This is a genomic window from Mesorhizobium sp. WSM4820 (assembly GCF_055811075.1).
On sequence record NZ_JBVVQN010000013.1, the window covers coordinates 54461 to 108233 of the forward strand.

Here is a 53773-nt window from a genome sequence, read left to right on the forward strand (position 1 = left end):
AAGCGCATCGAGGCTGGCCGCGAGACGATGATCGCGGGCCTGTGCGAAAGCCCGCTGACCTTCCAGGCCATCATCATCTGGCGTGACGAGCTCAACGAATCGAAGATCCTCTTGCGCGAGATCATCGACCTCGAAGCGACCTATGCCGGACCGGAGGCCAAGCAGGCGCCGGTGGTCGAGCGGATCGAGGAAGCCAAGACCGACGACAAGCCGCGCCGTTCGCGCGAGGACGAGGACGACATCACCAATGTCGGCGGCGACACCCGCGGTCTGACTGATGACGACGAGGAAGACGAGGACGAAGCCAGCCTGTCGCTGGCGGCGATGGAAGCGGAGCTGCGCCCGCAGGTGATGGAGACGCTCGACGTCATCGCCGACACCTACAAGAAGTTGCGCAAGCTGCAGGACCAGCAGGTCGAGAACCGGCTGGCTGCCGCCGGCACGCTGTCGCCCAGCCAGGACCGCCGGCTGAAGGAGCTGAAAGACCAGCTGATCAAGGCGGTGAAGTCGCTATCCCTGAACACGGCGCGCATCGAGGCATTGGTCGAGCAGCTCTACGACATCAACAAGCGCCTGGTGCAGAACGAAGGCAAGCTGTTGCGGCTGGCCGAAAGCTATGGCGTGCGCCGCGAGGAATTCCTGAAGGAGTATCAGGGCTCGGAGCTCGATCCCAACTGGACGCGCTCGATCGGCAATCTGACCTCGCGCGGCTGGAAGGAATTCACCAAGAACGAGAAGGACGCGATCCGCGACCTGCGCGCCGAGATCCAGAACCTCGCCACCGAAACGGCGATCTCGATCCTGGAATTCCGCAGGATCGTCAACCAGGTGCAGAAGGGCGAGCGCGAAGCCGCGATCGCCAAGAAGGAAATGGTCGAGGCCAATCTGCGCCTCGTCATTTCCATCGCCAAGAAATACACCAATCGCGGCCTGCAGTTCCTCGATCTGATCCAGGAAGGCAATATCGGCCTGATGAAGGCGGTCGACAAATTCGAATATCGCCGCGGCTACAAGTTCTCGACCTATGCGACGTGGTGGATCCGGCAAGCGATCACCCGCTCGATCGCCGACCAGGCGCGCACCATCCGCATTCCGGTGCATATGATCGAGACGATCAACAAGATCGTGCGCACCTCGCGCCAGATGCTGCACGAGATCGGCCGCGAGCCGACGCCGGAGGAACTGGCGGAAAAGCTCGCCATGCCGCTGGAAAAAGTGCGCAAGGTGCTGAAGATCGCCAAGGAACCGATCTCGCTCGAAACGCCGGTCGGCGACGAGGAGGATTCGCATCTGGGCGATTTCATCGAGGACAAGATGGCGATCCTGCCGATCGACGCGGCGATCCAGGCCAATTTGCGCGAGACGACGACGCGGGTACTTGCTTCGCTCACCCCGCGTGAAGAGCGCGTGCTCAGAATGCGCTTCGGCATCGGCATGAACACCGACCACACGCTGGAGGAAGTCGGCCAGCAGTTCTCGGTCACCCGAGAGCGCATTCGCCAGATCGAAGCCAAGGCGCTGCGCAAGCTCAAGCACCCGAGCCGCTCGCGCAAGCTGCGGAGCTTTCTGGACAGTTGATGCCGGGCAACGGATAGCAATTTAAAGGGCGCTGTGGCGCCCTTTTTCGTTCAGGGATTGTCTCGCCGGACGGTGCGGTTGTTGTTGCAGCATACCGGCTGTGGGAGGATAATCGGGTGTCGGATGCATTTTCTGGGCGACAACCCCGGATGCCCGCCCCGGCGGTGACGCCGCGCTCCGAGGCCTCCGGAGGGAGGTGTGCATGACAACCTATATCGTGCTGATCAACTGGACTGAGCAGGGCGCCAGAAATGTGCGCGAGTCGCCGAAGCGGCTCGATGCCGCCAAGAAGCTGCTGGGAGACATGGGCGGCTCGTTCAAGGCTTTTTATCTCACCATGGGCGAATGCGACATGGTGGCGGTCGTCGAAGCGCCCGACGATGCGGTGCTCGCTCGTTTCTCGCTGATGCTGGCGTCAGGCGGCAACGTGAGGACGCGGACGCTCAAGGCTTTCCCGGAATTGGCCTATCGCGAAATCATCGCCTCGCTCGGCTGAGGCGTGCGCGGCTATAGACCCGCGCAAGCTGCCGGACATCGGACGGTCAGGCGCCGCTCGACGGCGCCCGGCCAGTCTTGCCCAAAGGTCGCTGGTCCGGAATGTGTCTGGCCCGAAAGTGTCTGGCCCAAAAGGGGCTGGCCCGAAATGTTGCGGGGCGAAGGTATTTCCCGGATAGTCAGCACAGCATTTCAACGCGCGTCTCGAGACACATGCCCAAGCCTCTGCTGACCGTCTGGTACAATACCCGTTGTCCGGTTTGCGATGCCGGCATCGTCAGGCAGAAGCGGCGGCTGGTCGAGGCGATCAAGGCCGGGCGGATCGCGTTTCGCGACATCAATGCCGAACCGGCGGCGCTGGCCGGATACGGCGTGTCGCTGGAGGACATCCGCCGCCGGCTGCACGCAACCGATGCGGACGGCAGGCTGCTGGTCGGCGCCGACGTCGCAATTGCCGTCTGGCTGAGAACGCCGGGCGAGGGCTGGCTGGCAGCGCTGTTCGGCAACCGCGCCGCGCTGCCATTGACGCGCTATGCCTATGATCGCTTCGCCGATCTTCTCTATGCCTGGAACCGGCGCAAGGGCCGCTGGTAACCGGTATTAGCCAAGCTCGGTGACGAAATCAATCTGCTGGCACCGTTCTCAGATACATCGTAAGATATATCTTGACTCAACGACCTCATTCGCATAATTGAGATATATCGTAAGACATAACTCAAGGAGCAGGCAATGCACGGACATCATCATTTCGGCGGGCATGCCGAGCGCGTTTTCATGCATATGGCCGGCAAGTTCGGCGGTCGTGGCGGCGGCTTCGGCCCATTCGGCCACGGCATGAGGGGCGGCGGGCGCGGCGGGCCGGGCGACATGTTCCGGGCCGGGCGTATGCTGGCCGACGGCGATCTCAAGCTGATCACGCTGTCGCTGCTGGCCGAGGCGCCGCGCCACGGCTATGACATCATCAAGGCGCTGGAGGAACGCACCAGCGGCGTCTACAGCCCGAGCCCCGGCGTGGTCTATCCGACGCTGACCTTCCTGGAAGAGGCCGGCTATGCCGTCTCGTCGGCGGAAGGCAACAAGAAGGTGTTTTCGATTACCGAGGCAGGGCAGGCGCATCTCAACGACAATCGCGAGATGATCGACCATGTGCTCGATCATCTCGAGCGTTTCGGCCGCAAAATGGCAAAGGCACGTGACTGGTTCGGCTGGAACGACGATGGCGAGGATAGCGGACGTCGCGGCCGCGGCGGTTCGGAAAAGCGTGACGAATTCCGCGCCGTGCGCCAGCGGCTACGCGCAGCCCTCGGCGACATTGTCGACGCGCCCGCTGAAAAACAGGCCGAGGCGATCGCGATATTGAAAGGGGCGGCCGAAGCCCTCGAAGCGCTGTCGCGCGACTGACTTCCAGGCCGGATGCGGGCCTTGCCCGTTTGCCTAAGGATCGCTAGTGAAATCATCCTGCACCACGCTATGTGATGCAGGATGATAGCCGTTGGAGGGCGCGCTCATGTCTTTTCTGAAACGTCTTTTCGGCGGTGGCGGCGGTGACGCGGGCGAGCCAAAGAGTGCTGCACCGGCAAAGCAGATCGAGCACAAGGGATTTTTGATCAGCGCCACGCCGTACAAGGCGGAGGGCCAATACCAGACCTGCGGCGTGGTTTCCAAGGAGATCGACGGCGTGATGAAGGAGCACAAATTCATCCGCGCCGATCGTTTTGCCGGGCTCGACGACGCTGTCGACATCTCGATCAAAAAGGGCATTCAGCTGGTCGACGAGCAGGGCGAGAAGATGTTCGGGTGAGACCCGATCGGTCTCCGGCGCATCTTGAAACGAACAAGGCAAGCGCCCTGTGAGGCGCCTGCCTTTAATTAGAGTTACCGACGGCTGGTGGCCTACGCCGCCACCGCAGCCTGTTTGCTTACGGTCGATGTCACCAAAGCATCCACTTTGGCTGATGCCTTGGCCAGAGCGGCAGTGACCGCGTCCGGCCCCATGCCGACGCCTTCGATGCGGATGACTTCGACGTCGGTCATGCCGATGAAGCCAAGCACGCTGCGCAAGTAAGGGATGGCGTGGTCCATCTGCACGGCAGCGCCTTCCGAATAGATGCCGCCCGAGGCCAGGACGATGTAGACCTTCTTGCCGGTGACGAGGCCCTTCGGGCCATTCTCGCCATAAGAGAAAGTTTTGCCGGTGCGGGAGACGTGGTCGACCCAGGATTTCAGCGTCGACGAAATGCCGAAATTGATGAAGCCGGTGGCCAGGATGATGGTGTCTGCCGCAAACAGTTCATCGAGCACGCCGTCGGAAACGCCGACGACCTCGGCCTGGCGCTGGGTGCGGGCCTCGGCGGGCGTATAGATGCCGGTCGAATAGTCCGGATCGATGTGCGGCAGCGGGTTTGCCACGAGATCGCGTGCGACGAGCTTGGCCGAAGGATCGGCGGCGAGCAGCTTTTCCGCAAGTTCAGTGGCGATGCGGGTCGAATGCGAGGCATTGCCGCGCGGACTGGATGTGACGAGAAGGATGGACATGGCGGGTCTCCAGGGTTGGAATGATCTGTCCAGACCTATATGGGCGAACTGACCTATTTGAAAAACCGGCAAATTCTATGTATGTTCCATCTAAATAGTGGATATGACGATGCAGCCAAACCCGACACTTGATCAGCTTCAGATCCTTGTCACCGTCGCCGACACCGGCAGTTTCTCCGCCGCCGGCCGCAAGCTCAACCGAGCGCAGTCGGTCATCAGCTACGCTATCGCCAATCTCGAGGCACAGCTTGGGCTGAAACTGTTCGAGCGCGAGGGCACGCGCGAGCCGCATCTGACCGATGTCGGCCGGGCGACGCTGGAAGATGCGCGGCGCATGGTCGGCGTATTGCAGCGCATCCGCTCTCGCGTCGACAGCCACAAACAGGGCCTGGAGGCTGAAGTTGCGCTGTCGGTCGATGTGGCGCTGCCTTCCACCGTGCTGGTGCGCGTGTTGAAGGCGTTCGAGGCGCAATTTCCAACCGTGATGCTGCGCCTGCATGCCGGCACACTCGGGCTGATCCCCGATCATGTCGTCAATGGACATGCCGATCTCGGTATTGGCGGACTGCTGGGCGAGGTCGACGCGCATCTTGTGCGCATTGGCTTCATGTCGATGGTGCCGGCGGCCGCGCCAAGCCATCCGCTGGCGCTGCTTCCCAAGCCGGTGCCGCTGGAGGAGGTGCGCGAACACATCCAACTTGTCGTCAGCGACCAGTCCGAGCGCACCAAAGGGCGCGACTACGGCGTCTATGCCTACCGCACCTGGCGACTTACGGATATGCGAACCAAGCATGCGCTGATGCGCGAAGGGTTGGGCTGGGGCGGACTGCCGCGATGGTTGATTGCTGACGATGTGGCCAACGGCCGTCTGGTGGAACTCGATCTGGAGCCGTATCGCGAAGTCCGCGCGCCGCTTTATGCCATGCACCGTGCCGACCGCAGCCCGAAGCCGGCTGCGGCTTGGCTGATCGACCAGTTCAAGCGCCAGCTTGGTTGTTTCAACGAGTTCGAGCCGAACCAGGGGCCTGGGGCGACAGACCATCAATCAGCGCCATGAGAACGGCGCGGTAGTCCTCGGTCGAAGCGCCTGCTTCGATGGCGAGCGCCGCGCGGTCGAAGGCGGCGGCAAGCAGCGCGGTCAGCGCTTCCACCGGCAATCTCATCATGGACTGCGAGCGCATCGCGGCAACCAGGCCTTCGCGCAACGAGCGGTTGCCGTGGCGGTCGTCGATCTCGTCCATGGCGGCGCGGCCGAGCACGGCCGGCCCGTCGAGCAACAGCAGCCGGGTGCGGCCGGGTGCGCGCATGGCGGCAAGATAGGCATCCGAGCCGGCGATCAGCGCATCGCGGGCAAACAGCGAGGGCGGCGAGGCGCGCTCGATCTCTTCCGCCACAGCCGCCGCCTCCAACTCGACCACTGCGGCGAACAGCGCCTGCTTGTCGGCAAAGTGATGATAGAGCGCGCCGCGCGTGACGCCGGCCGCAGCCACGATCTCGGGCGTGCCGGTCTCCGCATAGGACTTCTCGGTGAACAGTTTTCGCGCCGCTGATATCAGTTCGGCGCGCGTCGCTTCGGTGCGATCGCGGTTGGAGCGGCGCGCGGATTCCTGTTGCATACATGCAGCCTGTATGTTAATACGTATTTACATGCAGAATGTATGTTATTTGACGGGAGAAGGAAAGATGAAGACGACAAGCTATTACCCGGTGCTGATGACTAGCGACGTTGCCGGCACGAAGGCCTTCTATGTCGCGCATTTCAGCTTCAAGCCGCTGTTCGAGAGCGACTGGTATGTGCATCTGCAATCAACCGAGGATCGCCGCGTCAATCTCGGCATCGTCCAGGGCGATCATGAAACCATTCCTGAGGAAGGGCGCGGCCGGACCTCCGGCCTGCTGATCAATTTCGAGGTCAAGAACCCCGATGCTATCTACGAGCGGATCACCGCCGCCGGCCTGCCGATCCTGTGCAGCCTGCGCGACGAAGCCTTCGGCCAGCGCCATTTCATCACCAAAGACCCCAATGGCGTGCTGATCGACGTGATCAAGCCGATCCCGCCGAGCGCCGAGTTTCTGGAGCAGTTTGTTGAAGGCGCGGCGGCCTGAGCTGGATAGCGGCTGGCAGGAATTGTCTGTAGATATCAGCTGAAGCCTCCAGCCGCGTGGCCGACCACGTCTTTGCGGTCTAAGCTGAACTCATCAGTCTGGGCCCATTCCATGCGTGAAATCTGCCTTGTCCGCGCGCCCTCAAACCTTGGCCTCCGTCCGCTGAGGCCGGATCATATACCGGGGACGTGGCGTGCGCCGCAGGCGTTGACCGAAGCCGGCCTGGTCGAGACGCTTTCGCCCCTCAAAGTGGTTGATCTTGATCGGCCCGCCTATAGCACGGAACCGCAGCCTGGCACCCGCCTGCGCAACGGCAATGCGTTACGCAGCTTCAATCTCGGACTCGCCGAAGTGGTTGCCGGCGCGCTCAGACGAGGCGAGTTCCCGCTGGTCGTCGGCGGCGACTGCGCGATCCTGCTTGGCGCGCTGGCTGGTGCACGGCGATCCGGTCCGCTGGCACTGGTCCATGTCGATGGCCATAGCGATTTCCGCCATCCGGGCAACTACGACGTCGATGCTTCACTCGGCTCGGCCGCCGGCATGGACCTTGCGCTCGCCACCGGACGTGGTGAGCCGTTGCTGACCGACTGGCCTGAGATCGCGAGCCCACTTGTTGCGGACGAACAGGTGGTTCAGATCGGCGAACGCGAGAACCGCAACCCTGACTTCGCCTGGCCCGACATCAATTCGACCGCGATGACGCTGATCGATGTTTTTGCCGTGCGGGAGCTCGGCGCGGCAAAGGTCCTGGAAAAGACCTGGACCACGCTGGCGCGAACCGGCTGGCCCTATTGGGTGCATTTCGACGTCGATGCGCTCGACCAGACGGTGATGCCGGCGGTGGATTCACCAGGCAGTCCAGGCATCGATCCCGACGATCTCGTCGCCATCCTCGCGGCGCTGGTGGCGGATCCGCGCTGCACTGGAATGGACATGACGATTTTCGATCCGGACCTCGATCCGACCGGCGAGCTGGCGGTGCTGCTGGTTTCGCTGCTTGGCCAGATGTTTGCGCCGCGTTAGAGCGACGTGCGTCCACTTGGACGCACAAAGTACGCTCTAACACTTTGGATCTGCGCATCGTGCTTTCCGAAAATCGGTTTCGATTTTCGGGCCGATGCGATAGTTGTCAGGCCCGCGCCTCCGGCATCAGCGTGACCTGAGCAACGCCGGAGCGGCGCACCACTGTGCACAGCGTTTCGCGGCCGATGCGCTCGGCGTCGAGCATGCGCACCAGATCGTCGACGCCGGTGACCGGGCGGCCGTCGATGGCGGCGATGATGTCGCCCTCTTTCAGGCCTGCTCTGGCGGCCGGGCTGTTCGCCTCGACACTGCGCAGGCGCACCGCTGTGCTGCTCGACACTTGCGACAAAAGGGCGGCGCGACGCGGCAGGGTTGTCGTGTCGGCCGAGACACCGATGAAGGCGCGGCGGACGCGGCCGAAGCGGATGATCTCGGAAATGACGAAATTGGCGGTGTTGGAGGCAACCGCGAAGGCGATGCCTTGCGCGCCATGGATCATGGCTGTGTTGACGCCGATAACCTCGCCCGCCGACGACACCAGCGGTCCGCCGGAATTGCCGGGGTTGAGCGCTGCGTCGGTCTGGATGACATCGTCGATCAGCCGGCCGGTGGAAGCACGCATCGAGCGGCCGAGCGCCGAGACGACACCTGATGTGACGGTCCATTCGAAGCCGAGCGGGTTGCCGATGGCAATGGCGATCTGGCCGCGCCGCAGGCGCTTGGAATCGCCGAGCGGCGCAATATCGGCAAAGCTGCCGTCGGCACGCACCAGCGCGATGTCGGTGTCGGGGTCGCGGCCGAGAACACGGCCTTCTCTGGAGACGCCGTCCGGCATCGCAACCCGGACGCTGCGGGCATCGCCAACGACGTGGAAATTGGTGACGACCAGCCCATCCGGTGTGATGACGAAGCCGGAGCCCAGGCCGCCGGCACCACCGATGCGCTCGATGCGGCAGACGGCGGGACCGATGCGGTCCACGGCATCAGCGACCGTTGCCGAATAATCGTCGAGCAGCGCATCGTCGAACTGCAATTGCTGGGCGGGGAGGGACATGGCAGGGCTCCGTGTCTTTAGAGCAAGATGAAGGATGCCTATATGTGCGGAGCGGCCGGATCGGCCGCGACCTGACCAGATGGCCAGTCCAGCGCCCAACTAGCCGTCAGGCGAGTACCCGCCAACGCGCTGCCGAGCGATATCTGGGGTAGAGCGACGAGCGTCCATTGGACGCTCAAAGTGCGCTCTAAGACTTTGAGTTCTCGCACCGTGCTTTCCGAAAATCGATGCCGATTTTCGGGCCGAGGCGAAAAAGACCCAGGAGACCGACATGAGCGACTTCAATCTAAGCGCATTTTCCAACGCCATCGCCGATATCGCCGCCGCAGCGGCGCCGGCGACGGCGAGCTTTGCCACGCATCAGCATCGCACCGCGACCGCCTTCCATTGGCGCGACGGCTATTTTGTCGCTGCCGAGGAGGCGGTGGAGGCCGGCGAGGAGATCGAGCTGACGCTTTCTTCGGGCGACAAGGTGAAGGCTGAGCTGGTCGGCCGCGATCCATCCACCGGGACCGCCCTTCTGAAGCCGACCGCCGCGCCGGACGTGCCGCCGCTGACCAAGGCAGGCACGGCGCGGCCGGGCCATCTGGCCATTGCCGTCGGCAATAGCGACGGTGCGTCGCTCGCTGCATTCGGAACGGTTGGTGAGGTCGGTCCGGCCTGGCGCTCGATGCGCGGCGGCACGATCGACCGGCGCATCAATCTGGCCGTCAATGCCGGTGGCCGTTTCGAGGGCGGCCCGGTGCTCGACGCCAAGGGCGCACTGATCGGCATGCTTTTGTTCGGGCCGCGCCGGCGGGCGCTGGTCATGCCTTACGAGACGATCGAACGGGCGGTGGCGACGCTGCGCGAGAAGGGCCATGTCGCGCGCGGCTATCTCGGCGCCGGCCTGCACCCGATCCGCAACGGCGACACGCATGGCGCGATGGTGATGAGCCTCGACGACAACGGCCCGGCGAAGGCGGCCGGCCTGCATCTTGGCGACATTATCGCGTCGTGGAACGGCGAGGCCGTGCACGGCCCGCGCGAGCTGATCCGCAGGCTCGGGCCGGACAGCGCCGGCGCGTCGGTGACGCTCGGCGTGGTGCGCGGCGGCGAACGGCGCGACGTCGTGCTGACCATCGGCGAAAAGCCGCTAAACTGAGAGGATCGATGGCAAGTCACAGGATCACGGGGCGGCGGCTGACGGTGCTGATCGCGCTCGATGACGTCGTGCGCGCCGAGCACCTGTCCACCGCTCTTGCCGCGACCGGCGATCTGCTGCCGATTGTGGCCGGTAGCAGCAATAGCGCCGACAGAGCGGATGTCGCGATCGTCGATGGCGTTTACCTGGAAAGAGGGGGCGTGGAAGGCGAGCCCACCGATCCCGCGATACCTCGGGTGCTCCTGTCGCAACGAGCGAGCCGGCAGCGGCCGGCCGATACCGTGTTTGCCGTGCTGCCGCCGGCAGTGGACGATCTGCTGATCGCTGCCGCCGCGCGACTGGCGGCGGCTGGCTATCGGATCTCGGGCGAGGGCCGCCCCTTGTCCGATCGACATGACGATTTCGCCTTCCATGACGACGATCTCTCCGACGAGGAGCCGGTCGGCGACAGCGCCGGCCGGCCAGTGCTGTCGCCGCGCGAGAGCGAAGTGCTGGCGCTTTTGGCCGAGGGCGCGCCCAACAAGGTGATCGCGCGGCGCCTGAACATTTCCGTGCATACGGCGAAGTTCCACGTCGCGGCGATCCTGATCAAGCTAGGCGCGGCCAACCGCACCGACGCCATCGCCATCGCCATGCGGCAAGGCCTGGTGCTGGTTTAGTGGATGATGGCAGGATGTAGGGCGGTCCTGTCAAAGTCTGCGCTGCCCCTCATCCGCCTGCCGGCACCTTCTCCCCGTATAGTGGCGGGGGGAAGGAAGCTGAACGCAGCCACGGCTCAATTCTTGCGACGTTGCCAGTTGGCGAAAGCTGCGATGAAGGCGTCCTTCTCCCCGTCTCTATTCGGGGAGAAGTGCCCGGCAGGGCGATGAGGCAGCGCAACGCCGCGAGAATCCTCCGCAGCGTCACCATCTCTCGATGCTCCCCGCTCTTGTGTCGGGCGACGGCACGCGGCAAGGATTGTGCAAAGAGGCCGGCACAGGAAAGGCGCAAGACATGTCGCTCAAGGGAAAGACGCTGTTCATCTCCGGCGGGTCGCGCGGCATCGGGCTGGCGATCGCGCTGCGCGCCGCGCGCGACGGCGCCAATGTGACCATCGCGGCCAAGACCGCCGAGCCCCACCCGAAGCTGCCGGGCACGATCTATACGGCGGCTGAGGAGATCGAGCAGGCCGGCGGCAAGGCATTGCCGATGCTGTGCGACATACGCGAGGAGGGGCAGGTGGCCGAGGCGGTCGCCAGAACCGTCGAAAAATTCGGCGGCATCGACATCTGCATCAACAATGCCAGCGCCATCCAACTCACCGGCACGCTGGAAACCGACATGAAGCGCTACGACCTGATGCATCAGATCAACACACGCGGCACGTTCCTGGTTTCCAAAATGTGCATTCCGCACCTGAAGTTGGCCGACAATCCTCACATCTTGAATCTGGCGCCGCCGCTCGACATGAAGGCCAAATGGTTCAAGAACCATGTCGCCTATACGATGGCCAAATTCGGCATGTCGATGTGCACGCTGGGCATGAGCGCAGAGTTCGCCAGGGACGGCATCGCCGTCAATTCACTGTGGCCGATCTCGACGATCGACACGGCAGCGGTGCGCAATCTTCTGGGCGGGGCGACAGTGGCGGCGATGAGCCGTTCGCCCGATATCATGGCCGATGCCGCGCATGCGATCCTGCTCAGGCCGTCGCGCGAAGCGACCGGCAATTTCTACATCGACGAGGAGGTGCTGCGCGCCGAGGGCGTCAGCGATTTTTCAATCTATGCGCCTGATGCGACAGGTCCGCTTGCCGGCGATTTCTTCGTGCCGGACGAGGTGTTTGCGAATTCGAAAACCAACGTGAAAAATATCTACTGACTGGCACCGGCATAGCCCTCATTTCCCAACCGAAGCCGGAAACAAAAACCCCGCCGGCGAGGGGGTACCGGCGGGGCTCATGTGTCCCGCTGGAGTCGGGACAGGGCAGGGAAGCCCTAGCCAGAATCTGGGGTGGACGACCTCGCGATTCAATGCCTGGTTAAATCGCGACTTACATTCTCCTTCAACCTCGGCTGATTGCCGGAAATTGCCCAACCCGGAGAAACCGGGGTGGGCTATGTCTTCCCGCATAGATTCCAGAAACCAGTTCAGGTTCCTGGAATTGCGAATTAATTCGCGCTGGCGACCGGCGCCACCAGCGAGGTGATGCGGCGAATGGCGACGCGACGGTTCTCGCGCTCAGGCTCCGACGTATCGACCTTGAGATACTCCTCGCCATAGCCCTGTGTCGTCAGGTTTTCCGGCGGGATGCTGAAGGCATTGCTCAGGGCTTCGGCGACCGCCTCAGCGCGACGGTCGGACAAAGCGAGGTTCGCCTCCGGCTTGCCGACGGCATCGGTATGGCCTTCGATCAGGAAGGTTTCCGCCGGGTTCTTTTCCAGTAGCTTCTCCATGGCGCTGGCCACGCCTTCCAGTTTCTGCACCTCGGTTTCGGGGATCGAGGCTGAACCGAATTCGAAGTTCAGCGTGTCGAGGTCGATACGGCGGGCGATGTCGCGCACGCGGGCCGAGCGCTTGACCTCATCGATCGAGTAGAGGCGCTGCACCCTCTCCACCGGCGGCTGTTCAAGGAAGGCATAGTAGTCGTCCGGATCCTCGACCTCCTCGGAATCCAGAATGTACTCCTCGCGCGGAATGTCGATCCGAATCGGCGGCAGGTCGTCGCCTGGATCGCGCCAGTCGCCATCGTCCTCATAGTGCCGCTCGTCGACATAGCTCAGCACATATTCGCGTCCGTCAGGCGCGATGCGTGAACGCTGGACGACATCACCGTAGCGGTTGCGGATGGTGACGATCTGGATACCATTGTCACGCTCGACGATTTCCCGGGTGCGATTGCTCGACAGCTCCTCATAGTAGACGTTCCGCGCGCCACGCCGCATGCGCGGCGCATCGTCGCTTTCAACGATCGTCTGGTTGTTGAACTGGAGGATAACACGGTCGCCGAGTTCCCTGACGACGTCGACCCCGCGCGGGCGTTCACGACGGCGGCGAACGTTTTCCTCGTCGGGCGCACGCTCAACGCGTCTTCCCTTTTCCTCCGTCGCCCGAACCATCCTCTCAAGCTTGATCGCCTGCTGGGCCGCCCTGTCATCGGTGGGCGGCGGTCCCTGATCGACCGGAGCCGGCCTCGGGGCTTCCGCCTGTTCGCCGTTCTGCTGCGTCGGCTGTCCACCCGCGTCCTGGCCGCTCGTTTCTTGCGCGTTGTCCCTGCCGCCCCTGCGCTTGCGCACGGCATCCTTCTGGCTGTCGAACACGGGAGCCTCGCCCTGGGCCGGACCTTCGCCTTCGGCGGGCGCGGCCTGCTCGCGCTCGGCGGGCTGCTCGCCGGTTGAGGGCTGCTCGCCTGTCACCGGCTGTTCGTCGATAGGCTTCTTGCGGCGGTCCTTAGCCTGATCCCGGGGCTGTTCGCCCTCGGCGGGAGCCGTTTGCTGGTCGGTCGGAAGCGGTTCGGCCTGCTCGCCGGCTTCCTTCCTGGCTGGCCGTTCGGATGGTGCGGCTTCGATCTGCTGATCCTGCTCCCGCTTCTTCCTGCGCGGCGTGACCTGCTCGTTGTCATTTGCAGGTGTGGCGTTTTCGCGAGGCGCAGCCTGCTCGGCCTCCTCCTGCTGTTGCCGGTCGCGCTTCTTTCTGCGCGGTTCGGGCTGTTCGTCGCTGGCAGGCGCCGCCTGCTCGGCGGGCTTTTCGGCTGGTGCGGCTTCCTGCTGCTGTTGCCGGTCGCGCTTCTTCCTGCGCGGCTCGGGCTGTTCGTCGCTGGCAGGTGCGGCCTGCTCGGCGGGCCGTTCGGCCGGTGCGGCTTCCTCCTGCTGTTGCCGGTCACGCTTCTTCCTGCGCGGCTCGGGCTGTTCGTCGCTCGCAGGTGCGGCCCGCTCGGCGGGTGCGGCTTCCTCTTGCTGTTGCTGCTCGCGCTTCTTCCTGCGCTGACCGCCCTGCTGCTCCTCGCCGGAAGGCGCGGCCTGTTCCTCGCGCTTCTTGCGAGGCTTCTGCTCCGGTTCCGCCTGCGGTGCGCAGCCTTCCGCCGACTCGCCTTCGGGGCAATTCGATTGCACGGGGATCAACGGCGTGGCGGTACTCTGCGGTGGGTCGAACGCGGCGCTGCCCTGCAACGGGAATGCGCCCAACGGCGCGGACGCCATCAGCAGGCCAAGTGCCGTGCCTGCCAGAATCCGTGGTTGGCGTTTCATTAAAAATCCTCCTTTGGCGTCCCATCCCGGCCCAAACTGTTCATCAACCGGATTGGTTCCGGTCAGCGGGCATTAACGGCTACGAAGGGCAATTGGCCGGCGTTTTGAAGGCGACTTCGTGTTATTCCTATGGTGCCGGCCTAGGGTGCTGGCCGGGTCTGCGTCTGTTGCGGTGCTTGACCTTCACCCGGCCAGGGGCCACATCCCGTCGATGGAAACGCCGTTCTGGAAAACCAAGACGCTCGAGGCGATGACCCCGGCCGAGTGGGAATCGCTTTGCGACGGCTGCGGCAAATGCTGCCTGTCGAAACTCGAGGACGAAGACACCGGCGCGATTTACTGGACGAGCGTCGGCTGCCGGCTGTTCGACGCCGAAACTTGTCGCTGTTCCGATTATGCCAACCGGTTGGCGCGCGTCCCGGACTGCGTCGGTCTGACGCCGCAGAATGTGCGCACCATCAGTTGGCTGCCCAAAACCTGCGCCTACCGGCTGGTCGCCGAGGGCCACGATCTCTACTGGTGGCACAGGCTGGTGTCAGGCAGTGCCGAGACGGTGCATGAGGCCGGCATCTCGATGCGGGGCCGGGTCAGCGCCAGCGAGACCGATCTTGCCGAGCCCGACGACTATTTCGAGCACATGCTGGACGACGAGCCCTAGCGACGCGCCGTCGGGAACCGGAACCGGCTGCCCGACAGCGCGTTTTCCACCCAAATGGTTCAGAACCGACCGGATTGTCAGAACCGGAAAGCCGAGAAGACTGCGCAATTGCTTGTTTCTACATGAACCCAAAATGAACGGCCGGTTCGCAAAAAGTTCAGATACGCAAGCGCATTCTCCTCGCCATTGGTAAGACACATTGGTTCGATCAAAGGCGGGCGGAAGCCCTGAACAAGGAGAGAAGACATGTTCAACACGATCAAGACGGCGGCCCTTTCGGCGCTTATCGGCCTCGGCACGCTTGCCGCCATTCCCGCCACAGCCCATGCAGACAGCATCTACCTCGGCTTCGGCAACGATGACGATCCGCGCGTCGGCGTCTATTCCGGCGATGATGACGATGGTTACTACCGCGAACGCCGCCGCGAACGCGACTGGCGCCGGTCCTGCTCGCCAAACCGTGCTCTCGGCAAGGCAGAGCGCATGGGTCTGCGCCGTGCCCGTATCATCGACGTCGGCCGCCGCACCGTGAAAGTAGCGGGCCGCCAGTATGGCGACCGCGTCGTGGTCGTGTTCGCCAATGAGCGCGGCTGCCCGGTCCTCTACCGGTAAGCGTTCGCACGTTGCCTACCGGCACGGCCTGCCTGGCAGTATGACCTTCTGCGAAGGTCAGCTTTAGGGACACGACCTTCGCAGAAGGTCGGTCTGGAGTAGAGCCCCCTGAGATAGACGGGTGCGGCTCGAAAAACCCCGGAGGGCCAGTCCTCGGGGGTTTTTTAATGCAACGAAGTCAATAGTCAATGTTGCCGGTTACCCGCGTTTCAGCGGGCGGTCACTTCAACTCGAAAGTGACTGTGACCTGCACCGTGTAGGAATTCTCGCCAGCCTGCACCGGAACCGATTCGCGGACCGCATCAAAGGCCTTGGCGGTCATCGGTATCGGCGGCGGCGCGACGTTCTGGTCGGTGATTTCCAGCACCCGCCCGATGCTGACGCCGGCGGCTTCGGCCAGCGTCCTGGCCTTGGCCATTGCGTCGGCGACCGCCTTCTTGCGGGCTTCGGTGACAGTTGCCGTTGGATCCTCGTTGGAGAACGAGATGCCGCCGCCCTGGTTGACGCCGAGCGATACCGCCTTGTCGAGAATCTCGCCTGTCTTGTCGATGTCGCGGATGCGCACCGAAAGCGTGTTGGTCACCTGGTAGGCGATCAGTTCCGCTTCCTGGCTGCCGTCCGGCTTGTTGGTATAATTGTAGCGCGGGCTGATCTGGATGCCGGCTGTCTGCAGGTCGCGCTCCTTGATGCCGGCCGATTTCATTGCGGCGATCACCGAGGCCATGGCGTCGTTGTTGGCATCGAGCGCGGCACGCGCGGTCTTGGCCTCGCGCATGACGCTGAGCGTCAGCAGCGCCAGATCGGGGGCCGCGGTCGCTTCGCCTTCGCCAGTGACGACGATGCGGGGCGGCGGCGGCGAATCGGCCGCGCCGGCCATCGCCGGAAAAGCGATTGCGGCGGCGAGCGCCAACGGCAAAAGATGTCTGGTCATAAAAATCTCCTCGGTCTGCGATCCAGTCGCGCTTGTCGACTACCGCATCGGCATAAAAATCGGAATCGATTTTCGGGAAGCTCGATTGCGTAGATTCAAAGCGTTAGAGCGTATTTTGTATTTTGCGCGTCTAAGTGGACGCACTTCGCTCTAATGTCTGAATATGGGCGGATTTGGACGATTTCGGCCAGCCCATCCGGAAAGCCTTGTGCGGTTCGGGGAAAAACATTAATCCAGCCGCGTGTGGGGCCTGTAGCTCAATGGTTAGAGCCGGCGGCTCATAACCGCTTGGTTGGGGGTTCGAGTCCCTCCGGGCCCACCATAACCTTTGATTTAATTGATAAAAAGTGCCCTCGGCCCAAAACGTTTTGGGCCCATTATGGGCCCAAGACAAGGCCGTGGCCCCGGTTTGTTCCGACTCGATTTGGTTATTTGACAATGCGGAGGTTTGTCCGCCGCTTCATGGCGTCGCGTTTGGCCTCGCGCTCGTTGATGGCACGAGCAATATCAACCGCGATCCGCTTCTTATTGGCCTCGCGGACATACTCATCCGTCACGGCCATTGAGGAATGGCCCATCGCCTCCATAATGGCCCGCGCTTGGATGTTGCATTCAGCGAGGTAGGTGCCGAAGGTGCGGCGCAGGCCATGGAGCGTGTAGCCGCTAGGAATTCCCGCCTGCCGGGTCCAGTGCTGCATCATGCCGGTCAGGCTCTTTTCCGAGAACGACCTGCCATACGCGTTTTTCAAGACGGTACCGCCCTTCGAACGATCGAGCGGTTCTAGAGCTGCTGCCAGCTTGTCCACGACCGGAATGAACATCTCCCGCCCGCCATGGCGATTGCGATTCTTCTTCTGGCGGAAATCGAAGGCCTCGATCAACTCCAGCAAGCCATCGAACAGTTCGATCTCCTCGGTCACAAGATCGTCCCAATCGAGGGCGGCGATATCGCCACGCCGGTTCCCGAGCCAGAAGCCAAGCGCGTAGCAGGTGCGCGCGGCTGTGCCCACAGGGTGTCGCTCTTCGAACTTTTCCCGGATTGCGATCGGCCAGGCCGGGTTCTTGGTCGATTTGGGTATACGCACACGGATGGATAGCGAGGGATCATCCTGCGGTTTGATCCATTTCTCGACGTCGGTCGCGACCCACAGGAGCTTCTTGATGGCGACCAACATGTGTTTTGCCACAGTCCGATTTGTCGCGAAGACGCCCTCGATAATCGTCCGCAGCCGATCCGCGTCCAGGTGGTGGACCGGAGTATCGCGCCAGGTAAGCGGATAGCCGGAATCGACCTGCAAGTTAAGAAAGCGTTCAATTAGCCGCGCATTCTTTTTCTGCGTCGCTTCATCAAAATCCAGCCATTCCATCGTCGATTCAAGCCGGCGCGCGGCATGGCCAAAGGTTTTTGGCAGTGCCCGACCGGGCAAATCGACGATAACTGCCTTCCTGCCTTGACCCTGCGTGGCCTTCTCATAAGCCGCCTCGAACTCGGGATCGCCTGGCTTACCGGGAAGGCGGATTTCGGGCATGCCTTTTGCGCGGTAACGATAAGCTACCTTGCCGTTCTTGAGACGCGAAGAGACCCCAGGGTAGCGCGCATCCTTGAAGGGCCTAGCCATCAAACGCTCCTTCCAGACTTCTGCCGCCGGTTCTCGACGCGCGGGGAGTTCTCCAGCATGGCCTGTAGCGAAAGGGTTTTGCTTTCGATGGCAACGCGCAGGAGCACAGGGTAAGGGAAGCCTCTGCCTTGCTCTATGCCTTCGAACGTGCGTTTCGGTATTCCCAGCACCTTAGCTGCGGCTTCGGCAGTGAATCCCCCCTTGGCTCGCCAGGCTTTCACTTCTTGGGCAATCTTCTCATTCTCGTTCACGTCACGCCTTCCTAGCAGTCACCAGTCTACTACGCCTATAGCGTATTCACAATGAACGTAGTGCTATCTTTTTTGCCCGTCTCGCCTGCTTCGCTCTAACAGCTCTTGGAGACCGCCGTCTTCGTCCGGCAACGAGGTGAAAGCGATGTCCAGAGCTACACGATCCCAGACGGCGCGGCTGTTGATGCGCTTAGGCTTCGGCATACGCCCATCGGCAACCATTTCGTCGAAAAGCGTCGATCCGATACCGATATAACGAGCTGCGTCCTCACGAGAGAGACCTCGTGGGGGATACGAGAATGCGTCACTCTTCATGGACGCTGCCTCGTCCCCGATACTCCGGGGCGTGTTGGTGTCGAAGTACAAAGCCGCATCTTGGTTGCCATTTCGAAGCGACGAGATCGTGCTTACTTAAATAAGAGGAGCCCCGTTAAGCGGAAGCGGCCTGACTAGGTCCGTTCGGCGCAAACTGGCAGCAACGTGTGAACCGGATGGATCACGGCAGCAGAGCGTTTCTAAGCGGACTCGTGGCACGACCGAGGCTAACCACCTGCGAGTGCCTGGCTGGCCCTCTTGCGCAGCCTCGCTCAGTGTCGAACTCGGCACCGTTATCCCGAGGGCTGTCGAAAACCGCCGTCACAGAGTTGGCTCTCTTAGGTGCTGAAACGGATATTTCTAATCTGTCGGGTTTAACTCATCCCTCAAACTTTAGATGGACCAATGCAATTTCGGCTCCTCGATCGAAGTCGACGATCGCGCCGCACAGCGATTGGCAGCTTTGCGCCAAAATTAAAACCATCCCTGACGTGATTACTGATCGCGGGCCTTCTCGGCGCAGTGGTAACGCTAGCATTCTCATTCTGGGAAGCGAGAGTGAACCGTCGTGCCACATCAGCCGCTATCTATCTTGCGGTCGTTCTATCGATGCGGGAAGAGTAGAAGGCCTCTGACAAAGCCTCTCCTGATGAGCAAGAGGATCATTTAGCGGAGGTCCTGAACCTCACCGCGATCGCCTGTGGGATCGCGGCTGACGGGATCCTTGCCGGTAGAAGCACGAGCATACTTTTAGAGAGCGAACGCTACCGCGCACGACGATTACGACAGCGGGCCAAGGAACGCTCCGCTGACAGCCCTCGTGGCCATGCATAATCCCCGAGGTTGAGATCACCGTCGCCCTTTCCCTTAAGGGTCCAATCCAAGCCTTCGGCGGCCTCAGTGTTCGAGCGCTACCAAGCTATTGTCTTTCCGGGGCTCTAAGCTACAAGTCGCCGCAGAACAGGCTCAACCCATCATGACGGACTTCTTCATCAGCTATACGCATGCCGATACGGCGTGGGCCGAATGGGTCGGCTACGTGCTCGAGGAGGCGGGATTCACCGTCATCATCCAAGCTTGGGATTTCCGGCCAGGAAGCAACTTTGTGCTGGAGATGCAAATGGCGGCTGCCGAAGCAGACCGCACAATTCTGGTGTTGTCGCCTGATTACCTGAACTCGCAGTTCGCATCTTCGGAATGGGCGGCAGCCTTCACGAGCGATCCTCAAGGACTTAAGCGAAAACTGGTCCCCGTTCAGGTGCGGCTCTGCCAACCGGTCGGGCTGCTGACCTCACTCGTGCAAATCCGCATCGCCGATATAGCCGAGGATGCCGCACGGACAACCTTGCTCGCCGGCATCGACAGCAAGCGCGCGAAACCGGCTACACGGCCGCGTTTTCCGGGCGTCCCCGGCGCCGCACCACACAAGGATTTCCCAGGACCAAGCGATCAGGATTCTACCACTGGGTCGCGTCTGGCGAGTATCATTCCAGCCCTCAAGCGCGCCCCCACCGACGTCGACAAGCGGCGCTTCATCCGCGATTGCTTTGAAACAATCAAAGCACTGTTCGAAACGAACCTGAAACTCGCCCAGCAGGAGCCGCGCATCGAAATGGATTTCCAGTCTGTCGCCGCCGACTTCCGGGCCGAGCTTTTCGTCGACGGCAGCAGCAAGTGTACGTGCAGGGTTTGGATGGGGGGCATGCTCTCGGACAACGGCATTCAGTTCTCCGAAGATCCGCGCATCAATGATAACAGCTTCAATGAGCTCCTAACGGTAGGACACGAAGGCGGCCTCTATCTCGTTGCGACCATGGCGATGGGGATGTCCGAGTTCGAAAAGTCTATCAACGTGAAACGGATGACCGCTAAACAGGCTGCCGACTATCTCTGGCACCGTTTTACGTGGCGGCTGGCGCAATAAAGACGTGGCTTGTCACTGCAGAGTAACGGGGGGCGGGAACGCGAGGGTCGGGTCCAGGGGATCCTCGCCCGGTCTCGGTCGGCTCGATACGACCGAGGCGCGCTCCGCGCGGTTTACCAAAGTGGGACATCAATTATCGACGCCGGTTCTACAAGTTCGTAGCCGAATTGTCGCTTTAGCCGTTTAACGATCTCGTCCTTAGACAACCGGCCCTCTTCGCTGTCAAAGGCCGTGCAGTCCACGTTCCGGCCCTTCTGCCGGGCCTCCTGCGCGGCCTTGTGCCACCGTGACTCATGCAGGAGCGGGCCGACCACTGCGAAGTTCCCCTTATCGCGGTCCATAATGTAAAGGAAGAATCGATGTTCATCGCTCACAGGGCACTCCACCTAAATCGGCCGCCACAGGTTCTGTTGCTTGACGGGGCCCAGTCTACTTACATAAGCAACACGAGGCGAGGCAAAATATCCGGGGCCGTGCGGCTTGGACTCGGGACGCGAGGGTCAGGTCTACTTCCAGCGACGTCCTCTTCGGGCCCATCAGCAGGGAATGGTCGACATCGAGTAATCCAGCGAAGCGGGACGCCACCTATCAGATCGGGCAGCGGTTGGTGATCCGGGATACGGGCGTGCTCCGGTTCGTGGACCTCGTCGAACGGCTCGGCATGGCTCTTATTGCGAAGGTGTAAGGTCAGAATACGTCGACCATGGCACCTTTCGAGCTGGTTTGGATACGGACCCGGCCATCTTTGCGGGTGCTGAGGACGCGCCGGCGCTCCCCGTTCAGCTCGAAACCCCGGCATCGGCTCTGGTACCAGCTCACTGTTTCCTGTGAGGCGTATTCCTTGCCGGAGTCGGAGATCACGACAAAGGCCGGAGAGAGGCCAGTCTCTTTGAACAGACGCTCGCTGCACCCGTTGCGCCTGCCATGGTGGGAGGCAACCAGGATGTCCACTTCACCCATGGCCGTCCGGAAACTCTCGCGCTCCAGCAGCCGCTCCCACCCTGCAACTTCCATGTCGCCGGGAAAGCAAATCGTTACGCCGTGGCTTTCAATGATCGAGACCAGGCTGAGGTTATTCTCATCCTCGAACTCCACCGGATAGCGGTTCCAGAAGCTGCGGATTTTGAAATCGCCATAATCGATGTTGCTGGTGACGGGGCCGGTGTACCTGGTCATCATATCCGCGAGCGCATCAATACCCCTGCCGATGCCGCCGATTTCCTTCAGGTACCGTAGGTTTTCGGCCGAAACCGAGGGGTTTTTCACCAGAGTGCCGATGCTGACAGCCGAGACCAGGTTGTGCAGGTCGCTCGCATGGTCTTCGTCGAAATTGGAAATGATGAGCTTGTCGAGATGGGTGATGCCCCAGCTCGGCAGATAAGCCGACGGCCGCCAGTTGGTGGTCGAGTTGTGGCCGGCATCAATCAGGATGTGCCTGTTGGTACTCGTGACGATGTAGGAACACTGCCCGTGTTCGACGTCAAAAATCCTGAGGTCCATGGCTCAATTGCCCGTGCTCGCGGTATTGCGAGCCGCGGCGCCCTGCTCAAGCTGGATCTTGTCACAGGTCGCGAGCAACGCTGTTGCGTACTGGGTTCCCGCTTCCAAAACCCACCCTTTCGTCACCACAAGGATCCAGATGAGCGTCGCGAACGCGTTCACCGCTATGGCTGACAGCACGGCCGGGCCGAGCGGCGTCAAATTTGCAATAGCGGCTCGCCACTCATGCTTCTGGAGAAGATCGATGAACCTAGGATTGTTGTAGATGATGGCACCTACGAAGGCCAGCAAGGTAAAGATACAGACGGTTATGCCGATCGGCTTGAGTCCCCGAAGGTTGCGGCGAAAGCCGTACTGGGCATTTTCGCGGTTCACCATCGCGAACTCCTTGCCTCTGGCCCGTTCCTTAAGCCAGATCACGGCCGAATCGTAAACGGCATTGGCAGCGCCAGGGTCCGAGGCCTCCTGCGCAGCGGTCGGAAAAGCCGGCAGGTCCGGCACAGCCGAGCCGAGGAACGCGTGATAGCGCTGGCGGGTATGCACATCGAGTTCGCTGGTGTGGCGCAACAGGATCGTTGTTGGCCAGCCACCCCATCGTTTGCGCAGCCCAGGTTCGATGCGTCGTCCCTTGGTTCGCGCCCACGATCCGAGGGCATAGAGCAACCCGCAGGATGTGGCGATCGTGAGAAGCGTTGCCGCGACACTCGATACGATCAGCCAAGGGAACCATGCCATGACCGCCAGTAAGGGCGGAAAGATCGTCAACAAGCCCGGGAACAGCCGGGCTTGGCGACCGTAGCCGTCGAACATCTGCGCAATGTCAGTGGTGAGAGGAATTGCCATGGCTATTCCTCGTATTCGTCGGGATAGGCGGCCGCGGGAACTGCGGTCCATCCCCGGTTGGGCGCGTTCTCATAGGAACAAAGGCTTTTTCCTTCCGTCATGTAGAGATTCGCCCCGCGATGGATCATCGCGCGCATCACAACTTTTCGCGGATGATCCTCATCCTCCTTGGCCGAGCTGACGATTGCCGTGAAATGCCCCTGAGCGGGCTGGTTCTCGAGGCGCGGGCCGACGATTGCATCCAGCAATTCGGACGTCAGATTGCGCCGACCGCCGTGATGCGGAACTTGGAAGCGATCAATGCCCGGAAGCGTCAGGCCCGCGAATGGGGCATAGTTAATGACTTCAGCCAGGCCATCCCGGCCGGTGTCCGCCGTCAACAGGATCTTTTTGCCGCAGAGCAGGGCGAACTGCACCACGCTCATCTCGTTTTCATTGCTGGTATCCTCGGCCGGGAACGCTTCGGCGCCCCATGCCGCCCTGATATATGCGACAGCGCTCTTCGCCTTCTCGACCAGCGTGGTGAAGAACCCGCCGACCGCAGATTCTTCCGTTTTTGCCTCCGGCGTCTTGTTGGACGTGACGACGAGGTCCATGAAACGGGCACGCGTGGGTGCCATGACGCGGAACGCACCGATCGATGCGCCCTGGAATGGCTCGCGAATTTCAATCCCCTTGTCGAGGGCCATATCCTCGAGGGCGGCGAGATTTGCATAGGCAGACCGCAGCGCGGAACGCAGTCGGCCGACGCTCTCGTAGGTCTCGAATCTCCCTATAAGCTCGTCCGCGTACATCCACGGCCGCAGCATCCACAGGACACCGACCTGGAAATGCTCCAGGATGGCGATCAAGCCGCGTGCGTGGTCACCGTCGTTATGGGTGGCCACGACATGATCGATGAATGCGGGATTGCCGTAGTGCGCAACAATATGATCCCGGAGGGCGTTTCCGGTGGTTGCGTAGCCGCCGTCGACGACGTGAATATAATTCGCGCCATCTTTCTCGTAGCGCAGCGCTATTGCGTCGCCACTCTTCTTGGTCTCTACACCAAGAAAGTCGATCTCAAAATAGTCTGCCATGTGGTTCCCCCTCGGCCCCTTAAAAAATACTGCAAAAGCCTTCTCTCACAAAGTTGTCGTAAAATGTGACTTCGAACCGCCAGTTGCAAGGGTGCCTATTCACAAAGTATGAAGTAGAAATCACGTTGGGCACTCGTCTCACTCGAGCACATCCGGGCACCGGGCGTGCCCGAACAGTGTGCCCTCGCATCGCGGCCGAGCCAGAACTCGGGCATATGTCCGCTTCGCGACGCAAACGGGACGTTCACGATGCGTGGAGGACAGCGGGCTGGCTGCATACCTAATTGAGATTACCCGCGCGTTCCGGCGTTCTCAATTTTTCCAGATAATCTGCCCACCACTGCATCATCTTGACGCGCTCGTCCCAGTGCTCCGCCCGAGCATAGGCGCGCCGAACGTCGTTATTTTCAATATGAGCCAGTTGTCGCTCTACGGCGTCTGGATGCCACTTGGCGCATTCGTTCAACAGAGTTGATGCTGTTGCTCGGAAGCCATGGGCCGTTGCTTCATTCTTGCTGTACCCCATGCGACGCAGGGCGGCGTTGAGTGTATTGTCGGAAATCGGACGGGAAGGCGATCGCACGCTTGGAAACAGCAGCGTCCCGGCGCCGGACATTTTTTTAAGCACGGCCAGGATATTCAATGCCTGCGTTGAAAGAGGAACGCGGTGCGGTCGTCGCATTTTCATTCGCGCTTCCGGGATAGTCCATACCGAACTTTCGAAGTCGAACTCCCCCCATTCGGCAGCGCGAAGCTCACCGGGGCGGGGAAACAGCAGCGCCATCAACATCAGAGCCGCTCGGGTTGCGGGCTGTCCGTCGAATGTCTCGATCGCACGTAGCAAGCCGCCCAATGCCTTCGGATCGGTAATGGCGGCACGCGGCGTGACCCTTGGCCTGATGAGCGCGCCCCTCAGCGCGGACGTTGGGTCAGTGTCGGCGCGTGCAGTGGCGATGGCGTATCGAAAGACGCTGCCAATGGTCGAGCGCAGCCGCCTGGCCGACTCGTATCGACCGCGCACCTCCACGCTACGAAGGGCTGCAAGGATAGTGGCCGCATCAATGTCCCGAATGCACTTGTGCCCACAGGCGGGATAGGCGAAGTCGAGTAGCCATTTAACCTTGGTGATAGTCCGGTCGGCACGTCCCTCTTTCTTCAGCTTGTCCACATATTCCTCGGCGATCGATCGAAAGCTGTCCTTTGCCGAACCGACCTTTCGCAACTTGCGTTCCTGTGCGGGATCGATGCCAGTTAGGAGGAGACGTTTGGCGTCATCGCGCGCCTTGCGTGCTTCGGCGAGCGAAATAAGGGGATAGCTGCCCAACGCCAGAAGCTTCTGCTTGCCGTCAAATCGATAGGCGAGGCGCCATAGGCGGGATCCGGTGGGCTGCACCCAGAGCTGGAGCCCGCCACCGTCAGACAATTTCAATAGCTTGGTAGCAGGACGGGCATTTCGGCATTTCACGTCGGAAAGGGCCATTTGTGGGACACCTCCCTTTGGCTGTTTCGATACCATCAGGATGTCCAGTACCAACGGAAATACCAGCCCTCCGCCCCGTTGGATCAAATACGCCGAAATTCCATGAAACGCGCTCAATCGCGCCATTCTTCCCAAAAAGATGAACGATTTCAGTCACTTGTGGAAACAGAAGCGTAGAAGCTTCGGCGAAAGGGAGTGTCGGGAGAAGAGGGGATGGTGCCCAGAGGCGGATTCGAACCACCGACACGCGGATTTTCAGTCCGCTGCTCTACCAACTGAGCTATCTGGGCCTGTTCCGGCACGCGGGCAGTTCTGCACGCCGGATTTCTTGAAAGCGCCGCAGGCGCCCCTTGAAAGCGCGTGGGTTATAGCACGGGAATCCGGCCTGTCCAGCGCCTAAGCGTTGATTTCAAGCGGCAAACGAGCAATCACTGGACAGCTCGATTCATGGGACGCGGTCGAAGTCACCAAGCCGTGCCGAACAGCTTCATTTGGGAGGGTCGTTGTCCGTTTCGTCCTCGTCGTCGCGGCCCGGAATGACATAGGCGCCCTTGAGCCAGCGGTTGAGGTCGATGTCCTTGCAGCGCACGGAGCAGAACGGGTAGGTCTCGCGCGCCGACGGCTTGCCGCATTCGGGGCAGGGCCGCTTGGGGCGCAGCGGCGTGACCTTGTCGTCCGCACCCGAGTTCATGGCCGAACTGACTGCCAGTTGGCATGCACCTTGAAGCCCTCGCCGGCCAGCAGCGCCACCGTCTCATAGAGCGGCAGGCCGACGACGTTGGTGTAGGAGCCGACAAGCTTGACGACGAAGGCGCCGGCCAGACCCTGGACGGCGTAGCCGCCGGCCTTGCCGCGCCATTCTCCCGAGGCCACATAGGCGTCGATCTCGGCGCGCGGCAGCCGCTTGAAACGCACCCTGGTCTCGACCAGCCGCTGGCGCAGCTTGCCGCTCGGCGTAACCAGGCAGATGCCGGAATAGACCCGATGCGAACGGCCTGACAGCAGTCCGAGGCAATTGACGACGTCGTCGAACGTTTCGGCCTTGGGCAGGATGCGCCGGCCGACGGCGACCACCGTGTCGGCGGCCAGCACGAAGCTCGGTGCATAATCCTCTTCCGTCTGCAGCGAGGCCAGCGCCTTTTCGGCCTTTTCCTTCGACAGGCGCTTGGCCAGCGAGCGTGGATGCTCGGCGCGCAGCGGCGTTTCGTCGACACCGGCCGGCAGCACGCGGTCCGGCTCGATGCCCGCCTGCTGCAGCAGTTCGATCCGGCGCGGCGAACCCGAGGCAAGCACGAGCTTCTGCAAAATGCTCATCGCGATCCCGGCCGAGCTCTGACGATCTTACTTGAAACGGTAGGTGATGCGGCCCTTGGTCAGGTCGTAGGGTGTCATCTCGACAAGGACCTTGTCGCCGGTCAGCACGCGGATACGGTTCTTGCGCATGCGGCCGGCGGTGTGGGCGATGATTTCGTGTTCGTTTTCAAGCTTCACCCTGAACATCGCATTGGGCAATAATTCCGTGACGACACCCGGAAACTCGAGGACTTCTTCCTTCGGCATTCGATACCTTTGCTTGGATGGATTCCCAGCGCCTAGAGCATGATGCCGAAAAGTGTGAAACGGTTTTCGGACGACATCATGCTCTACTTCTTGGATTTAGAGGCGGATTCAGATTTCAGGTCGAACAGACCTGAAATCATCCGACTCTAGCCGGAATTTGGGCGGAACCTATATGATAATCGTGCGCTTGTGAACATGCTTAAATCAGCCCGGTTTCTCTGTTTCCGGCGCCAGAAAACGGCGGCCGATCCGCGCCTTCAGCCGTTCGCGCACCTCGCGATAGGCGGCCATGATCTGCTCGCGCGTGCCGCCGACGCCAGTCGGGTCCGGCATCGGCCAATATTCGACGTCGACGGAAAGCGAGCGGGTAAGCTCGAGCGCGGTGTGATGGGCTTCCGGCGACAGCGTGATGATCAGGTCGAAATAGTCGTCCTCGAGATCGTCCAGTGTCCTCGGGTGCCGGTCGCCGAGCGAAAGCCCGTCCTCGGCCAGCACGGCGTCGACGAACGGGTCGCGTTCGCCGCCGCGCACCCCGGCCGACGCGACGAAGGTCGCGGCCGGAAGCACTTTGCGCGCCAGCAGTTCGGCCATCGGCGAGCGCACGGCGTTCATGGCGCAGACGAACAGGATCGAGCGGGGCAGGATCGAGCGGGGCATTGGGACTGACAGTTCAGCCTCGCCAGTGCAGTACGCAGACCAGCGTGAACAGCCGGCGCGCCGTGTCGAAATCGATGTCGATCTTGCCGGCCAGCCGGTCCATCAGTGTCTGCGAGCCCTCATTGTGCAGGCCGCGCCGGCCCATGTCGATCGCCTCGATCTGGCTGGGCGTCGAGCTGCGGATGGCATCGTAATAGCTTTCGCAGATCATGTAATAGTCCTTGACGATGCGCCTGAGCGGCGTCAGCGACAGGATGTGGGTTACGACCGCCGCGCCATCCTCGCGCGCCACCGCGAAGACCAGGCGGGATTCGGCCAGCGACAGTTTTAGCCGGTAGGGCCCGGCACCGTCGTCATTGACCGGCTGGAAGCTGTTTTCCTCGATCAGGTCGAAGATCGCCACCGCCCGCTCATGCTCGACGTCGGGCGTTGAACGGCCGATCGATTCGTCGAGTTCGACATCGATCAGCCTGGCACGGGTTCGATCGTAGTCCGCCATGTCAGCTACATATTCAGCCGGATGGCGACGGAGCGTCCATGCCCGTCGAGGCCTTCCGCTGTGGCCAGCGCGATGGCCGCCGGCGCCAGCGCCCGCAATTGCTCCGGCCCGAGCTTCAGGATTGAGGTGCGCTTGACGAAATCGAGCACCGAAAGCCCGGACGAGAAGCGCGCCGAGCGCGCCGTCGGCAGCACGTGGTTGGAGCCGCCGACATAGTCGCCGATGGCTTCCGGCGTGTGGCGGCCGAGGAAGACGGCGCCGGCATTGCGCATCCGCGCCAGGAAGGCTTCCGGCTCGTCGATGGCAAGCTCGACATGCTCGGCCGCGATGCGGTCGACCAGCGGCAGCGCCGCCTCGATTCGGGGGACGTGGATGACGGCGCCGAAATCGCGCCAACTCGCCGCCGCCGTCCCGGCGCGCGACAGGTTTTGCAACTGGCGTTCGACCGCCCGTTCGACCGCCGCGCCGAAGTCAGGATCGTCGGTGATCAGGATCGACTGCGCCGACACGTCATGCTCGGCCTGGGCAAGCAGGTCGGCGGCGATCCAGTCCGGATCGTTATTGCCGTCGGCCACGACAAGCACTTCCGATGGCCCGGCGATCATGTCGATGCCGACCGTGCCGAACACCTGGCGCTTGGCCGCCGCGACATAGGCATTGCCGGGGCCGACGATCTTGGCGACCGGCTTTATCGTTTCGGTGCCATAGGCCAGCGCTGCGATCGCCTGCGCGCCGCCGACGCGGTAGATCTCGGTTATGCCGGTCAGGTCCGCCGCCACCAGCACCAGCGGATTGATGATGCCGCCGGGCGCCGGCACCGCCATGACGACGCGCTCGACGCCGGCGACCTTGGCCGGCACGGCGCTCATCAGCACCGAGCTTGGATAGCTCGCCGTACCGCCCGGCACATAGAGCCCGACCGCCTCGATCGCGGTCCAGCGCGAGCCGAGCTCGACGCCGGCAGCGTCGGTATAGCGGTCGTCGTTCGGCCGCTGCCGCTCGTGATGCGAACGGATGCGGTCACGGGCGAATTTGAGCGCCTCGATAGTCTGCGGGTCGGCTGCATCGTAGGCCTTGGCGATGTCGTCTTTCGACACGGCAATGCCGAGGCCTTTCAGGTCGGCCTTTTCGAATTTCTGCGTGTAGTCGATGAGCGCCGCGTCGCCCTCGGCGCGGACCCGCGCGATGATCGCGCGCACCACCGCGTCGACGTCCTCCGAGACCTCGCGCTTGGTCAAAAGGAACGCGGCAAACCGCGGCTCGAAATCGGCATCGGACAGACGAAGCGTGATGGCCATCTTGTGTGCTCAGGCTCTGTGGAAGGGGCGCGACGTCGCTTCCCAGGCGCCGCCAGTGTCAGCCAGCCGCGCCTCGATGCACTCGACATCGAGCATGATCGCGCCACCGCCTGAAAAGATCAGCTCGACAATGCCGGCCGGCTTGTCGAGCGCGACGAAGCTGATCGCCAGCAGCGACAGCACCTCGTCCGGCTTGTCGCGTGCAATGCCGCTGGTCTTGGCGCCCAGCACCCGGTCGAAATGCAGCACGCTTTGCCGCCGTTCATTGTGCTGGCGGAACAGCCCCGATTTCGCCTCCCAGACGAAGCGGTTCATCGTCATCACGAAGCGCTTGACCGCCGGCATGTATTCGAGGTCGCCGACCTTGAGCACGGAGTCCTGGACATGGGCCGAGACGATGCTCAGATCCTGATCGTCGAGCGCGACAAGCTTGAGAAGGTTCATGCGGAGTTCGCACCTGCGAAGGTTACATCGGTTTTCTGTTAGGCGGTCTTGGCGATCCGTGCAACCGCGCCGGAAGTCTTGGCTGGGTAATCGCCCGGGGTCGGCGCTGTTCATCACCTTGGCTTCCAGCATTGGTAGTTGGCGAAAGCGGAAGGATCATCCGATCTCCCCCCTTGCGGGGGAGATGTCCGGCAGGACAGAGGGGGGTGGGAAGGATCGCCACTTTCGACTTCTGTCTTCCCCGATCTTGGAAATTCAACTGCGTGAGCTGTGATCGTTGATAGGCCGGAGGGACACTACCCCCCTCTGCCCTGCCGGGCATCTCCCCCGCAAGGGGGGAGATTGGACGCTTCGCCGATAGCGCCAACCCGGCAATGTTTAAGGTGCCACGGCAGGCAGGGCAGCGCCGCGATTTGAGGCCCTGGGTTCTGCCGATTTCGCCTACCCCGAAATCCGCTCGATCTCCGCGCCGCAGCCGGACAGCTTTTCTTCCAGCCGCTCAAAACCGCGGTCGAGATGATAGACCCGGTTGACCGTGGTCTCGCCTTCGGCCGCCAGGCCGGCGATGACCAGCGACACCGAAGCGCGAAGATCGGTCGCCATCACCGGGGCGCCCTTCAGCTTCGGCACGCCGTCGACGATCGCCGTCTGGCCGGACAGTGTTATGTGGGCGCCGAGCCGGGCAAGTTCCTGGACGTGCATGAAGCGGTTTTCGAAGATCGTCTCGGTGATGCGCGACTTGCCCTTGGCCATCGTCATCAGGCCCATGAACTGCGCCTGCAGGTCGGTCGGGAACGCCGGGAAGGGCGCTGTCGTCACGTCGACCGGCGCAATGCCGGCGCCATTGCGCCTGACACGGATACCGGAATTGGTCTGCGTGATCTCGGCGCCGGTTTGGGAAATCACGTCGAGCGCGGTCTGCAGCAGGTCCGCCCGTGCGCCTTCGAGCACGACGTCGCCGCCGGTCATGGCGACGGCCATCGCATAGGTGCCGGTCTCGATGCGGTCGGGTATCACCCGGACGCGCGCGCCCGACAGCGCCTCGACGCCGTCGATGGTGATGGTCGCGGTGCCGGCGCCGGAAATCCTTGCGCCCATGGCGTTGAGGCATTCGGCGAGGTTGACGATCTCGGGCTCGCGGGCGGCGTTTTCGAGCACCGTCTCGCCCTTGGCCAGCGAAGCCGCCATCATCAGCACATGGGTGGCGCCGACCGAAACTTTCGGGAAGACGTAGCGATTGCCGACAAGACGGCCGTTCCTGGTCTTGGCGATGACATAGCCGGTGTCGACGTCGATATCGGCGCCCAGCGCCTGGAGGCCTTCCAGGAAAAGATCGACCGGCCGCGTGCCGATGGCGCAGCCGCCGGGCAGCGACACCTTGGCCTCGCCCATGCGGGCAAGCAGCGGACCGATCACCCAGAACGAGGCGCGCATCTTCGACACCAGTTCGTAGGGGGCCGTTGTGTCGACGATGTTGCGGGCGGAGAAAGTGACGGTGCGCGAATAGCCCTCCTGCTGCTTTTCGCGGCGTCCGTTGACCGAGTAGTCGACGCCATGATTGCCGAGGATGCGGATCAACTGCTCGACATCGGCCAGATGCGGCACGTTTTCCAGGGTCAGCGTGTCGTCGGTCAGCAGCGAAGCGATCATCAGCGGCAGCGCGGCGTTCTTCGCGCCCGAGATCGGGATGCTTCCGGCAAGCTTGTTGCCGCCGACAATTCTGATGCGATCCATTTAAAGAGCGTCCCCTCGGCCGAAAGGCCGGTTTAATCGGTTGAGTCTGTTGTGGCCCGTCTAAACCATTGGCCGGCTTGGTTCAAGAAACAGGATTCCCGCCCTGGCCAGCCTGTTGATATCAATCCTTTTGCGTTTCCCTTAAGCCGCCGAGCCCGTCCGGCCGCTTGTCAGCCTCGCCAGTGCGTCGCGAGCGCGACTGCGCCTTGCGCTTCTGCAGATTGGCGCGCAATTGCTCGGCGAGCCGGGTCTGGCGGTCAGCTTTTGTCGACGGCCCGCCCTTGTCAGATGGGCCCTCCTTGTCGGGTGGACCCTCCTTGTCAGATGGAATTGCCTTGTCGTTCATGGTTCCGTCCCGGCTGACCCGCTATTCAGGGATAGCCAACATTGTGGCGCTGCCATGTCCGCAAAAGCCGTCGGAGCGGGCTTTCACAGATGGCTTGCACTTGGCCTTGCGCTTGCCGGTTCGATATGGCAGAAGCCCCGCCATCAGCGGCTGCGGTAGCTCAGTGGTAGAGCACTCCCTTGGTAAGGGAGAGGTCGAGAGTTCAATCCTCTCTCGCAGCACCAGTTTATCCCATTGAAATCGCTCGAACCCTTGACACGCAAGGCTCTCGTGATCGCTGCAGATTCCTTCAACGGAATTGGTTGGCACAAGATCGACAAGCGCAGCGCCTTGACATCGACGTGTATCCATTCCCATACGATGAAGGTGATGTGCGACGAGATTCAGGCTCCCACGGCCAGAACAGGTCATAGCGCCCGGGAATCAGCCATGCGTGCGAACATCCTGGCTGCACAAACCATGCCGGCTGGGATTTTCGCGAGGCCTGGCAAGCCTCGCGCAGGTTCTGCTTCGAACATCGCGCCGAGAGGGAGCGGTTTCTTTTAGAACGTCAACCAATCCGCCATCCCTTCGCGTCTGAAGCCCTACCGGGTTTGACGTCGATCAGCCTCGTGCCGCCGAAGGATTTCTACAACGCGATGGCAAGACTTTAGGCATGTCACCGTTTCGCGGTGTCAGCATCCCGCTCGTCGCGTCTGAGGAACTCGCTGGTGACCGTGCCGAGTTGGTTTTCCAGCCAATCTGCCATCGCCTCTTCTTCGCGGAGGTTTTCTTTACACGCTCTTTGGGTCTCGGAGTCGCCGACCTCGCCGGCTGCGGCAATGAGCATTTTGTAGCTGGCGATTTCCATATGCTCGAATGTGTAGCTAGCCAGTGATCCTTTCATCACCTCGTCGCCTGCAAACATGCCGCTGATGTTCTGTCCGATGGCGATTAGCTTACCGCCAGCGTCCTTCAGCGTCGAAGATCCGTCGCCGATTCGATCGAGGCATTGTTCAAGACGTTTTGCCTGTTGCCTCGTTTCTTCGAGATGCATGTTCATCCGGTCGCGAATCTCGGGATAGTTTTCGAGACGCTCGATTTGGCCGCTCAACATGGTCTCGGCTTGTTCTTCCATGGCGTGAGCGTCGCGAAGCCACTGCACCAGACGTTCCTTGGAGTCTGTCATGTCTGTCTCCGTTGGTCAGCATTGTCTTACTGCCATCGCAACGCTGCCACAGACCGTTAGTTCCGATCGCCTGCAAAGCGCAGTCGATACCCGGCGGTGACCACGACCACCCGTCCCGCAGGTCGCTGCCTCCCCGGCCAAAAGCCCCTTGAAGCGCGACATTAGCGTTAGCAATAGCGCTCTGTGAGCAGTGGGCGTTGCCTGGTAGGCGCCGGCCGGCAGCTTTGGTCCGCCGCAGGAACAAGCTCCAGAGGTTAGGGCGGTGAGTATCTCAGATCAGAGTGGCCCGAGGACAAATATGGCCAGTAGGGCAACAAAAAGCACAGCGGTGATCACGGCGCCCCACATGAGGACCCTTCCTGTGCCGCGTTGCTCTTCCTCGCGAGGTATCTCTTTCGCCATAGCACGCATCCTTTTTGAGAAGTTCGGTGACTCAGCAACGTGTCTTGCGGAGGCTGGTTCCCGGCAGCCATCTTGAACGGATCAGCTTTCGGAGGGGCCTATTGATGCCCTGGTTCATTTGGATATTCCCTTGGACCCACGCCATGGGCGCGCTTTCGCTAGAAGTCCATGCGAGGGACGCCGGTTATGGCACCGAATTCTCACTGCTAATTTAGCTGGAAGTGATGGAACCTGTTTGCCCCCGCCAAGTTCGATAGGCAATGGAGGAGATTGCCACCATGAACAGTGTCATTTATCTCATCGGCCTTGTCGTCGTCGTGCTTGCGATCCTCTCCTTCCTCGGATTCCATTAGGAGATACCATGCAGCGCGAAGACGATCAGGGCCGTAAGCCGGCCGATTTCGAAACAGCCAAAAGCGAACTGTCCGAGCGGTTCCAGCAGGAAACGCAGACCGCGACAGAGGCGCTACACGACGCTCGCGACGAACTCGCCAGGAAGGCGGGCGACTACGCTGCTGAAGCGAAGCAGGCGTTGTTCGACAAAGCCGAGGGAACACAGCGCGATATCAGCTCCAACCTGAAGGCCTTTAGCGGAGCCTTGCGAGCAGCAAGCGAGCATCTGGCCAATAATGATCAACGGACCGCTTCGAAGTTCACCCTCGATGCCGCCGGCTCGCTTGAACGCCTTTCGTCTTCGTTGAAGGATAAACCATTCGAAGATGTTCTTGGTGAGATGCGGTCGTTCGGCCGCGAAAACTCAGGGGCGCTGATAGCCGGCTCAGTATTGGCAGGATTGGCGCTGGGGCGGTTTATCAAGAGCTCGCCGCCATCTGCCCGCACCGAAGCACAGCGTCGATCGGGAACAGACCGACGGTCCGGAACGATTTCGAACACGGATAAGTCGGCCACGCGATCGGCAGAGGCACCTGACACTACGCCGCCCCCCTTCAATCAGCCCAGAGACGACAATCAGCCAAGAGACGACAGGGCCGGCGATGACTTGGCCGGTGGAGAATTGGCCGGCGAAAGCCAGGAGCGGAAGCCATGAACAACAATCAGGAAAGTCGCGGCCTGGCTACCCTCGTCAGCGATCTGGCACAGCAGGTCACAGCCCTGCTCCAAACCGAAAGTAGGCTGTTGCGGGCCGAAATGTCGGAAAAAATCAGCAAGGCCGGCGCAGGCGCCGCCGAGGTTCTGGCCGGCGCCATATGCCTTCTCGCGGCCTTGATGGTGCTTTTGCAAGCACTCGTAATCGCCCTGGCGAGTGCCGGCCTAGGAGCGGGATGGTCCTCGCTGCTGGTCGGGATCATCGTCGCGGGACTGGGGATCATTCTCTTGCGCTCTGGCACGAAAAACATGGCTCCTTCCGAGCTGACGCCCGATCGCACACAAGACCAACTGAAGCGCGATGCACGCGTGATCAAGGATCAAATGAGATGAGCGACAAATCCGCAGCCGAGCTTGAACGCGATGCCGACATCGCCCGGGCCAAAGTAGCAGACACCGCCGAATCGATCCGCAGCAAGATGACACCGGGTCAATTGCTCGACGAATTTACCGGAATCCTTTCCGGCGGCGAGGGATCTGCCATGCTTGGCAACCTCAAGTCGCAAATCAGGGACAACCCGTTGCCGCTGACGTTGATTGGAGCCGGCCTCGCCTGGCTGATGCTCGGCAACGGCCCTTCGGCCACCAACTCAGCTGCCGCTTATCGGACAGGCACGGCTCGTGACGCGTTCTCCGACCGGCGCAGCGATGAATTCAGCCAGGGCAGCGAAGCGTCCGGAATCGGGGCGATGCTCTCGGATACCCCCGGTTCGGTCACATCAGCAGCAAGCGGCGCGGCCGAAGCTGCGGCAAACGCCGCAACGGGCGCCAAGGAGAGGGTAACAAACACCGCCGACCAGCTCGGCTCAAGCGCCAGCGACATAGCGGCTCGGACGCGCCAATCGGCACAAGAGCTCTTCGAGCGCGAACCGCTGGCTATCGCCGCATTCGGCCTTGCGCTGGGCACTGCCATCGGGGTGATGCTGCCCCACACAGCCACAGAGGATGAACAACTTGGCGCCTACCGCGACCAAATTCGCGACAGTGCGGAGGAGGTTTTCGAAACGGGCATGGAGCAGGCAAAGCAAGTTGCCGCCGAGGCCTACGAAACGGTCAAGGAAGAGGCCGACCGGCAAGGCTCGGGTGGAGATGCCGACACGCTAGCAGGCAAGGTCGGCAAAGTTGTGGAATCGACCGCAAACAAAACCGAGGAAGCCATTCGCGATCGTTTGCCGGGGTCGTCGGACGAGTCGTCTGCAAGCCCATAGCATCGCCACCAGCCTGAATGACGGGCTTGGTCCATAAGGATGTCATCCGGCATTGTCGCCGGTCGTTGGGCAACCAGTCCGAAACCAAGATCGCACGATATTTGGAATCAAGGTTAGTCGGGTTGCCTCCCCGACCGTAACCCTTGAAGCGGAACGTTAGCGCGCGCTGATGGTTTTCTTTCAGCAGTGGTTGGCAATGCGACGTCAGAGGCATCCAGTGTTGACCGTCGAAGGAAAATGGATATGGGACAGCTGGTATTGCCGGGATGATCAGGGACTCTGGCATGCCTTCTTTCTGCCGGCCGATCGGTCGCTTGGGAATCCCGAGCTTCGACACTGGAACGTTACCTGGGGCCTCGCCACAAGTCCTGATCTACGCCAGTGGACGTATCGAGGAACGGTTTTCCGGCCGAGCAAAACTCCGTCCTTTGATGATCTGACGATCTGGACCGGCTGCGTTGTGCGGAACGACAGGGGTTCATGGACCGTCTTCTATACCGGGACATCATGCGCTGAAGAGGGCAAGATACAACGGATCGGACGCGCGAGTAGCGCCGATCTAGTCCATTGGAGAAGGCAGGGCCTTGCGCTCGAGCGCACCGGTGAGAATGCCGAGTATTACGAGGGTCGCGTTCCGCGGCGCTGGAAGGACTGCTCGCTGCGGGATCCTTGGGTGATACGTGACCCCGAGGGCTCTGGCTGGCTGATGTATTTCACGGCCCGATCGCCGATGCCATCGGATACCAATGCCTCTGGTGCAATTGGCGTTGCCCATTCGCACGATCTTGTAAATTGGCAGCTTCAGCCTCCGGTTTATGTCGGATCTTTCGGGGAAATCGAGGTCCCCCAAGTCTTCCAGCGGGGCGACAAATGGTTCTGCCTCTTCTGCACACATTCACAATGTTGGTCGGACGAATTCAAGCGCAACTATCCGGGAGAGCCGGTAGCGGGTATCCACTACCTTGCCGCCGATCATCCCTTGGGGCCATGGAAACCGGCGGACGGTCCATTCCTATACGGCACACCCGACTGCGAGATATATGCCGGGCGCCTTCTTACACATGGTGCCCAGGACTATCTACTTGCCTTCATTTCGGGTCCGGAGGAGCGGTTTTCGGGGACAATCTGCGACCCTATTCCAATCCACTTTGACGCGTCCGGAAGATTGGCGTTGGTCGAGCCACGATCTCCAGATCCGCCAACTATTATAGAGTCTCTGGTCTTCGTTCACGTCGGGCGATCTGAAAAATTGGCACGAGCGCGACCCGCTTTCCGCAGGCTTGTCTGCGGCGTCGGTCGAAATGGGCTTTGCAGCGTGAACGCGTCTGGCAGAATTCCCTTTTCGACCTGGCTCCAGGTTACGGGAGCTGCTATCGGAAAGTGTGGTCCGGCTCTTGGCGAATACGCACCGACCGCCGTGTTTCCTCGCCCATTTCGGAGATAATCCAGGAAGATCCGCCCTACGCGGGCGGACGGCGCAGCCGCCAACAGGTAGCGATCGGGATACTTGTTGACCAGCTGCTGCGCCAGCCTGCGTGCATACTGCCTGGCCGCATCGTGGGTGATCGCAGCGTTCAGCGGCGCCATCACATGCACGCCTTTGCCGCCAGTCACCTTCGGCCAGCTGTCGAGTCCTGCTGAACGCAGCATATCGCGGAGCGCCAAAGCCGTGCCGGCAACTAGCTCCCATTCGACTCCTTCGCCAGGATCCAGATCTATTACGAGGTGGTCGGCATGCTCGATATCATCAATGGTGGCGTTCCATGGGTGCAATTCGACCACGCCCATTTCCACCAAGCCAAGAAGCCCATCAAGGTCATCGACCCACAGCCTCACACCTTCGCCACCTTCGCGTTTCTGAACTCGCAGCTGATGCACGGCATCCGGAACTTTGGGCAATCTGCCCTTGTGATAGAACGTGACGCCGTGGGAGTGGCGAACCAGCTTGAGCGGGCGTCGGCCAAGGTGGACGAGCGCCTTCCTCGCTACCTTCGTCCAATATCCGATCAGATCCTCTTTCGAGGGCACGACGGCGTCGGGCAGCAATTGCAGAATGTTTTCGGGCGGGACGCCCAAACTTTCATCGGACGGCGGCCGCTTGCGGGCTAAACGCGGCGCGCGGCTGGTGGGCTCAGATCATCTCGCGCAGCCCCTTGAACACCGCCTCACGCAGCAGTGCCTTGGGCTTGTCTATCGGTTCCGAGAGTGGAGATTTCGCCACAATCAGTGGGTCCAATCGTTCACGCACTTCGCGTGCATCGCGCAGACAGAAGCCGCGAGGGCGCTGCGTGGGCGGAAATGAGAAACAGCGAGGCCAGCCAGCTAAAGGGTAAAGTTCACGACCGGCCGATCAGCCCGGGGCGGAGCATCTCGAGCGCTGTCCTATCCGCCGGCAAAGCAGCAATGAGATTGACCGATAACGAGACCCGGCATAGCCGCGCGAAACCGTTGCAGCCCCAATGCGTGGGGTTGGGCCGCAAGTTACCGGATGAGCCGACAGACCATTGCCTACGGGAGAGGACTGGCAATGGTCTGTTGGATCAGACCGACTTCCAGATTTAGTGTCCTGCTATACCTTTCGGCACCGCGGGCTGTGCTCCCAGTCGCTTAGGTCACTCGATGACTTTGATGATCTTGCGTGTGCCTGGATCAACGACAACGGTCCGGTTGTCGACCATCACGTAACTGTATTTGGTGTCGGGAACTTCATGAAGCTCGACCGTCTCGGGCAGCGTTGAGCCGATATTGAGCTCTATCCCAGGGACCTTCACCGATGCGAGCGGCTGCTTCTTCACATATTCCCTGATGACGGTCTCCTGTTCAGGCTCGATGACTACGTCCTGAGCGGCAGCAGCGCCGATACCTGCCAGCAGCAGAAATCCCGCGGCTGCAGTGGAAAGTCGCATTTTCATAGTTGCCTCCTATGTGAGTCCTCTCGCGCCGAACAGCATCGTCACGCGCGATACTCACCGAACCCGCAGCAGCTGCAAAAGTTCCTTTGGCTGGGAGCTTCGGGCCGATCTCAGACAGGACCCAAGTCTCACTGTTCGCGCAACAGACTGGACATCGCACCATCCGGAACCGCGGCCGCCCGTAGTCGTTGCTCACTGTGAGTTCACGGGAGGAGCCCATGGAAAATAGCGTCCACCAAGCCCACTGGTTACTCGCGCCGGTCTTCCCCGTCTCCATCGCGTTCCTGGCAATTGGAATGGTCGTTAGCTAGGGAATGCGCAGCAAGAGACCACCGCCATTCCTCGATTTGCGGGTGGTCCTGACCACGTCCGCCTAGGCGGGGCCTGTCAGCGGTTCCAAGTTGCGAGGGCGGGCATCACCTCACATCAGAATCTTCAGCAACCCCGTCGAATTTCTTGAGGCCTTCGCTTGGGGGCTTCTGCTTATGAAGTCCCTGTTCTGTTGCAGCCGCCTCGAAGGCGGCGAACGCAGCTTGGTGACTGCGATGTCGGGCCAGGCATTCCTCGATCATTCGGATTGCTTCAAGCCGGGACGGCTTGTCCATGAATGGCCATGGTTGCTGAAGCGCTTTCGCAGCGTCGGCTATCGACGCGACCACCATCGGCCTGTGATTCAGGTAGATTGTAATCGGGACAAACGCCGTCATTTTCGTCGCTTGCCAGGAGTGAAGGCGGTTAAACGCGAAGACATGGCGGTGGTTGCATTGTCGTGAATTCAGGGCGCCGCTGCTCGACGCGAACGGCCATGCCAGGCCCTAACCGCCGCCAAGATCCAGGACGTCGATGCGGTCGAGCAAAGGCGCGAGGCGCCGTTTCGTGGCAGCATGCCCACGTTTCGATAATTGCATGCGTGTAACGCGGCCGACCGTGGAGGGATGGACGTCGAACAGGCGGGTCGGCCTCGGACGCGCTCGCTAGCATTCGTCACTCTTGGCCATTTGTCTTCGTATTGCGCTCAGCTGAGTTCTTGGGCGAGTCCGATGAGGAGCCCTTCAGGCCCACGGATGTAGCAGAGCCGATACGCGTCTTTATACTGGACTACTTCGCCTTCGAGCTGCGCGCCGCGATTGCGGAGCCTTTCAAGCGTCTCGTCGATGTCGTCCACGGCGAACATGACGCGGAGGTAGCCGAAGGCGTTGACCGGGGCGTTCCGGTGATCTGCGACGACAGGCGGCGTGAGGAAGCAGGAGAGCTCGAGCCGGCTGTGGCCGTCCGGTGTGCGCATCATGGCAATCTCGACACGCTGATCGCCCAGTCCAGTGACACGTCCGGCCCATTCTCCCTCGATCGTGGCCCGCCCTTCGAGCTCGAGGCCGAGTTCGCGAAAGAAATCGATCGTCCCTCCGAGATCTTCGACGACGATCCCTACGTTGTCCATCCGCTTGAGCGCCATGTTTCGAATCTCCAGGGTGTCGTTCCCATCTACAAGGTGTCGCCTAGTCTAACAGCGGACACTTGAGTGCCCGCAACACCGATAGATGATGACATGTGGACGTGCGGTCGTGCCCACATGTCTACAATTCTGCGGCCCCAAGGGCATCACGAAACGGATGTGGTGAGAGCGCCACATGCAGCAACCGAACCCGCCGCACGTCGTGCCGATGCGGAGGCGCATGAGCGCGGCCCTACTGATGCCCCGCGAGCCGGTCCATGCGTGCGTTTGCTTCGGCCAAACTAGCCAGCGCTTGCTCGACTTTTTGAGCCGAGGCGTCAGTGCGCTTGATGTGCCGGATCATTTGCTGCCTCAACCGCGCGAGCCTTTCCGCGCGATATACATCGCCGTATCTCGCAGTTTCAAGGTGGAGGGTCGCGAGCCTCATGGGCAACGATTCCGATTATCTAGCAGTAGAAATTCGCGAATCCGCCTTTCGTTCCGATGTCCGACCTTGCCCTCGCAAAGGCTGGCCGGACGGCCGCGACGACTGAGCCGCATCCCTGCCAAAAAAGAGATCGTCCGCTGATGCTGCTCAGTCGACCGCGGGTCCAACCAGACGGTAGCGGAAGTGATTTCGGATGTGGCCGTTGAAGAAGCGGCCCTTGGCGAAGGCGGCTTGGAACTCGGCGAAGGTCTCCGGCGGCACGTCCTCAAACTGGTAGCATACGCTGGCCACGAGCCACACCGGGAGGACTTTGCGCTCCGGATCGTATTCCGTTTTGTGTATCGAGGTCGACGGCATGACGTGACTACTCCAATCAGGGAGAGAGTCCATCTGAAGTTGCCCGCGCCCCACGGAGGGGAAGGACGCGGGCTGATCGGGAGGGGACACCGGTCTTGCAGCACAGAAGATGCTGCAGGAGGCGAACGTCCTGCCTATGCCGGTGTTCCATAGGAAACAAAAAAACCCGCCGCACAGGAGAGCGACGGGGCGATCAAGCGGTCACCGAGCGCGGGTGGGTCGGGATTTGCCCGGTTCGCGGATCGTGGAAAAATCCTAGGCGGCCGGCTGCGTCGCGTCTACCAACCGGCGGTTGGCCGGTTGCTTGTTTGACAGACACGCGCATATGATGGCTGCTTGAAGCGCCGATTGGGCCTTTGCAGCGGCTCGTTGTGCGGGAGGGACGCTATGGCCCAGCAGGAGCAGTGGCAGCTGCAAGGCAGCGCCGCGGAACTCTACCAGCGCTACCTGGTCCCGGCAATCACAGCCCTGTGGGCTGCCGACCTGGTGGATCGTGCTGCGCCTCAATCTGGTGAGCGGGTTCTGGACGTAGCTTGCGGCACCGGCGTGGTGGCACGCTTGGCGGCCGAGCGTATGGGAAGTGGGCAGGTCGTCGGCCTCGACATCAACACGGGCATGCTTGCCGTTGCTCGATCCCTCCCGGCAGGCGCTGGACCGCGTATCGACTGGCACGAGGGAAGCGCGCTCGAAATGCCGTTCCCTGACGCCACCTTCGATCCGGTTCTTTGCCAGCTCGGACTGCAGTTTTCCCGGACCGGTCGAGTGGGCTGCGTGAGATGTTCCGGGTGCTGGTGCCTGACGGCCGACTGGCCTTAAGCGTTTTCAGCGCTATTGAGCGCACTCCTGCGGCAAAGGCGCTGGTGGACGCCTTGGACCGACACCTCGGTCCAGGCGCTTCGGCAACGAAACGGTCCGAGCATTCACTCGCCGATGCGGACGAGCTTTACCGATTGGTGGCCGGGGGCGGGATTTCGTCAGGTGACCATCCACACGACGACACAGAACATCCGATTCCCCTCGTCAAAGGAATATGTGCGACTACAGCTGGCAGCGACTCCGCAGGCAGGGCTGGTCGGCGGAATCGATGCCGGACACCGCGACGCAGTCGTCGCAGCGATTATGGGTGATGTAAGTTCTTCGCTGGCAATCTATTCAACTGGAGGGGAGCTGATGTTCCCCCAAGAGGCTCACGTCGTGCTTGCACGCAAATAGCGCAGCTCACTGTGCGGCATCCGATGTTCAACAGCGTCCACGCAAAGTGAGCCTAATTAGAGGAGGAGCGTAGCAAACTCTCGTCCTTGACAGCAACCCTCGAAGGCCTTCCTTACGTCGTCGGCTGTGCCCTCGCCCTCATGGACGGCCATGCAGGCTTTAACTGCCTTTTTCCACTTAGGTCCCCGCTTGGTCCACTTCATGAATTCCGCAGCGGCAACCTCGACGTTATTCCAGCCGTATGTCAGCCCAGGTCGGTCGGTCTCGATGTTGACCGGAGGGTGAAACCAATGGATGGCCATGATACCTCCTACTCAGGCGAGAGATACATCTCCGCCTCTTTAGCGGCAGCCACGAAAGCCTTTCGGATCACGTGAGGGTCAATCGGATCGCCCTCCAGTGCTGACAGGCAGAGGGTCCACGCCTTGTGCCAGTGAGGTCCTCTCCGGGTCCACGTCTTGAGCTGCTCAAGGGCTGCCCTCGCATTGTTGCAGCCATGCCTGGCACCGTCCGTTTCAGTCTTCACGAACACCGGAGGGACGAACCAAAGGGTTGCCATGACACCTCCTACTCAGGCGACAGATACACGCTCGCCTCCCTGGCAGCCGCCTCAAAGGCTTCACGGACCTCTTGGGGGGACACTCTGCCCTCGAACGCGTCAACGCATGATTGGACCGCTTTCGTCCACCTCGGCCCCTTTGTGTCCCACGCCATGAGTTCCTCGGCGGCTCCCTCAACGTGGCTGACCCCATGGCGAATGCCCGGACGGTTCGCTTTCACGTAGACAGGGGGAGAGAACCAGAGAAGACCCATTAGGGTTAAATTAGGGGATGCTCACATGTTTGGTAGAGGCGGATCACAGCGGCGGCTGGGTTGATTTCTCTGGCCGGCCCGGTCATGCCGTCGCTTACCGCCCCAGCGCTTGTTTCGAGGCCGACAGAAGTTTTTCCTCGTCCACCACTCCGGCCATGTAATTGGCAATAATTCTGGACGCGAGCGTTTCGCGTTGTTGTTCGATTGACCGTCAATCCTCAAGCGATTGAAGACGCGACCAAGTAGCGCCAGCTCGGACCGCTCGGTTACCTTCCCGAAATCCCATTCAACAAAGTCTTTGAAATCGTTCTCGCCAAGTTGCAGTTGAGGAGATCCGATTTTTACGTGACGCAGGCTTTTCGTTTGTTGCCGGCGAGCCGCTCGAGCAACATCTAGCATCAGACGTGGATGTCTGCTTCGATGCAGTGACGAAACATGAACTGGCCGGCCAGAGAGTGATTGCGCCGGCGGATCTGCCGCAAATGCATGCCGGAGGCATGGCCTCAAGCCACTTGTATCTGTCATCCAAGCGCCCGGGGCAGGACATATGAAGACAAAGCCTGCCGAAATTTCGGCCGCCATCAAAAGGTTCTTGTAAGGGGTGGCAGATGCTCATACCGGCCTCGGTTTGCGTTCGCGCCGCTCAGCGTTCGATCTGATGCCTGGGTCATTTTGATGACCGTCACAGTGTTACAAAAAGCCTCGTAAGCTGTTGATTCCATTAGACCAACTCAGAGTTCAATCCTCTCTCGCAGCACCATCTATCCCGTTGAAATCGCTGAGCTCCTTGCTGGTTGGCTTTGCCTGGCAAGCTTCGAAAGGCTGCCCAACAATATCGTTCTGTCCTTACCGATCATCAGCACGCCGCTGTCGGGGGCCAGCAGTGCCGAGAACGGCAACATCGCTGCGCCGATCGGCGAGGCCTCGGGGCCGAATTGCCCCGAGACGATTTCCGGCGCCACGATGCCGATGGCGCTGGTCCGGTTGAACTGGGTCTGAACTCTTGTCAGAAGTTCGAGATGAATAGGCCGCGGCAGGATGCTGTCGAGAACGATTGCCTCGATGTCGATGACGGAGGTGATGGCGATGATTGCCTCGACCAGCGCATTGGCACAGTCGTCGATCCATTCGAACAGCGGCTCGCGCGCCCCCCGCGGCAGCGGATCCAGTTCGCGCACACGATTGATCTCGACACCGCGCGATTTGAGGTGATTGACCAGCACGTAAATCGAGGCACGATGCAGCAGGCTCTGGTAACGCGCCGGCTTGGCCGCCACCGAATCGAGGCTTGAAGGCGAAACCGGCAAAGGACCGAGCGCGGCGCTGTTGCCATGCGGCCCGGTGTGGACCTTGCCGCCTTGCACCAGCCCGCCGCCGACAAAGGTGTCGATCGAAATATGCATGAAGTCGCGGAACCGTGCGCCGGATCCTTGGATCAATTCGGCGAGCGCCGCCGCCGACGCGTCGTTTTCGACGAAAACCGGGATCCTTGGCTTTGTAGCGAAGAATGTCGTCAGATCGATTGCTTCCCAGCGGCTTCCAAGGTCATTGGGAAAGCCGAGTTCTTCGCTCCAGCCGCCGAGGAAATACGGCGAAGCGATGCCGATACCGACGATGCTGGCGTCGCCAAGCCCGTCGACCAGTTTTTCGAAATTGGCCAGCGACATATTGCCGGCCTTGAGCACCAGGTCGGGGTCCGGAAAGCGATATTCGTGCGACCCGCGCGAGCGAACTTCGCCGGCGAAGTCGACGAGGACGGCTTCCAGCGCGCGCCGGCCGATCTTGATACCGACGCTGTAGATGCGCTCTGCTGTAAGTCGGTAGAGAGTGGACGGCGATCCGCGTTGCCCGAACCTTTTCCCCACTTGCTTTATGAATCCCGACGACTCCAGTCCGTCGACAATGGTTGCTACCGCGGCCGGCGTCAGATTCGCGGCGCGCGCCAGATCGGACTTGGATGCCTCCTTCAGACGGCGGATGGCATCAAGCACGAACCGCTCGTTGTAATGCCGAACCTTGACGGAATTGCTGCCTTTTCCGGACAAAACCGGTGCCTCCCCATTCATTTTCGCAGAGCCACTCTAGCCGATCATCACAGCTCTGAAGCTGCTGCGATCGAGGCACTCCAGCCGCCCCAGTGCGCTCGCGACAGTGCCCGTCAGTGCCATGGAAGTCAATTTTCCAGTTGCGGCTTTAGGGCATTTAATATAGCAAATTGAAAAAAACAACCAGCTGGGAGGGAGGATGCTGCAGTTGGGCGCATTAGGCGAGGCCAATGCCGTGGTGAAGAGGGACGCGGCGGTCCCCGTTGCCCTGGTTCAGGCGACGAAGGCCTTCGGCGGCACGATTGCCCTCAGGGACGCGTCCTTCGAATTGCGCGCTGGCGAGGTGCTGGCCCTGCTTGGCGAAAACGGTGCCGGCAAGAGCACCTGCGTGAAATTGCTGGCCGGCGTGCATGCCCCTACAGGCGGCCATGTCGAGGTCGATGGCAAGCCTGTGGTCTTCCACACGCCGCATGATGCCCAGGCAGCCGGCATTGCGGTCATGCACCAGCATCCTGGCCTGTTCCCCGATCTTTCGGTCGCCGAAAATATCTATCTCGGCCATATGCCGCGCGATCGCTTCGGCGGCATCGACAACGCCGCCATGTATGCCGGCGCGCGCAAGGTGCTGGCGACGGTCGGCCTCGACGTGTCGGCCGAAACCCGGCTCGGAACGTTGCGCACCTCCGAACAGCAACTGGTCGAGATCGCCCGGGCGTTGTCGCTCGACGCGCGGGTGCTGATCATGGACGAGCCGACCGCCGCGCTGTCGCAGCGCGAGGTCGAGCGGCTGTTCACCGTCGTTGCCGATCTCAGGCTGCATGGCGTGGCGATGATGTTCGTCGGACATCGCATGGATGAGATATTCCGCATCGCCGACCGCATCGCGGTGCTGCGCGATGGGCGCCTCATCGGCGTCAAGTCGAAGACCGAACTTGGCCGCGCGGCCGCCATCACCATGATGGTGGGCCGCGAAGTGACCGACCTCTATCCGGAACGAAACCACGCCACCGGCGCGCTGGTGCTGGAGGCGAGGGGGCTTTCGCACGCCAGCGGTTTTTCCAGCATCGACCTCAAGCTCCACGCCGGAGAGGTGCTTGGGCTCGGCGGCCTGGTCGGCAGCGGGCGGACCGAGATCGCGCGCGTGCTGTTCGGCATCGACCAGCCTGATGCCGGCGAAATCCTGATCGACGGCGAAACCGTGCGCTTCGCATCGGCTCGCGACGCCATGGATGCGCGCATCGCCTATGTCTCGGAAGACCGCATGGGCCAGAGCCTGGTGATGGATTTTTCTATCCTCGACAACGCGGTGCTGCCCGTCCTCGACAAGGCCGCTCGCTCCGGCCTTTACGGCACCGACCGCGCGATCGATCTGGTTTCGGCTTGGCTGAAGCGCATGAAGCTTCGCTTTTCCGGATACGGGCAGCCGGTGAAGGACCTGTCCGGCGGCAACCAGCAGAAGGTGGTGCTGGCCAAATGGCTGCGCACCGAGCCGCGCGTCCTCATCCTCGATGAGCCGACGCAAGGCATCGATGTCGGCACCAAGGCGGAAGTGCATGCGATGATCGCCGATCTCGCCGCGCAGGGCATGGCTATCATCCTGATCTCCTCCGAAATGCCCGAGCTCATCGGCATGTGCGACCGCATCATCGTCCTGCGCGAAGGCCATCGGACGGCCGAATTTGCCAGGGGCGAGGCCACCCAGGAAAAGGTGCTGGAGGCTGCGACGAAGGCCGGCGAAAACGCCGACCCGGCAGCACAGGCGGAACGCGCCGCCGGCGCGGCGAGGAAAAAAGGACCGCTCGACATGCTGAAGCGGCGGGAGTTCGGCCTGCTCGCCGCGATGCTGGCGGTCGCCATCCCGGTCACCATGATCAACCCGCGCATGGTGAGTGCGGCGAACCTGACCGCCGTGTCGATGGATGCCGCTCTGCTGGTGGTGGCAGCACTCGCTCAGATGCTGGTGCTGATCACCCGCAACATCGACCTTTCGATCGCCGCGGTGATTGGCCTTTCGGCCTACATGGCGGCCAGCATGGTTCAGGCCTATCCGGGGCTCGACATCGGCATCGGCCTCGTAACCGCATGCGCGGTCGGTGGTGTCGCCGGCCTGATCAACGGCCTCGTCGTCACCAGGGGAGGGATCCCGGCCATCGTCGTGACACTGGCCTCGATGTCGATCTTTCGTGGCTTCAACTCGATCTGGGCAGCCGGCGACCAGATCAGCGCCGACGAAGTAACGCAAGCCTGGCTCGACATGACCGGCCACAAGATCGCCGGCGTGCCGCTGATCGTCGCCATCGCGATCGTCATCCTGTGCCTGGGCTACGTGCTGCTCTATCGCACGGCGATCGGACGCGAACTGTTCGCTGCTGGCTCCAATCCGGACGGCGCGCGTCTTATCGGCATCCCGGTCGACCGACGCATTCTGCTGGCCTTTGGCATGGCCGGCCTGCTCGGCGGCCTGTGCGGCGCGCTGTGGGCATCGCGCTATGCGACCATCGACGCCCGCGTCGCGCTCGGTTTCGAACTCACGGTGATCGCATCGGCGGTGGTCGGCGGCGTCGCCATCCGCGGTGGTTCGGGCACGCTGCTCGGCATCATCCTCGGAGCGCTCACGCTGCTGGTCATCAAGAACGGTCTGACGCTGGTGCGCGTCGACCCGCTATGGCTACAGGGCGTCTACGGCCTGGTGATCCTGGTCGCCATCGGTATCGATACCTTCATCGTGCGGCGCGCGGATCAGGCCAGGCAGGCGAGGGCGAGATGAAAAAGTTCCTCCGTTCGATCGACTTCTGGGATCTGCTGCTGGCGACTTCTTGCCTGGCCATCTTTCTCTACGCGGCGATCTTCGTGCCGAATTTCGTTTCCGGGTTCAATCTCTCGCAACTGGCCGCGAGCGCCTCGGAAAAGGCGTTGCTGATCCTGCCGATGACGCTGCTCATCATCACCCGCGAAATCGACCTGTCGATCGCCTCGGTGCTGGCGCTGACGTCCGTCATCTTTGGCTTACTGGTCCAGACGGGCGTGCCGACGCTTGCTGCAATCCCGCTGACGCTCATCGCTGGCGGCTTGCTCGGCGCTTTCAACGGCTATCTGGTGTCGGGCCTTGGACTGCAGTCGTTGGTGGTGACGCTCGGCACCATGGCGCTCTATCGAGGTATCGGCTACATCCTGCTTGGCACCGGCTCGGTCAACATTTTGCCGCCGGCGGTCGTCGATTTCGGCATCAACAACCTGCCAGGGACCCAGATACCCTGGACCATCGTACCCTTCTTGGTGCTGGCGCCGGTGTTTGCGGTCGTGCTGCAGAAGACGCCGACCGGCAAGCGCATCTATGCGCTGGGCGGCAGCCCCGAAGTGGCGCGCTATTCCGGTATCAACACGGGCCGGATGGTGCTGAAACTGTTCGTCGTCTCGGGCATCGTCGCCGCCATCGCCGGCATCGTCTATACCGCGCGCCTCTCCAACGCGCGCGCCAACAATGCGCTCGGCATGGAACTCGATGTCATCACCATTGTTCTGCTCGGCGGCGTCAGCGTCTTTGGCGGCAAGGGTCGCCTGACCGGCGTCATGCTGGCGCTGGTCCTTATCGCCATCATCCGTAACGTGCTGGCGCTCAGCCAGATCGGCGGCGACGCGCAGGGCATGATCATCGGCATGCTGCTTATCGGTTCTCTGCTCGTCGGCAATTACTGGCGCTCCACACAGGAGCGGCTCAGCAGATCCCGCGCAATGCGCGAGACAAAGGGGTGATCTCGGGCCCCTTCCTTCAAGCCCGAATTTGACGGAGGAGTCACAATGAAAGCGTTTAGATTAGCCCTGTTCGCATCCGCGGTTCTGCTCGCGCCAACCTCGCTGGCCTTCAGCCAGGAGTGCGCCAAGGAACCCGTAACGGTCGGTTTTCTGCCCAAGCTCGACACAGACCCCTACTTCAAAGTGGCCTTTGAAGGCGCACAAGAGGCAGCGAAGGAAATTGGCGGCACTGCTACCCAGGTCGCCCCATCGCAGGCGACTGCCGAGGCGCAGATCGAATTCATCAACAGCCTCGTGTCGCAGAAGGTCGGGGTGATCGCAATTGCCGGCAACGACGCCAATGCCGTCGCGCCTGCGCTGAAGCGCGCCGTTCAGCAGGGCGTCAGGGTAATTTCGTATGACTCCGATGTGGCCGCCGATGCCCGCGCGGTGTTTGTCAATCAGGTCAAGGGCGACAGCCTCGCCGAAATGATGCTGGAAAGTGCATTCGCCCTCAGCGGCGGTGAAGGCGAATTCGCGATCCTGTCGTCGACGCCGACGGCGACCAATCAGAACGCCTGGATCGACTTCATGAAGGCGAAGATGGCTGCAGAGCCGAAGTTCTCCAAAATGAAGCTGGTGCAGGTCGCCTATGGCGAAGAAAGCGAACAAATCAACCAGCAGCAGGCGCTGGCGCTGGTCCAGGCCTTTCCGGATCTCAAGGTGATCATCGTCCCGGCAGGCATTGGCCTTCCGGCGGCGGCGCGTGCACTCGAGGAGGCGGGCATGATCGGCAAGGTCAAGTTGACCGGCCTCGCGCCGGCCACTCTGATCTCGAAATACATCAAGGACGGAGCGGCTCAGGATATCTGGTGGAACGTCACCGATCTTGGCTATCTTACCTATCAGACAGCCCAGGCGCTTGCGCAGTGCAAGATCACCGGCAAAGAGGGTGAGAAGTTCACAGCAGGCAGGCTCGGCGAGTACACGATTGGCGCCGGCGGCGAACTGATCCTTGGTCCGGCCAAGATCGTGACCCCCGACAACCTGGCCGAGTTCGAGTTCTGACCCTGTAAAGCTCAAGCCCAAGGGGGGCGCCGGGTCGATCCGGCGCCCTTTCTAAACCCTCTCGAACGAAAACAGTGCGGGGCGCGGCAATGAAGATGTTGCTTGCAGGCGAAACTTTTTCAGCGACGACGTCGGTCGCCATCGGCAGTGATGTGCTTACAAGTGCGACCTCGACAAATGGTGCGACCGCTTTTAACGCCGCGTTGGCCGCCGAAGGCATCGTCGTCACGCAGATCGGCGGCGAGCGCTGCGCCGCGGAGTTTCCCTATGAGCTTGATGCGCTCGCCCAATATCAGGCAGTGGTGATCTCCGATGTCGGCGCGCTGACATTGCTGGTCACGCCGGATGCCCGCGCCGGGCGTGTCGGCGTCAACCGCCTCGATCTGCTCAAGGCCTATGTCGAAGGCGGCGGAGGGCTGATGCTGGCCGGCGGTTACATGGGCTTTCAGGGCATGTTCGGGACGGCGCGGTTCCATGACACCTCTGTCGAAGACGTGCTGCCGATCCGCTGCCTGCCGTTTTGCGATGGCATGGAGGTGCCGCAAGGCCTCCACGCCTCGATCCTGCAGTCGTCCCATCCGATTTTTTCCGGGGTGGAGGGGCCGTTGCCGCCCATCCTCGGCATGAACAAGCTGGAATTCAGGCAGGACGGCTCGTCCCGCCTTCTGGCGACCTGCCAATATCGCGGCACAGACTGGCCGCTCCTTGCCGTTCGCAGCCATGGCCGTGGCCGCGCGATTGCTTGGGCGACCGATATCGGCCCGCATTGGCTCTCGCAGGATTTTCTCGGATGGCCGCTCTACGGAAAACTGATGGCGAACATGGTCCGTTGGCTCGCCGGCAACGAATAAGAAAGTCGGATGCCGGGTTAGACAGTAGCGGCAACCCGGAATATTTGGAACAAATTTACGAGCGAGCGATCAAATAAGTCGAACTTGCGAGCCCCCCGTGGGGACCTGCCTTCAATGAAACAAGCAAGGAACCCGAACCAAGATGCGTATTCCGCCAGCCGAGCGCGCTCATAAGTTCTGTAGCAAGTGTGACGCTGTCACCCCGTGGAATACATACGATCGCTGCTTGGTATGCCAGCGCCAACGCAGCCAAGCTTATGCTGAGAGGAAGAAGGCGAGCGGCGGCGCGTTCTCCCAGGCAGTAAGAACCCGCCTCATTGCCGAGAACCCAGAGCGGTGTCCGAAGTGTCTAACGCTCTGGTCGCAAGTCAAACCCCACGCGCAACATCCAAACACACCATGGCACTTCGATCATCACGTTTCGCCCCAGCGCGGCGGCACGAACGCCGATGAGAACGCGCGCATCCTGTGTTGGCCATGCAATCTGGAGAAGCTCAACTCTTGAGCTGAGTAAGGAATGTCCGCATGGGCAGGGTCCATCGGACGTTCGTCCAGGCACCTCGATCCACAGCTGCGCAGGGTTGCGCCCGGTTGTGGCACGCACAGTATGTTCGCTGACGAAGCCAGCGCGCAAGTATGCGCAAAAGTGCGCCGGATCGACCGCCGCCACCTTGTCTCAGCTTTAAGTTCGGCCCCGGTGGCGCAGGTTTTGCCAATCGCGTGTTTGCAGCCTATGCTTCGATATCGGCCGCCAGTGCTGCGGATGCAGCCGACAGTAAGAGGGTACGTGCTCTTGCCCGTCCGGGAGAGAGAGAGCCGTGTCCCTTCCTTGCAATCATCTGCTGAAAGCCCTCTCCCCAGAGGATTTCGCGCTGCTGCGGCCGTCAATGCATCATGTCCAACTGGACCTCAAAGCCCAGCTGGAGGTGCCGTATCAGCCGATCGAGCATGTGTATTTTCCAGAGGCGGGTATCGCTTCGGTGGTCGCCACCATGACTGGGGGGCGGCAGAGTGAGGTCGGGATCATTGGCTATGATGGCATGACAGGCGTTGCCGTCATTCTCAGCCAGGACAGCTCTCCCAACGAAACCTACATCCAGGTCGCAGGCAATGGCTGGTGCCTGCCGGTTGAGAATCTTCGTGCTGAGGTGGCAAAGAGCCAGTCGCTTCGCGCGTCGCTGCTTGCCTATGCCCACGCCTTCCTTGTCCAGTCGTCGCGGACGGCACTGGTCAACGGCCATTCGAAAATCGAGGAACGGCTGGCCCGCTGGTTGCTGATGGTCCACGACCGGACCGAGGGCAACAAGATCCAGCTGACGCATGAATTCCTGGCGACCATGCTCGGCTCTCGGCGCCCCGGGGTTACCACCGCCCTGCAAATGCTTGAATATCGCGGGCTGGTTCACGCCAGGCGCGGCGAGATCACGATCGTCGACCGTGCCGGAATGATAAAGCTCACACATGGCGCCTATGGCGACGAGGAGCAACGTCACTTCGGCTAACGCATGTCGCGCACAAGCATGCGCCTCGGGCCTGACCCAGGGCCTGACCCGAGGGTGTGCAGCGGTTTTGCGATAGCGACATGCATAAAAACAAAGCGCGTCGCATGAGGCCGGTCAAACGCGACGCGCTCCGCCTGATTGTCCGATATCAGACATAAGCTTGAAGGTCGCCGCATGTTAGACGAAAGTCGTAGTGTTGGCAGGGAGGAACTGTTGATGAGCCACACTTTTCACACAGTCACCGTTGAAGGCGCGACAGAGGCCTATGTCCTTTCCAGAGGCAAGGCTCGGTATCTCTCGATCGCGCAGGCGATCCGCGCCATTCGAACGCTGATGCCGGCTTGCAAGGCCACCAACCACGAGTTGGAGGAGATGCTGGCGGCGGCATGCGTCGTGCACGGCGTGCCCGTTGCCTTCGACGCCAAAACAGCCGATGGCCTGGAACCACGGCTCCATTCGTAGGCCGGAAATGTCCGCGCCGCTGCAGAAGCCAAATTCATTGGATGTTCGGCAAGCGATTGTCCGCTACCTGATCGATCATGTCGACAATCCGAGCGTCTCGATAGTCGAAGTGACCATCGCCGTGAGGAAGATGTTTCCACTTTGCGAACTCACGGATTGGCAAATTGGCGATCTCATTGCGCGAAGCGCCATCGACGCGGGATTTGCGATCGATTTCGATGCGGCCCCCTGGACGGAAACTAGCTAAGCTAGACGCCTCTGGGTAGCAGCATAGTGGCGTTACGGTTTCGCGCAGTCGCCTCGCACAGCTGATGCTGGGGTCAATCCTGAGCGGGAGCCTGCTATAATCCCGTATGGCCGCTCGCATAGTGGTTATCCTGGCGCTGCTTTCCGCCTTCGCCTACGGCTTCGCAAAACTCGTGGAACGTTATGGCGACGCCGGCGACAGGCCCTCTGCGTGTGAAACATGGCCACAGCCTGATTGTCCAGTCCCAAACGCGCCGCCTCAAGAAGAAACCAGGCCTTGAGCGGGCTTTCGCGGGCGTCGCCAAACATCGGCGTTGATAGGCCGTGGCAGCCGGTTCCCGCACCGCCGGTGGAACAAGAATTGCTCCGCATCGTTGAGATGGCTAGGCAACCCGCCGCGGCAGCAATCAAGCACCGCAGCTACAGGTTGCTTGGAGGCTATTATGGGAAAGCAACTTACATTGGCTGCGGCAGGCATGCTTCTGCTCGTCGGTGTCAGCGCCGCTGCCGCTCAGGACGTCATTATTCAACCCGAGCATGACACCGTGATCCGCGAATACGTGAAAAAGAAACCGGTGGCATCACTCAGCCTTCCCGGCGTCGAGCTCAACATCGGCACAGCTTTGCCCGAAACAGTCGAGCTTTACGAGGTGCCGGACGTTCAGTACCGCTACGTCGTCATCGAGGGCCGAACTGTCCTGGTCGATCCAGGTACCCGCAAGATTGTGAAGGTCTACGACTGACGTGACCCCTCGCGCTGAAGCCCGTCATGCCGAAAGGCGCGGCGGGCTGGGGCCTTCCCGATATCCCGATGGCGCTGAGATAGAAGGTGCAATATCGCGCTGGAACGGTCATGCAACGGCGTGATTGCCCAATGCGCAAAATCCCGACAGACAC

At 61.5% G+C, this 53773-nt stretch carries 57 protein-coding genes, 3 tRNA genes and 2 pseudogenes (1 of these 62 only partly in view); 30 read left to right on the plus strand and 32 right to left on the minus strand.

The features are described from left to right. The 5 genes from rpoD to AC0L2R_RS21015 all read left to right on the plus strand — a co-directional run. Positions 1-1578, plus strand: the 3' portion of a protein-coding gene (gene rpoD, locus AC0L2R_RS20995) for an RNA polymerase sigma factor RpoD (protein ID WP_023799750.1). The gene continues 444 nt to the left of window position 1, outside the view; the window shows 1578 of its 2022 coding nt (coding positions 445-2022); its start codon lies beyond the left edge, outside the window; its stop codon occupies positions 1576-1578. 202 nt (positions 1579-1780) lie between these two features. Next, positions 1781-2074, plus strand: a complete 294-nt coding sequence (locus AC0L2R_RS21000; protein WP_128170295.1) for a GYD domain-containing protein — start codon at positions 1781-1783, stop codon at positions 2072-2074. 212 nt (positions 2075-2286) lie between these two features. Further along, positions 2287-2667, plus strand: a complete 381-nt coding sequence (locus AC0L2R_RS21005) for a thiol-disulfide oxidoreductase DCC family protein (RefSeq protein ID WP_473511294.1) — start codon at positions 2287-2289, stop codon at positions 2665-2667. Between the two features lie 135 nt (positions 2668-2802). Then, positions 2803-3474 (plus strand): PadR family transcriptional regulator, encoded by a 672-nt coding sequence (locus tag AC0L2R_RS21010; RefSeq protein WP_473494838.1) that lies wholly within the window; start codon positions 2803-2805, stop codon positions 3472-3474. Positions 3475-3580: 106 nt separating this feature from the next. Beyond that, on the plus strand, positions 3581-3874 hold the full coding sequence (locus tag AC0L2R_RS21015; RefSeq protein WP_065009209.1) for an HlyU family transcriptional regulator: 294 nt from the start codon (positions 3581-3583) through the stop codon (positions 3872-3874). Positions 3875-3966: 92 nt separating this feature from the next. On the opposite strand, the gene AC0L2R_RS21020 is transcribed toward AC0L2R_RS21015, so the two are convergent. Next, positions 3967-4608, minus strand: a complete 642-nt coding sequence (locus AC0L2R_RS21020) for an FMN-dependent NADH-azoreductase (protein ID WP_473494839.1) — start codon at positions 4606-4608, stop codon at positions 3967-3969. Positions 4609-4717: 109 nt separating this feature from the next. On the opposite strand from AC0L2R_RS21020, the gene AC0L2R_RS21025 reads away from it, so the two are divergent. Continuing rightward, positions 4718-5665 carry a LysR family transcriptional regulator gene (locus AC0L2R_RS21025; protein WP_473511295.1) on the plus strand — a complete coding sequence of 316 codons (948 nt, stop codon included), beginning with the start codon at positions 4718-4720 and terminating at the stop codon, positions 5663-5665. Here AC0L2R_RS21025 and AC0L2R_RS21030 read toward each other — a convergent pair. Then, positions 5607-6224: a TetR/AcrR family transcriptional regulator gene (locus AC0L2R_RS21030; protein ID WP_473511297.1), complete on the minus strand. Its 618-nt coding sequence runs from the start codon at positions 6222-6224 to the stop codon at positions 5607-5609. The two genes, AC0L2R_RS21025 and AC0L2R_RS21030, sit on opposite strands and share 59 nt — an antisense overlap. A 67-nt stretch (positions 6225-6291) precedes the next feature. Between AC0L2R_RS21030 and AC0L2R_RS21035 the strand changes: the two genes are divergently transcribed. Beyond that, positions 6292-6714 carry a VOC family protein gene (locus AC0L2R_RS21035; protein WP_473511299.1) on the plus strand — a complete coding sequence of 141 codons (423 nt, stop codon included), beginning with the start codon at positions 6292-6294 and terminating at the stop codon, positions 6712-6714. 111 nt (positions 6715-6825) lie between these two features. After that, positions 6826-7737: an arginase family protein gene (locus AC0L2R_RS21040; protein WP_473511301.1), complete on the plus strand. Its 912-nt coding sequence runs from the start codon at positions 6826-6828 to the stop codon at positions 7735-7737. A 106-nt stretch (positions 7738-7843) separates the two neighbouring features. On the opposite strand, the gene AC0L2R_RS21045 is transcribed toward AC0L2R_RS21040, so the two are convergent. Next, a complete protein-coding gene (locus tag AC0L2R_RS21045; protein WP_473511303.1) occupies positions 7844-8791 on the minus strand; it encodes a S1C family serine protease in 948 nt (315 codons plus the stop codon). Between the two features lie 271 nt (positions 8792-9062). Between AC0L2R_RS21045 and AC0L2R_RS21050 the strand changes: the two genes are divergently transcribed. The 3 genes from AC0L2R_RS21050 (at position 9063) to AC0L2R_RS21060 (ending at position 11795) form a co-directional block, all read left to right on the plus strand. After that, positions 9063-9935 (plus strand): S1C family serine protease, encoded by an 873-nt coding sequence (locus AC0L2R_RS21050; protein ID WP_473511305.1) that lies wholly within the window; start codon positions 9063-9065, stop codon positions 9933-9935. Between the two features lie 8 nt (positions 9936-9943). Then, the gene (locus AC0L2R_RS21055) at positions 9944-10594 is read left to right on the plus strand and encodes a helix-turn-helix transcriptional regulator (protein ID WP_473511306.1); all 651 of its coding nucleotides are present in this window, start codon (positions 9944-9946) and stop codon (positions 10592-10594) included. A gap of 334 nt (positions 10595-10928) precedes the next feature. Then, positions 10929-11795 (plus strand): SDR family oxidoreductase, encoded by an 867-nt coding sequence (locus tag AC0L2R_RS21060; protein WP_287073548.1) that lies wholly within the window; start codon positions 10929-10931, stop codon positions 11793-11795. 290 nt (positions 11796-12085) lie between these two features. Here AC0L2R_RS21060 and AC0L2R_RS21065 read toward each other — a convergent pair whose 3' ends face one another. Next, positions 12086-14161 (minus strand): OmpA family protein, encoded by a 2076-nt coding sequence (locus AC0L2R_RS21065; RefSeq protein WP_473511308.1) that lies wholly within the window; start codon positions 14159-14161, stop codon positions 12086-12088. Positions 14162-14372: 211 nt separating this feature from the next. Here AC0L2R_RS21065 and AC0L2R_RS21070 point away from each other — a divergent pair, with 211 nt between their 5' ends. Both AC0L2R_RS21070 and AC0L2R_RS21075 read left to right on the plus strand, forming a co-directional pair. Continuing rightward, positions 14373-14819, plus strand: a complete 447-nt coding sequence (locus AC0L2R_RS21070; protein ID WP_091595075.1) for a YcgN family cysteine cluster protein — start codon at positions 14373-14375, stop codon at positions 14817-14819. A 246-nt stretch (positions 14820-15065) separates the two neighbouring features. Then, a complete protein-coding gene (locus AC0L2R_RS21075) occupies positions 15066-15431 on the plus strand; it encodes a hypothetical protein (protein ID WP_287299340.1) in 366 nt (121 codons plus the stop codon). A 220-nt stretch (positions 15432-15651) separates the two neighbouring features. Here the strand turns inward: AC0L2R_RS21075 and AC0L2R_RS21080 are convergent, their stop codons facing one another. Continuing rightward, the gene (locus AC0L2R_RS21080; protein ID WP_473511309.1) at positions 15652-16362 is read right to left on the minus strand and encodes an SIMPL domain-containing protein; all 711 of its coding nucleotides are present in this window, start codon (positions 16360-16362) and stop codon (positions 15652-15654) included. Between the two features lie 246 nt (positions 16363-16608). Between AC0L2R_RS21080 and AC0L2R_RS21085 the strand changes: the two genes are divergently transcribed. Then, a tRNA-Ile gene (locus AC0L2R_RS21085) sits at positions 16609-16684 on the plus strand. A 106-nt stretch (positions 16685-16790) separates the two neighbouring features. On the opposite strand, the gene AC0L2R_RS21090 is transcribed toward AC0L2R_RS21085, so the two are convergent. From AC0L2R_RS21090 to AC0L2R_RS21100, 3 genes are all read right to left on the minus strand, one after another. Continuing rightward, the gene (locus tag AC0L2R_RS21090) at positions 16791-17981 is read right to left on the minus strand and encodes a site-specific integrase (protein ID WP_473511311.1); all 1191 of its coding nucleotides are present in this window, start codon (positions 17979-17981) and stop codon (positions 16791-16793) included. After that, entirely contained in the window at positions 17981-18232 is a 252-nt protein-coding gene (locus tag AC0L2R_RS21095) for a helix-turn-helix domain-containing protein (protein WP_473511312.1), read from the minus strand. The genes AC0L2R_RS21090 and AC0L2R_RS21095 overlap by 1 nt, the downstream gene beginning before the upstream one ends. A gap of 63 nt (positions 18233-18295) precedes the next feature. After that, positions 18296-18547: a helix-turn-helix transcriptional regulator gene (locus AC0L2R_RS21100; RefSeq protein WP_473511313.1), complete on the minus strand. Its 252-nt coding sequence runs from the start codon at positions 18545-18547 to the stop codon at positions 18296-18298. Positions 18548-19523: 976 nt separating this feature from the next. On the opposite strand from AC0L2R_RS21100, the gene AC0L2R_RS21105 reads away from it, so the two are divergent. Then, positions 19524-20471 (plus strand): toll/interleukin-1 receptor domain-containing protein, encoded by a 948-nt coding sequence (locus tag AC0L2R_RS21105; RefSeq protein ID WP_473511315.1) that lies wholly within the window; start codon positions 19524-19526, stop codon positions 20469-20471. A 687-nt stretch (positions 20472-21158) separates the two neighbouring features. Here the strand turns inward: AC0L2R_RS21105 and AC0L2R_RS21110 are convergent. The 14 genes from AC0L2R_RS21110 to AC0L2R_RS21175 all read right to left on the minus strand — a co-directional run bounded on the left by AC0L2R_RS21110 (position 21159) and on the right by AC0L2R_RS21175 (position 31911). Then, complete coding sequence (locus AC0L2R_RS21110) at positions 21159-21971, minus strand: ComEC/Rec2 family competence protein (protein ID WP_473511317.1); 813 nt, start codon at positions 21969-21971, stop codon at positions 21159-21161. Between the two features lie 3 nt (positions 21972-21974). Next, entirely contained in the window at positions 21975-22814 is an 840-nt protein-coding gene (locus AC0L2R_RS21115; protein ID WP_473511318.1) for a hypothetical protein, read from the minus strand. Positions 22815-22816: 2 nt separating this feature from the next. Continuing rightward, positions 22817-23893 carry a ComEC/Rec2 family competence protein gene (locus tag AC0L2R_RS21120; protein ID WP_473511320.1) on the minus strand — a complete coding sequence of 359 codons (1077 nt, stop codon included), beginning with the start codon at positions 23891-23893 and terminating at the stop codon, positions 22817-22819. A 280-nt stretch (positions 23894-24173) separates the two neighbouring features. After that, on the minus strand, positions 24174-25373 hold the full coding sequence (locus AC0L2R_RS21125; RefSeq protein ID WP_473511322.1) for a tyrosine-type recombinase/integrase: 1200 nt from the start codon (positions 25371-25373) through the stop codon (positions 24174-24176). Positions 25374-25587: 214 nt separating this feature from the next. Next, positions 25588-25663 (minus strand) — tRNA-Phe (locus AC0L2R_RS21130). Between the two features lie 197 nt (positions 25664-25860). Beyond that, positions 25861-26064, minus strand: a complete 204-nt coding sequence (gene yacG / locus AC0L2R_RS21135) for a DNA gyrase inhibitor YacG (RefSeq protein WP_023803280.1) — start codon at positions 26062-26064, stop codon at positions 25861-25863. Next, positions 26061-26687 carry a Maf-like protein gene (locus AC0L2R_RS21140; RefSeq protein WP_023803279.1) on the minus strand — a complete coding sequence of 209 codons (627 nt, stop codon included), beginning with the start codon at positions 26685-26687 and terminating at the stop codon, positions 26061-26063. The genes yacG and AC0L2R_RS21140 overlap by 4 nt, the downstream gene beginning before the upstream one ends. Positions 26688-26714: 27 nt before the next feature. Next, positions 26715-26933: a translation initiation factor IF-1 gene (gene infA / locus AC0L2R_RS21145; protein ID WP_006200926.1), complete on the minus strand. Its 219-nt coding sequence runs from the start codon at positions 26931-26933 to the stop codon at positions 26715-26717. Between the two features lie 204 nt (positions 26934-27137). Continuing rightward, complete coding sequence (locus tag AC0L2R_RS21150; RefSeq protein WP_084833935.1) at positions 27138-27590, minus strand: arsenate-mycothiol transferase ArsC; 453 nt, start codon at positions 27588-27590, stop codon at positions 27138-27140. Between the two features lie 13 nt (positions 27591-27603). Beyond that, complete coding sequence (locus AC0L2R_RS21155) at positions 27604-28089, minus strand: UPF0262 family protein (protein WP_023803277.1); 486 nt, start codon at positions 28087-28089, stop codon at positions 27604-27606. Positions 28090-28094: 5 nt separating this feature from the next. Next, positions 28095-29387, minus strand: coding sequence for a histidinol dehydrogenase (hisD, locus tag AC0L2R_RS21160; RefSeq protein WP_473511323.1), 1293 nt, complete (start codon positions 29385-29387; stop codon positions 28095-28097). Between the two features lie 9 nt (positions 29388-29396). Further along, positions 29397-29831 (minus strand): DUF2948 family protein, encoded by a 435-nt coding sequence (locus AC0L2R_RS21165; protein ID WP_473511324.1) that lies wholly within the window; start codon positions 29829-29831, stop codon positions 29397-29399. Positions 29832-30272: 441 nt separating this feature from the next. Further along, positions 30273-31565, minus strand: coding sequence for a UDP-N-acetylglucosamine 1-carboxyvinyltransferase (murA, locus tag AC0L2R_RS21170; RefSeq protein ID WP_023800240.1), 1293 nt, complete (start codon positions 31563-31565; stop codon positions 30273-30275). A 121-nt stretch (positions 31566-31686) separates the two neighbouring features. Beyond that, complete coding sequence (locus tag AC0L2R_RS21175; RefSeq protein WP_473511326.1) at positions 31687-31911, minus strand: hypothetical protein; 225 nt, start codon at positions 31909-31911, stop codon at positions 31687-31689. A 149-nt stretch (positions 31912-32060) separates the two neighbouring features. Between AC0L2R_RS21175 and AC0L2R_RS21180 the strand changes: the two genes are divergently transcribed. After that, positions 32061-32135: transfer RNA gene (locus tag AC0L2R_RS21180), tRNA-Thr, on the plus strand. Between the two features lie 434 nt (positions 32136-32569). Here AC0L2R_RS21180 and AC0L2R_RS21185 read toward each other — a convergent pair. After that, positions 32570-33079 carry a ferritin-like domain-containing protein gene (locus AC0L2R_RS21185; protein ID WP_027155497.1) on the minus strand — a complete coding sequence of 170 codons (510 nt, stop codon included), beginning with the start codon at positions 33077-33079 and terminating at the stop codon, positions 32570-32572. A gap of 763 nt (positions 33080-33842) precedes the next feature. Between AC0L2R_RS21185 and AC0L2R_RS21190 the strand changes: the two genes are divergently transcribed. The 4 genes and pseudogenes from AC0L2R_RS21190 to AC0L2R_RS21205 all read left to right on the plus strand — a co-directional run. Further along, positions 33843-34529 (plus strand): hypothetical protein, encoded by a 687-nt coding sequence (locus AC0L2R_RS21190; protein ID WP_473511328.1) that lies wholly within the window; start codon positions 33843-33845, stop codon positions 34527-34529. After that, the gene (locus AC0L2R_RS21195; protein ID WP_473511329.1) at positions 34526-34921 is read left to right on the plus strand and encodes a phage holin family protein; all 396 of its coding nucleotides are present in this window, start codon (positions 34526-34528) and stop codon (positions 34919-34921) included. Before AC0L2R_RS21190 ends, AC0L2R_RS21195 begins: the two co-directional genes overlap by 4 nt. Then, a complete protein-coding gene (locus AC0L2R_RS21200) occupies positions 34918-35796 on the plus strand; it encodes a hypothetical protein (protein WP_473511331.1) in 879 nt (292 codons plus the stop codon). Before AC0L2R_RS21195 ends, AC0L2R_RS21200 begins: the two co-directional genes overlap by 4 nt. 196 nt (positions 35797-35992) lie before the next feature. Then, positions 35993-36652: pseudogene (locus AC0L2R_RS21205) on the plus strand (glycoside hydrolase family 68 protein); the annotation flags it as partial. Between the two features lie 371 nt (positions 36653-37023). Here AC0L2R_RS21205 and ligD read toward each other — a convergent pair. The 5 genes and pseudogenes from ligD to AC0L2R_RS21230 all read right to left on the minus strand — a co-directional run. Then, positions 37024-38071, minus strand: a pseudogene (ligD, locus tag AC0L2R_RS21210) (non-homologous end-joining DNA ligase); the annotation flags it as partial. Positions 38072-38408: 337 nt separating this feature from the next. Then, positions 38409-38708, minus strand: coding sequence for a DUF1236 domain-containing protein (locus tag AC0L2R_RS21215; protein WP_091597134.1), 300 nt, complete (start codon positions 38706-38708; stop codon positions 38409-38411). A gap of 416 nt (positions 38709-39124) precedes the next feature. Next, positions 39125-39415: a DUF982 domain-containing protein gene (locus AC0L2R_RS21220; RefSeq protein ID WP_473511333.1), complete on the minus strand. Its 291-nt coding sequence runs from the start codon at positions 39413-39415 to the stop codon at positions 39125-39127. A 308-nt stretch (positions 39416-39723) separates the two neighbouring features. Beyond that, a complete protein-coding gene (locus AC0L2R_RS21225) occupies positions 39724-40161 on the minus strand; it encodes a VOC family protein (RefSeq protein WP_473511334.1) in 438 nt (145 codons plus the stop codon). A gap of 574 nt (positions 40162-40735) precedes the next feature. Next, positions 40736-40945, minus strand: coding sequence for a KTSC domain-containing protein (locus tag AC0L2R_RS21230; protein WP_473511335.1), 210 nt, complete (start codon positions 40943-40945; stop codon positions 40736-40738). Between the two features lie 387 nt (positions 40946-41332). On the opposite strand from AC0L2R_RS21230, the gene AC0L2R_RS21235 reads away from it, so the two are divergent. Beyond that, a complete protein-coding gene (locus AC0L2R_RS21235; protein ID WP_473511337.1) occupies positions 41333-41761 on the plus strand; it encodes a methyltransferase domain-containing protein in 429 nt (142 codons plus the stop codon). Between the two features lie 452 nt (positions 41762-42213). Here the strand turns inward: AC0L2R_RS21235 and AC0L2R_RS21240 are convergent, their stop codons facing one another. The 4 genes from AC0L2R_RS21240 to AC0L2R_RS21255 form a co-directional block, all read right to left on the minus strand. Next, on the minus strand, positions 42214-42459 hold the full coding sequence (locus tag AC0L2R_RS21240; protein WP_473511339.1) for a DUF982 domain-containing protein: 246 nt from the start codon (positions 42457-42459) through the stop codon (positions 42214-42216). Between the two features lie 8 nt (positions 42460-42467). Next, on the minus strand, positions 42468-42716 hold the full coding sequence (locus tag AC0L2R_RS21245) for a DUF982 domain-containing protein (protein WP_353682288.1): 249 nt from the start codon (positions 42714-42716) through the stop codon (positions 42468-42470). An 8-nt stretch (positions 42717-42724) separates the two neighbouring features. Continuing rightward, positions 42725-42970 (minus strand): DUF982 domain-containing protein, encoded by a 246-nt coding sequence (locus tag AC0L2R_RS21250; protein ID WP_127205724.1) that lies wholly within the window; start codon positions 42968-42970, stop codon positions 42725-42727. Between the two features lie 761 nt (positions 42971-43731). Further along, complete coding sequence (locus AC0L2R_RS21255) at positions 43732-45015, minus strand: ROK family transcriptional regulator (RefSeq protein ID WP_473511341.1); 1284 nt, start codon at positions 45013-45015, stop codon at positions 43732-43734. A 199-nt stretch (positions 45016-45214) separates the two neighbouring features. Between AC0L2R_RS21255 and AC0L2R_RS21260 the strand changes: the two genes are divergently transcribed. The 9 genes from AC0L2R_RS21260 (at position 45215) to AC0L2R_RS21300 (ending at position 53619) form a co-directional block, all read left to right on the plus strand. Then, positions 45215-47782: an ATP-binding cassette domain-containing protein gene (locus AC0L2R_RS21260; RefSeq protein ID WP_473511343.1), complete on the plus strand. Its 2568-nt coding sequence runs from the start codon at positions 45215-45217 to the stop codon at positions 47780-47782. After that, positions 47779-48768, plus strand: a complete 990-nt coding sequence (locus AC0L2R_RS21265; protein ID WP_473511345.1) for an ABC transporter permease — start codon at positions 47779-47781, stop codon at positions 48766-48768. The genes AC0L2R_RS21260 and AC0L2R_RS21265 overlap by 4 nt, the downstream gene beginning before the upstream one ends. A 45-nt stretch (positions 48769-48813) precedes the next feature. Continuing rightward, the gene (locus AC0L2R_RS21270; RefSeq protein ID WP_473511347.1) at positions 48814-49815 is read left to right on the plus strand and encodes a rhamnose ABC transporter substrate-binding protein; all 1002 of its coding nucleotides are present in this window, start codon (positions 48814-48816) and stop codon (positions 49813-49815) included. 89 nt (positions 49816-49904) lie between these two features. Further along, entirely contained in the window at positions 49905-50666 is a 762-nt protein-coding gene (locus tag AC0L2R_RS21275; RefSeq protein ID WP_473511348.1) for a glutamine amidotransferase, read from the plus strand. Between the two features lie 142 nt (positions 50667-50808). Continuing rightward, a complete protein-coding gene (locus AC0L2R_RS21280; RefSeq protein ID WP_139172623.1) occupies positions 50809-51171 on the plus strand; it encodes an HNH endonuclease in 363 nt (120 codons plus the stop codon). 313 nt (positions 51172-51484) lie between these two features. Continuing rightward, a complete protein-coding gene (locus tag AC0L2R_RS21285) occupies positions 51485-52168 on the plus strand; it encodes a Crp/Fnr family transcriptional regulator (RefSeq protein WP_473511350.1) in 684 nt (227 codons plus the stop codon). 216 nt (positions 52169-52384) lie between these two features. Further along, positions 52385-52630, plus strand: coding sequence for a hypothetical protein (locus tag AC0L2R_RS21290; protein ID WP_436798460.1), 246 nt, complete (start codon positions 52385-52387; stop codon positions 52628-52630). 7 nt (positions 52631-52637) lie between these two features. After that, positions 52638-52877 (plus strand): hypothetical protein, encoded by a 240-nt coding sequence (locus tag AC0L2R_RS21295; RefSeq protein ID WP_091595132.1) that lies wholly within the window; start codon positions 52638-52640, stop codon positions 52875-52877. A gap of 442 nt (positions 52878-53319) precedes the next feature. Continuing rightward, positions 53320-53619 (plus strand): DUF1236 domain-containing protein, encoded by a 300-nt coding sequence (locus AC0L2R_RS21300; protein ID WP_077379707.1) that lies wholly within the window; start codon positions 53320-53322, stop codon positions 53617-53619. The last annotated feature ends 154 nt before the right edge of the window (positions 53620-53773 follow it).

What these genes read in the sequence shown, in the direction of transcription:
- AC0L2R_RS21000 (WP_128170295.1), top strand. Translation starts at nt 1,781, where the DNA reads ATGACAACCTATATCGTGCTGATCAACTGGACTGAGCAGGGCGCCAGA.
- AC0L2R_RS21005 (WP_473511294.1), top strand. Translation starts at nt 2,287, where the DNA reads ATGCCCAAGCCTCTGCTGACCGTCTGGTACAATACCCGTTGTCCGGTT.
- AC0L2R_RS21010 (WP_473494838.1), top strand. Translation starts at nt 2,803, where the DNA reads ATGCACGGACATCATCATTTCGGCGGGCATGCCGAGCGCGTTTTCATG.
- AC0L2R_RS21015 (WP_065009209.1), top strand. Translation starts at nt 3,581, where the DNA reads ATGTCTTTTCTGAAACGTCTTTTCGGCGGTGGCGGCGGTGACGCGGGC.
- AC0L2R_RS21020 (WP_473494839.1), bottom strand. Translation starts at nt 4,608, where the DNA reads ATGTCCATCCTTCTCGTCACATCCAGTCCGCGCGGCAATGCCTCGCAT.
- AC0L2R_RS21025 (WP_473511295.1), top strand. Translation starts at nt 4,718, where the DNA reads ATGCAGCCAAACCCGACACTTGATCAGCTTCAGATCCTTGTCACCGTC.
- AC0L2R_RS21030 (WP_473511297.1), bottom strand. Translation starts at nt 6,224, where the DNA reads ATGCAACAGGAATCCGCGCGCCGCTCCAACCGCGATCGCACCGAAGCG.
- AC0L2R_RS21035 (WP_473511299.1), top strand. Translation starts at nt 6,292, where the DNA reads ATGAAGACGACAAGCTATTACCCGGTGCTGATGACTAGCGACGTTGCC.
- AC0L2R_RS21040 (WP_473511301.1), top strand. Translation starts at nt 6,826, where the DNA reads ATGCGTGAAATCTGCCTTGTCCGCGCGCCCTCAAACCTTGGCCTCCGT.
- AC0L2R_RS21045 (WP_473511303.1), bottom strand. Translation starts at nt 8,791, where the DNA reads ATGTCCCTCCCCGCCCAGCAATTGCAGTTCGACGATGCGCTGCTCGAC.
- AC0L2R_RS21050 (WP_473511305.1), top strand. Translation starts at nt 9,063, where the DNA reads ATGAGCGACTTCAATCTAAGCGCATTTTCCAACGCCATCGCCGATATC.
- AC0L2R_RS21055 (WP_473511306.1), top strand. Translation starts at nt 9,944, where the DNA reads ATGGCAAGTCACAGGATCACGGGGCGGCGGCTGACGGTGCTGATCGCG.
- AC0L2R_RS21060 (WP_287073548.1), top strand. Translation starts at nt 10,929, where the DNA reads ATGTCGCTCAAGGGAAAGACGCTGTTCATCTCCGGCGGGTCGCGCGGC.
- AC0L2R_RS21065 (WP_473511308.1), bottom strand. Translation starts at nt 14,161, where the DNA reads ATGAAACGCCAACCACGGATTCTGGCAGGCACGGCACTTGGCCTGCTG.
- AC0L2R_RS21070 (WP_091595075.1), top strand. Translation starts at nt 14,373, where the DNA reads ATGGAAACGCCGTTCTGGAAAACCAAGACGCTCGAGGCGATGACCCCG.
- AC0L2R_RS21075 (WP_287299340.1), top strand. Translation starts at nt 15,066, where the DNA reads ATGTTCAACACGATCAAGACGGCGGCCCTTTCGGCGCTTATCGGCCTC.
- AC0L2R_RS21080 (WP_473511309.1), bottom strand. Translation starts at nt 16,362, where the DNA reads ATGACCAGACATCTTTTGCCGTTGGCGCTCGCCGCCGCAATCGCTTTT.
- AC0L2R_RS21090 (WP_473511311.1), bottom strand. Translation starts at nt 17,981, where the DNA reads ATGGCTAGGCCCTTCAAGGATGCGCGCTACCCTGGGGTCTCTTCGCGT.
- AC0L2R_RS21100 (WP_473511313.1), bottom strand. Translation starts at nt 18,547, where the DNA reads ATGAAGAGTGACGCATTCTCGTATCCCCCACGAGGTCTCTCTCGTGAG.
- AC0L2R_RS21105 (WP_473511315.1), top strand. Translation starts at nt 19,524, where the DNA reads ATGACGGACTTCTTCATCAGCTATACGCATGCCGATACGGCGTGGGCC.
- AC0L2R_RS21110 (WP_473511317.1), bottom strand. Translation starts at nt 21,971, where the DNA reads ATGGACCTCAGGATTTTTGACGTCGAACACGGGCAGTGTTCCTACATC.
- AC0L2R_RS21115 (WP_473511318.1), bottom strand. Translation starts at nt 22,814, where the DNA reads ATGGCAATTCCTCTCACCACTGACATTGCGCAGATGTTCGACGGCTAC.
- AC0L2R_RS21120 (WP_473511320.1), bottom strand. Translation starts at nt 23,893, where the DNA reads ATGGCAGACTATTTTGAGATCGACTTTCTTGGTGTAGAGACCAAGAAG.
- AC0L2R_RS21125 (WP_473511322.1), bottom strand. Translation starts at nt 25,373, where the DNA reads ATGGCCCTTTCCGACGTGAAATGCCGAAATGCCCGTCCTGCTACCAAG.
- yacG (WP_023803280.1), bottom strand. Translation starts at nt 26,064, where the DNA reads ATGAACTCGGGTGCGGACGACAAGGTCACGCCGCTGCGCCCCAAGCGG.
- AC0L2R_RS21140 (WP_023803279.1), bottom strand. Translation starts at nt 26,687, where the DNA reads ATGAGCATTTTGCAGAAGCTCGTGCTTGCCTCGGGTTCGCCGCGCCGG.
- infA (WP_006200926.1), bottom strand. Translation starts at nt 26,933, where the DNA reads ATGCCGAAGGAAGAAGTCCTCGAGTTTCCGGGTGTCGTCACGGAATTA.
- AC0L2R_RS21150 (WP_084833935.1), bottom strand. Translation starts at nt 27,590, where the DNA reads ATGCCCCGCTCGATCCTGCCCCGCTCGATCCTGTTCGTCTGCGCCATG.
- AC0L2R_RS21155 (WP_023803277.1), bottom strand. Translation starts at nt 28,089, where the DNA reads ATGGCGGACTACGATCGAACCCGTGCCAGGCTGATCGATGTCGAACTC.
- hisD (WP_473511323.1), bottom strand. Translation starts at nt 29,387, where the DNA reads ATGGCCATCACGCTTCGTCTGTCCGATGCCGATTTCGAGCCGCGGTTT.
- AC0L2R_RS21165 (WP_473511324.1), bottom strand. Translation starts at nt 29,831, where the DNA reads ATGAACCTTCTCAAGCTTGTCGCGCTCGACGATCAGGATCTGAGCATC.
- murA (WP_023800240.1), bottom strand. Translation starts at nt 31,565, where the DNA reads ATGGATCGCATCAGAATTGTCGGCGGCAACAAGCTTGCCGGAAGCATC.
- AC0L2R_RS21175 (WP_473511326.1), bottom strand. Translation starts at nt 31,911, where the DNA reads ATGAACGACAAGGCAATTCCATCTGACAAGGAGGGTCCACCCGACAAG.
- AC0L2R_RS21185 (WP_027155497.1), bottom strand. Translation starts at nt 33,079, where the DNA reads ATGACAGACTCCAAGGAACGTCTGGTGCAGTGGCTTCGCGACGCTCAC.
- AC0L2R_RS21190 (WP_473511328.1), top strand. Translation starts at nt 33,843, where the DNA reads ATGCAGCGCGAAGACGATCAGGGCCGTAAGCCGGCCGATTTCGAAACA.
- AC0L2R_RS21195 (WP_473511329.1), top strand. Translation starts at nt 34,526, where the DNA reads ATGAACAACAATCAGGAAAGTCGCGGCCTGGCTACCCTCGTCAGCGAT.
- AC0L2R_RS21200 (WP_473511331.1), top strand. Translation starts at nt 34,918, where the DNA reads ATGAGCGACAAATCCGCAGCCGAGCTTGAACGCGATGCCGACATCGCC.
- AC0L2R_RS21215 (WP_091597134.1), bottom strand. Translation starts at nt 38,708, where the DNA reads ATGAAAATGCGACTTTCCACTGCAGCCGCGGGATTTCTGCTGCTGGCA.
- AC0L2R_RS21220 (WP_473511333.1), bottom strand. Translation starts at nt 39,415, where the DNA reads ATGACGGCGTTTGTCCCGATTACAATCTACCTGAATCACAGGCCGATG.
- AC0L2R_RS21225 (WP_473511334.1), bottom strand. Translation starts at nt 40,161, where the DNA reads ATGGCGCTCAAGCGGATGGACAACGTAGGGATCGTCGTCGAAGATCTC.
- AC0L2R_RS21230 (WP_473511335.1), bottom strand. Translation starts at nt 40,945, where the DNA reads ATGCCGTCGACCTCGATACACAAAACGGAATACGATCCGGAGCGCAAA.
- AC0L2R_RS21235 (WP_473511337.1), top strand. Translation starts at nt 41,333, where the DNA reads ATGGCCCAGCAGGAGCAGTGGCAGCTGCAAGGCAGCGCCGCGGAACTC.
- AC0L2R_RS21240 (WP_473511339.1), bottom strand. Translation starts at nt 42,459, where the DNA reads ATGGCCATCCATTGGTTTCACCCTCCGGTCAACATCGAGACCGACCGA.
- AC0L2R_RS21245 (WP_353682288.1), bottom strand. Translation starts at nt 42,716, where the DNA reads ATGGCAACCCTTTGGTTCGTCCCTCCGGTGTTCGTGAAGACTGAAACG.
- AC0L2R_RS21250 (WP_127205724.1), bottom strand. Translation starts at nt 42,970, where the DNA reads ATGGGTCTTCTCTGGTTCTCTCCCCCTGTCTACGTGAAAGCGAACCGT.
- AC0L2R_RS21260 (WP_473511343.1), top strand. Translation starts at nt 45,215, where the DNA reads ATGCTGCAGTTGGGCGCATTAGGCGAGGCCAATGCCGTGGTGAAGAGG.
- AC0L2R_RS21265 (WP_473511345.1), top strand. Translation starts at nt 47,779, where the DNA reads ATGAAAAAGTTCCTCCGTTCGATCGACTTCTGGGATCTGCTGCTGGCG.
- AC0L2R_RS21270 (WP_473511347.1), top strand. Translation starts at nt 48,814, where the DNA reads ATGAAAGCGTTTAGATTAGCCCTGTTCGCATCCGCGGTTCTGCTCGCG.
- AC0L2R_RS21275 (WP_473511348.1), top strand. Translation starts at nt 49,905, where the DNA reads ATGAAGATGTTGCTTGCAGGCGAAACTTTTTCAGCGACGACGTCGGTC.
- AC0L2R_RS21280 (WP_139172623.1), top strand. Translation starts at nt 50,809, where the DNA reads ATGCGTATTCCGCCAGCCGAGCGCGCTCATAAGTTCTGTAGCAAGTGT.
- AC0L2R_RS21290 (WP_436798460.1), top strand. Translation starts at nt 52,385, where the DNA reads ATGAGCCACACTTTTCACACAGTCACCGTTGAAGGCGCGACAGAGGCC.
- AC0L2R_RS21295 (WP_091595132.1), top strand. Translation starts at nt 52,638, where the DNA reads ATGTCCGCGCCGCTGCAGAAGCCAAATTCATTGGATGTTCGGCAAGCG.
- AC0L2R_RS21300 (WP_077379707.1), top strand. Translation starts at nt 53,320, where the DNA reads ATGGGAAAGCAACTTACATTGGCTGCGGCAGGCATGCTTCTGCTCGTC.